The following is a 57,671-nucleotide window of genomic DNA, read 5'->3' on the forward strand; positions in this document are numbered from 1 at the left end:
GGCGCGAACAGTTCCGCCAATTGCACATACAGCACCAGCAGTCAGTGGCTAACGAGCAGCAATTACAGCAGCAAGCAGTATTACTGAGCAGCTTGCAACAGCAAGCGACCACACTGAATGAGCAGGATAAACAACAACAAGTGGTGTTGGCACAAGCGACCTTGCAAGCTGGCAGCATCCAGCAGCAATTAACAGCACTTGAGCAGCAGCAGCCCTCAACACAACTGCGCCAACAACTGGACGAGCTGCAACAACAGCGATCGGCCCGGCAACAACTCGCCACATTATCGCCTTTAGCACAACAAGTTCAGATACTGCACGATAAACAGCAACAACAATTCGCCAACCAGCAGCAGCAATTAAAGCAGCTTGAACTGCAATTAGAAGAAAAGCGTCAACATTATAAACATCAAAAACAGCATCAAACTGATCTGGAAACCTTGTGGGAACGCGAAAATCAGATAGTCAGACTGGAAGCGGAAAGAGCCAAACTCCAACCGGGGGATGCCTGCCCACTATGTGGCGCAGTGGAGCACCCCGCGATCACCGAGTATCAGGCGATAAAACCGTCGGAAACAGCCGAACGGCTTGATAAACTGCGCCGCCTGGTTGAACAGCTCGCCACTGAAGGCTCAGAGTTAAATGCTCAGAAAAACAGTATTCAGCAACAGCAACAGCATCTGGAACAAGAGTTACAGCACAGCCGCCAGCAATTGGCCGATTATCAGCAGCGCTGGCAGCTACTGGCACAACCGCTGGCGTTGACATTTGCATTACATGAACATGCAGCATTAATGAATTGGCTGGAACAGCAAGAGCAATCAGAACAACACTGTCAGCAGAAATTGGCTGAATATGAGCGACTCAGCCAGCAATATCAGCAAGCCAAAGATACTCTGGCTCAAGCAGAACAACAGCAGCAAAAACACTTGCAGCAACTGGCATTAATCACTCAGCGCCAGCAAGATACTCAGCAAGCCCATCAGCAACTACAGTTGCAGCATCAACGCCAACAAGATGATTTAGCGCAGATGCGCCAAGACTTCCATAATAGTCTGGCTGATTTATCGTTATCAGCACCAGAAGCTGACCAGCAACAGAGTTGGCTGGCTCTGCGGGAAGAGGAAAACCAGCGTTGGCAGCAGGATCAGCAAGAACAACAACTGTTGGTTCTGGGGCAAAAAACACTGGAAACACGGATTGAAGAAGAACGTCGCCATTTACAAGAATGTGTTGACCAATTATCGGCACTCACCCAACAGCACCAACAAGCTGAAACCCTATTACAACAACAGCGTCAGCAACGTCAGGCACTGTTTGGTGATACCCGTACTGCCGAGGCTCGCCAGATGTTGCGTCAGCAGCAACAGCAAGCTGAATTGGTACAACAAAATGCGGCAGAAGCCCTGCAACAAACTCAGTCCCAACTTAACCGATTAGCGGGGGAACTGGCTGGTTTAGAGCAACAATATCAGCATCATCAGCAACGCGCTGATACAGCCCAAGCTCAATTACAGCAAGCACTGGTGGCCAGCGAGTTCGAGGATGAAACCGCTTTAAACGCCGCACTGCTGGATGAAGAAGAAAGGCAACGTTTGCAGCAATTGAAACAACAATTGAGCGAGCGACAACAACAAGTCCATATCCGCCAGCAGCATGCCAGTGAAGCGCTGGAGCAACTATTACAACAGTGTCCGGCGGGTGTCGATAAGGCGTCTGAATTGGTGGTATTGCAACAACAATCAGAGCAATTGTTGGCACAACTCAAGGCCAATACATTACGGCAAGGCGAGTTACGTAATCAGTTAGAAAGTGACACAGCCCGCCGTAGAAACCAGCACGCACTGTTTGAGCAAATTGAGCACAGTCAGCAACAATATGAAGATTGGAGCTATCTCAATCACTTAATTGGTTCCAAAGAGGGGGATAAATTCCGTAAATTTGCTCAAGGTCTGACGCTCGACCATTTAGTCTATCTGGCAAACAACCAACTCAGCCGCCTACATGGTCGCTATTTGTTACAGCGCAAAACCAGTGATGCATTGGAGCTACAAGTTGTGGATACCTGGCAGGCGGATGCGATACGTGATACCCGTACATTGTCCGGGGGCGAAAGCTTTTTAGTCAGTTTAGCTCTCGCCTTGGCGCTGTCGGATCTGGTCAGTCACAAAACCAGCATTGACTCTCTGTTTCTTGATGAAGGCTTCGGGACACTCGATGCTGAAACACTGGATACTGCACTGGATGCTCTGGATAGCCTGAATGCGTCAGGCAAAACCATCGGTGTCATCAGCCATGTTGAAGCAATGAAAGACCGGATTCCGGTGCAGATTAAAGTGAAGAAAGTCAACGGGCTGGGTGTTAGCCGCTTAGACAGCGTCTTCCAGGTCAAGTAGGTATAGCAAAACCGCATATTACCCAGCGTTATTAGCAGCAAACGAGCTACAAATCGGTCGGGAACCGATTTGTACAGCAGTTATGCTAGCCCGCAGGGTGAGCCTCAAGGATGAGGCTCATTAACCCCGATGAGCTTACTCAGGTAAGTGATTCGGGCGCACGAGAGCCGCTAACAACGCTGTAGTGTCAAGGATGAAGGGTAGGCCACAACCAAGCAGCGCCACGCACACCACTAGAATCACCATGAAGGGCTTTGCGCACCGGGGTCTGACACTCACCGCCAAACACCCATGGGCTGATGAGCGCAGGCAAGGTTGTATATAGCCGATCAACGTTGCTCATGCCACCGCCTAATACCACCACATCTGGGTCAAACAGGTTAATGACATGGGCTAACGACTTAGCAAAGCGTTGTTCATAATGACTCATTGCTTGCTCCGCTATGGCATCACCCTGTGCGACTAAGGCGATAATTTCATGGCCTTTAAGCTGTTTGCCACTCATACGAAAATAGTCGGTCGCAAAGCCGGTGCCGGAGACAAAGGTCTCGATGCACCCTTTTTTACCACAATAGCAGGCGACTTCCTGTTGATATTGCCGCTCTTCCTCATTTTGCCACGGTAAAGGGTTATGGCCCCATTCACCGGCAATGCCATTGCCACCTGCATGTACCCGGCCATCAATAGCAATACCAGAGCCACAGCCAGTACCAATAATGGCAGCAAATACCAGATGTTTCCCAGCCCCCGCGCCATCGGTAGCCTCAGACACAGCCAGGCAGTTAGCATCATTTGCCAACCGAACTGGGCGGGAGAGTAGCTCTGATAAATCCTTATCTAGCATTTGACCATTCAGCCACACCGAATTGGCATTTTTTACTTTGCCTGTAAACGGAGAGAGAGTCCCTGGGATACCCACGCCCACACTCCCCTGCTGGCCCGTCGCCTGCTCCGCGTCGGCCACTAACGTTGCAATCGCCTGCAAGGTGTTCTGATAATCGTGGCGGGGTGTATCAACCCGTTTACGAAACAACTCCTGCCCGTCGTTGGCCAATGCAATGACCTCTATTTTGGTGCCCCCCAGATCTATACCAATGCGCATAGCGCTTTACCTCATTGACAGGATGATTTGCTGTTGGTGATAACCGGTTTTATCAAAAAATAAGGCCCAGTTTGCCAAAAACGTGACGACAATAAAAACTTTCTCCTTTCAGTTTGGACAATACACCCCAGTGACACAATCTTTGTCACCCGCTATTTTGCATTCGGTCATGTTTGAATTTATACGGATTAAAATAGCGCTCAGCAGATAAGCGGTCGGCTCTGTTTTTTTCTTATTCTTTTTACTAGGGGCCGAGGCGTCAATTCGTTATCATGCCGCCCTGCGTTTGATTAACTCGCGCGCTCCAGGCGCGCCCGAGCCAGGGATAACACTATGCTGTGGTTTAAGAATTTAATGGTTTACCGTTTGAGCCGGGAAGTTTCGCTATCTGCGGATGAAATGGAGAAACAGTTAAGCGCCCTCAGTTTCACGCCATGTGGCAGTCAGGATATGGCTAAAACGGGTTGGGTATCACCAATGGGGTCGCATAGCGATGCATTAACCCATACGGTTAATGGCCAGATCGTCATTTGCGCCCGCAAAGAAGAAAAAATCTTGCCATCACCAGTGATTAAGCAAGAGTTGCAGGCAAAAATTGAGCGTCTGGAAGGTGAACAGCATCGCAAACTGAAAAAAACCGAAAAAGACTCATTAAAAGATGAAGTTCTGCACAGTTTATTGCCACGGGCATTCAGTCGCTTTAACCAAACCTTTTTGTGGATTGATACCGTCAACGATCTGATTATGGTTGATGCTGCCAGCGCTAAACGGGCTGAAGACACCTTAGCATTGTTGCGTAAAAGTCTGGGTTCTTTGCCAGTCGTGCCACTGACCTTAGAAAATCCTATCGAGCTGACGTTAACCGAGTGGGTGCGTAGTAAAGAATTGCCCGCCGGATTTGCGCTGATGGATGAAGCTGAGTTGAAAGCCATTCTGGAAGACGGCGGCGTGATCCGTTGCAAGAAGCAGGATCTATTCAGTGATGAAATCGCAGTACATATTGAAGCGGGCAAGTTGGTCACTAAACTGGCACTGGATTGGCAGGAACGCGTTCAATTGGTTCTGTCCGATGACGGCTCACTCAAGCGCCTGAAATTCGCTGACACGCTGCGTGAGCAGAACGATGATATTGATCGGGACGATTTTGCTCAGCGCTTCGATGCCGATTTTATTCTGATGACCAGTGAACTGGCCGCCTTAATTAAAAATCTGATTGAAGCCTTGGGTGGCGAGGCTCAACACTAACTTAGGTGCATAACACACCTTAAGCTGATATCGCCCTTTCGTGATGAGAGGGCGAGTATCTGAATTCTTTAGCTCAAATATTTGCACAGATACGAAGATGCTTCAGCAACTTGCAGGTTAAACTCACTTTCCCCTGGGATGTAGAAGGTTTCACCTGGCTTAAAGACTTCCCAGCCAGCCGAACCTGGAATCAGCACTTTTAAGCAGCCGGTGATCACCGTCATTTCTTCCGCTTTAGCCGTACTGAAAGTGTACTCCCCCTTTTCCATCACCCCAACGCTAGCTTGCCCAATGCTGTCACTGTCAAAACCAATAGATTTCACTTTCCCGGTAAAATACTCATTAAATTTCAGCATAGTTTTGTACCCGCGTCTTAATCAAGATTGAGCTTTCATATTAGAGTTTCTATAAACGCTCTGTCACTGATTATTATGGCGAAATGGGATCATAGCCGGATTCACTCCCGAAGTTGCGGAGAAAGCGTACAATTTAGCGGTAAATAGCTGCCATATGGTTGAAAATTAGCCGTAGCAAACACCTTCACAGTTATCATGAAGGTTCATTTATCGAAATAAGAGTGGCATTAGAGGTTGCGTAAGATGTATAGCGCCAGCGAGGTTTCAAAAACTACAATCAATATTGACCAAAATGCTGGCATAAAATTGGTGTGTTGGTGAATAAAGGATTTGAAGGTTCTCATCGGCCCGCCTTGATCGGCCTTGCCTTAAGTGGCATTAATCAACGCAAATGAGTTACGCTGAAATGATTACGTAGGTGATAATTGTACGCTTCGTATAATTATCAGGCAATCAGGTGGGCTAATTATTCATCGGATAAATTGTGCTTACTTTCCCTGCTACTTTACAGTTTCATCAATCAGAAGCTGCAAAATTTGTTCAACAACATCTTGCGGTGGTTGGGTTGCATCCAGTACATAGTGGGCGACTTCTTGATACAGAGCTTCCCGGCTGGCCAGTACATCCTGCATTTCCTCAACGATCGGTTTACCTGTAAGGCTTGGTCGCTGGGCATCTTCCGGGTCTTCGGCTAATCGTTCAGCCAATACATATGCTGATGCGCACAGGTAGATAACCTGCCCGTGCTTACGCATAAAGGTACGATTCTCAAGAGTGAGTACCGCACCACCACCGGTCGCAACGACAGTTTTAGGCGCAGTGACAGCCTGTAGAGCCATACTTTCTCGTTGGCGGAAACCCTCCCAGCCTTCGCGAGCGACCACTTCAGCAACACTCAACTGCGAGGTTTGCTGCATAAACAGATCTGTATCGATAAAACGGTATCCCAACGCCTGTGCCAACGCTTTCCCTACCGTTGTCTTACCCGCACCACGCGCGCCTACCATGAAGATAGTCTGTGTCATTACTTGAAAGTCCTTTCGCATCAACTTCTGAGGATAAATTCTCGACATCAAAAAAACCGGCCACTATTGTCGACCAGCTAAATAGGATTAACACTCAGCTCTATGCTGTAGATGCGAATCATACCGATAATTAAAGGTAGTGCAAACTTTACAGCAACGTAAAATTAACGATACACCATTAACTCATTCCACTCTACTGCCAATCTCCCAAGATTACCCCTGCTCCGGTGACAATCAATTTATCTGGGTGCAATAAACAAATTAGGTTTGAAAGACACACTGTAACTGCCATCAAGAGAAACTTCCGATGTTAACTTATAGGCCACACCAGTACGGGATCAATTTACTGTCAGAGCTATCGGGATGGGTGACGAAAAGCCGCCCTTTACCGGAGGTAACATTAAACTACTCATAACGTAAACCTGTCAGTACAACCCACTTATCTATCAGTTCAATTGAATCTTGCATAAACCAACCATCACTTTTCAGGTTTTCGCGTTGGTCACGGCCTTTAGCGCTGGCCGTACTGGCTATGACCTCCACCTGCCTACTCAGAACACCGCATCAAAAGAAGAGATGAGCGTGGTAATCATTATTATCGGTATTTTCAATTGAATGGGGGGAAGGCATTCGAATCAGAGAAAGAAACCGCTGAAAGTCAGGCTCAAGCTTATATTTGATCAATACGATTGGTTTTTTTGCCTGATAATCCTCTGGCAAACCAGAGGCTATTGCGCAAGTAATGTTAGGTGACTATCAAGATAGGGCCACTAGCGAGGTTGGCAAATATACACTAAGGCAGGTGGGAAATTACGCACCACGCGTATTTTCTTCCACGTAAAATAACGAGATAGCAACGGCTCAGAAAGGTGACTGTATTGGAATAATACTAACACCCCGTTGTTGGCTCGTAAGCGCTGCTGAGTTTGCTGCAATATTCTGATACTGATCTTGGTTGGGATCGAGAGCAATGGCAGACAACAAAATACCACATCGTAATTCTGATCCAACTGTTCGGCTGAACGATCAGCCACCTGCAAACGCGGGTCTTTAATCTGGTGCAATGCATGGACAAAGTGTGGCTGAATCTCGTAGGCCTGTAAGTGAGAGTTTGCCGACATGTGTGACAAAATACGCTTGGTCAACACGCCATCAGCAGCCCCTAACTCAGCAATATTAAGGTCTTGGGTCCAATCCACCTGATTCAACATTGCCTGACATAGCCAAGGCGAAGAAGGAGCTAACGTACCAACGGTACGTGGTGAGGCAATAAAGCGCTGTAAATAGGAAAACTGACTTTTAAAATTACGCCGGACAGTGTTTAGCATAGCCTCTCCTCGGAAACCCGAATGAACTACAATAACACCTTATATTTATTAAGAACGCATTAAGATTGCTCTAAGAGTTAATTATTTTTAGCAGATAAATTGATCATAACGACGGGTAATAATGAAATGAACTGGCTTAGGTTAACAATGGCTCACTATTGTTAACCTAAGTGTAGCGTCAGATTAAAAAAATATTGCTACATCAATATAGTATCTAAATATTTCACTCGTGCTAACTTAGCGTGAAACATTACTGATAAATCTCGGCGCTGGCGCTGTAATAGCTTGAATCGCCGGGGTTACTCATACCAATGACCCGATAGTGGCTGGCACCATCAGCGCTGGCTTTCGCATTCAGTGCTGACTCTACATCCATGGGTGAACCGCTAACATTAGAAAGAGAAATCACCCCCATACTTTGCAATTTAGTGGCTTGTTCTGAGCTAACTTCTTGCGCGGCCAGAGTGGCGAACGAAGTGGTAGTAATAAGTGCCGCTACGATGACAGGTAATAGTTTCATAATATGCTCCAACTGACGGGTTATATGTAACGTCTATGTGAGATTAATTATGTGCTGACTAACGCAAAGTGACGTAATGCAATGTAAAGAAGCTCAATCATTGTGAGAGTAATAAGGAGAAAATAAAGTAATTTGTGTCATTAGAAAAAGTTATAAATACTTATATGTAGACAGCGATATATTAGTACCGCCGTCTACATTTAGGCTCAATAGATTTCAAAATGCGGGAAACGGCCTGAAAGAGGGCCAGGTTCAGTCACACTTTGCCACAATCATCATAATATCACTGGTAAATGAACCATCAGGTTGGATCTCATAATGCTTAATTACACCATCAGATGCTGATTTTTGTAGCTCACGGATCGCGATAGCAAAATATTGCGGAGTACGCATTCTGGCAATCCAGCTACTGAACTCCAAATACAACCGATCCGTGGTGACTTCATTTATCACTAATCCGGCATCAGTTACTCGCGCCAACCATTCACCAGGAGAGTAATTTCGTACATGTGAGGTATCACGTAACACTTCCACGGTCTGCAAATAAATATCCAGCACAGGATGACCGGGGGAAACCACATCCATAAAGATTACCTTTCCACCGGGGCGTAATACACGTTTAACTTCTCGCAACGCTTGGCCGACATCGTGCCAATGATGAGCAGAATAACGGCTGATAACAATATCAAAACTTTGATCATCAAACGGCAATGACTCTGCTAATCCTTGCTGCACGTCAATGTTAGTCAGCTTTTTATCCATCGCCGCCTGACTGACCACTTGCAGCATTTGTGCTGAAAGATCATAAGAAACCACCGATTTAACGACTGCCGCCGCGGTAAAACTGGCATGTCCGGCACCGCATCCAAGGTCAAGTAAACGGGCATCACTATGAGGTTGCAATAGTGTAGTCAGACGCTGTAAATCTTTGCCTTGAGCATGGACCGCACTGGTCAGATAGGCATTGGCCTGATCGCCAAACTGCCGCTCAACGGCATCTTTATGGCTATTTTGCGTGGTCATTACATCCCCTTTGTGGTTTAACTTTATGATTTACTTTATGTATCTTATTTCCTGCAAAGCGTTAATATGTTTATCTCAAACTAAATCTACTATATACACAAAGTCATTAGAGTTGTAGGCAGGCAGCAAACGCATTCCATAAGATTACGGAATGAGCCTGCGCCGCTAACCTCCTCAGTGCTTCAAATACCAAGGGAATATTATGGTCACACTCAGAGCAATGCATACCGAAGAGCTAAACGACTATCGGAATCTATTTATTACTGAATATGCGCAAGATTTATCAGCTAATAGCGGTTATAGCACCGAGCAAGCATTAGCTCATGCAACGCAAATTTTTGATGGTTACTTACCTGAGGGCGTGAATACTCCCGGCGATCATCTATATTGTATCGAAAATAAGGATAGCGAGAATGATAATAATGCACTGGTGGGCTATTTATGGTTCGGCCAGGCTAGCAATGACAATGCCGCTTTTATTAAAGATTTCTATGTACTGCCGCACCATCAGCGTAAAGGCTATGGTTCCGCGTGTTTACAGGAATTAGAAAAAATACTGGTTGCTCAGGACATATTTGAGATAAAACTGCGGGTCGCTGCGGATAATCCACAAGCTAAAAGATTGTATGAACAAATGGCATTTGTAGTAACAGGATTTAATATGTCCAAATCACTGGCAAGAAAACCATAAGAATAAACAGACGGCTACGGGGCTGAAAGGTAACAAACAAACAGCGCTTGCATTACTGCAAACGAAAAATAGAAGCCTGAACAATCGGACAAACATTTTATCAGGTTGAGGCCTGTAGTGATGATAAAATTGTTGTTCTGATAATTCAGTCTGCTCATGCTGGTAACCAGCGTTAAGGCTTTTTATCCTCGCCCATCTGTTGCAGTTGGTTTTTGTAAGATTTCACTTTCTGGCGCTTCTTCATCCAGATGGAAAACGATACGACAAAAATCCCGCCAGCCAAGGTTAATACACCTAATTCATGCTGATAAAACAGCATCATAACGAAATAGACGGCAGAAATGATTGCCACCCATTTAGCCGAATGACCAATAGAGTTTTTCTCATCAGTCAGACGGCGGATACTCTCTTCTTCGCTAATTCCCATATGCAAACCTCCTTAGTAAGGAGCTTATAATATTGGGGCAGTTGCATGATAATTCAACATATTTTTCAGTTTTTATTTTGTTCAGTCAAGATAGTGCTCGTTGACTATCCCGACTGAATCCATATTCGCTATAAAATAATAATCAGTTCGTATTCACCGCCATCCAGTGCCACTCGCACTCCGTCAGATTGATAGGTGACCATTAAACCATTCAATGTCGCCGAACTGATGCCCTGACAGCGCTGTGCCGGACTTTCAACACGAATAACATACCGCGTGTTGGCCAGACTAACTGTCACCTCAAACCCCGGCCAACTGGCGGGTATGCAAGGATTAATCACCAGTTCCGCGCCTTCACGCCGGATCCCCAAGATACCTTCCATACCCGCACGCTGCATCCAGCCGGCAGAACCGGTATACCACGTCCAGCCGCCGCGCCCAACATGCGGCGCGACCGAATAGACATCGGCGGCTACCACATAGGGTTCAACTTTGTAACGCGCAATTCCCTCAGGGGTTTTGCCATGGTTTATTGGATTAAGCAATGTAAACAGGTCGCGGGCTTTATCCCCTTCCCCCAATTCGGTAAAGGCTAAAATCGCCCACATAGCAGCATGGCTATATTGACCGCCGTTTTCCCGCAAACCTGGAGGATAGCCCTTGATATAACCCGGATCATCTGGCGTTTTGTCAAAAGGTGGTGTGAACAATAATGCCATCCCATCATCGGGGCGAATAAGATGTTGCTCCAGTGACGCCATGGCCTGTACTACTCGTTGCGGATCTGCGGCTCCCGATAGCACCGCCCATGACTGGGCAATCGAGTCAATACGGCACTCCCCGCATACTTTGGAGCCTAGCCAACTGCCATTATCAAAGGTTGCACGGCGATACCAGTCGCCATCCCATGCTTCCCGCTCTAATGCCGCGATTAATCCAGTGAGGTGGCCCTGCCACTGTCTGGCCCGTCGAGGGTCACGCTCGCTGGCCAATGGAATAAACATTTTCAGTGTTGCCACCAATAACCACCCCAACCAGACACTCTCCCCTTTTCCCTCTTCACCAACCCGGTTCATACCGTCATTCCAGTCGCCGGTCCCCATCAGCGGTAAACCAAGCTCTCCAGTCAGTTCAATACATTGCTCCAACCCTTTGGCACAATGGTCAAACAGTGAAGCGCTTTCCTGTGCTACCAGTGGCTGGAAGAAAGCATCGTGTTCACCTGGGCGCAATATCGGCCCTTCGAGGAATGGCACGATTTCATCCAGCACTGCGGTATCGCCGCTTGCAAGGATATAGGTGGCGGTGGCAAAAGAGAGCCAAACCCGGTCATCAGAGATGCGAGTGCGCACCCCCTGCCCAGAGTGAGGCAACCACCAGTGCTGTACATCACCTTCGATAAATTGCCGCCCGGCGGCGCGTAGCAGGTGGTGCCTTGTCGTATCCGGTTGAACAAAGGTCAGCGCCATACCGTCCTGTAATTGATCGCGGAAGCCATAAGCACCACTGGCCTGGTAAAACGCCGACCTGGCCCAAACGCGACATGCCAGCGTTTGATAAAGCAGCCAGCCATTGAGCATGATATCCATCTGCCGATCTGGCGTTTTCACCTGGATCGCCCCCAGCAAGGTACGCCAGTAATCGGTGACGTCAGACAACACCGCATCCAAATTTGCCGCACGGTAGCGTGTAATCAATGTTTGTGCCTCACTCACAGAAGCACACTGACCGATAAACCACACCACCTCTACCTGCTCACCGACTGCCAGTTCAATCGTTTGCTGAAGCGCACTACAGGGATCGAACCCGGCACCGGTTGTACCGGAAAGTGGTATTGTTGCCGTGAGCGCTAGCGGGGCGGTGCTATTCCGGTAATGGCCGAGGAACTCGCTACGGTCGGCAGTCCAGCTATTTTGCTGCCCATTCAAGTCAGCGAAGGAAACTCTGCCAGGGAAGGCGGTACTCCACGGATTTCGTGCCAGCATGGCACCGGTTAGCTCGTCCATCTCGGTAATAATGAATGGCCCAGTCGCGCCACGGGAGGTGGCTAGCACCCATTCAGCATAGGCTGTCACTGAGATACGCCGTGGTTTATTCGACATATTGCGCAGCATCAGGCGGGATATCTTGATAGGGTCGGTCAACGGCACATATTGCACCAGCGCCATGCCAATACCGTTCGCCTGATGCTCAAACCGGCTATAGCCATGACCGTGGCGAGCAATATAAGTGCCACCATCACGGATCGGCTGTGCCGTAGGGCTCCAAAGTAGCCCAGAGTCTTCATCACGCAGATACAGACATTCGCCAGAAGGATCAATAACAGGGTCGTTGAGCCACGGCGTTATCTGGTTTTCTCGGCTATTTTCAGCCCAGGTATAACCGCTACCGGTTGCCGAAACCTGAAAACCGAAGGTCTGATTGGAAATGACATTGATCCAGGGTGCTGGGGTATTTTCCCCATCATTCAGGCAAGTGATATATTCCTGCCCTTGCAGGCCAAACCCACCCAAACCATTAAAGAACTCGAGGTTTTCAGGTAATGGTAACAAGGTTGCCGTTGGCGAATTAGCCGGTTTGGCCAGTGAGAGACTGGCTTTCTTCTCCACTGTTAATAACTTTTTATCCTGCGCTAGCAGGCGTTTATCTGATATGAATAACTTTTTGTCTGAGGCGAACAGTTTTTTATCTGATGGGACAACTTTTTTGTCCAGAGTGAATAACAGGTGGTTGAGCTGATTACCTAATGTGCCATAACGGGCAGATAGCACCACCCGCGCAACCGAGCGTAGCAGTGATCGAGTCTCCACACTCATCAGATCAGCACGTAAGGCATAGGCCGAACCTTGTCGTAGCTGATCACCCAAGTGGGGCCGTGATTGGCTACTACGCACGGCAGTTTCGATGGCGATTTGTAAATCTTGCACATAAGAAGACGCCCGCTCATTGATGATAACCAGATCAACCGCCAAACGTTTCATATGCCAGTATTCATGTGCGCGCAGTAACTGACGCACCTGATCTATGTCTTCGATGTCATCAATGCGCAGCAGAACTATTGGTAAATCACCTGATATTGATTGAGTCCATAAAGTTGATTGGCTCCCAGCACCGCACATGATAGTCGTTGATGGCGAACGGAAGCGGGCATCGGCATACAGAATAGGTGCGGCCAGTTGCTGAAAATCTGCCGCTTCTTCAGCGTTGATTTCCAGATGGCGCAATTGCACCTGTGCCTGGGTCCAGGCCAGTGTTTTAGCGCGGTCATACGCACTGCGGTCACGGTGTTTATCCACCATATCCAGCAAATCTTCTTTCGATGAAGCGATCAGTGTCCAGAAAGAAACGGTGACGGTTTTACCCGCAGGGATCAGTAGGCTCTGGCGCAGTGAGAATATGGGGTCAAGAACCGTTCCCACGGTATTGGATAGGTCTACATCCACCTGCATTGCCTGCGAGGTCGTCACCCGGTTACCGCGACCGATAAACTTGGCACGATCCGATTCATATTGCAGTTCACGCATAGGCAAACCATCGGTAACCAAGAAATGCGCGGCCCAGACTTGCGGTTCTTGTGCGGTTCTTGGCCGCCGCGTTGCAATTAATGCCCCCAATTCCGCCAGATATTCAGTGACCACAAACATTTTGGCAAATGCCGGATGCGCACTGTCTGTTGAGGCCGCAGTGAGTACCACTTCAGCATACGATGTCAGTTCAATCTCCCGCGCACGCCGGCCCGTGTTAAGTAACGAGATCCGTCGTACTTCGCCATCATCTTCGCTGGAAATCAACACATCCATGGTGCTGGTCAGCGTACCGTCGCGGCAGATAAATTCGGCATGATCCTCACCGAAAATCACCTCGCGATGCGCATTATCACTGGCCGCTAATTGCGCCCCGGCAGACCAACTGCGACCACTGCGTAAGTCGCGCAGGAAAATAAAGGAGCCATAATCATCACAAGTAGCATCTTCCCGCCAGCGAGTGACTGCAACATCCAACCACCGGCTGTAACCGGCCCCCGCGCTGGTTAGCATCACGGCATAACGGCCATTGGATAACAGGTGAGTCACTGGTGCACCGGTAACCGGTGAGGACAGGCGACGAACGGTAGGTAATGCACTGTCTGCCAGCGCCGAGAGCAACACTTCCTCGGTGCGAGGATAAGTAATCGCCACATTGCGTGGCATCCGTTCCTGTAACAATAATTCGCAGGCCTGAATCATCGGCTCATGGTGGAAACGGTTGCGCATCCGCCCTTGTAGTAAGGTATTCGCAATGGCAACAATGGTCATCCCCTGATGGTGCGCCATATAGTTGCGTACAATCACCACCTGCTGATTTTCCGGTAAGCGCGAGCGGGTGAAATCCAATGCTTCATAGAAACCATAGCGGCCTAACGCGCCCATCTCCGCCAGTTTTTCATAGTTTTGCAGCGCACCGTGTGGATCAACCATGGCTGCCAGCCCGGTAGCATAAGGCGCGATTACGGTATTTTCTGATAAACCGCGTTTTAACCCCAACCCAGGGACACCGAAGTTAGAATATTGATAAGTAAACTCAATATCACGTGCACTGTACGCTGACTCAGAGATGCCCCAGGGAATATTCAAACTGCGGCCATAGGCCTGTTGCCGTTCAACCACCAGTTGATTAGTTTGTTCCAGCAAACTGCCTGCGGGCGCACGCATCACCAATGATGGCATCAGGTATTCAAACATCGAGCCAGACCATGAAATCAGCGCAGCTCCTTTACCAATGGGGGTTGCCGCTCGTCCCAGACGGAACCAATGGCGGGTAGGTACATCCCCTTTGGCAATAGCAAACAGGCTGGCAAGGCGAGCCTCAGAAGCCAATAAATCGTAGCAACTCGGATCAAGGCTGTTATCCACCAGCGAATAACCAATGGATAACAATTTACGTTCGGGATCGAGTAAGAAGGCAAAATCCATCGTCAGTGCCATATGGCGGGCTTCGGCTGCCAATTTCAGCAACCGATCATTCACCAGCTCTTGCATCTCTTGCGTCAATTGCTGGTCATATTCATGTTCAGCGGCAGCCAGAATCAGTGCTTCAATCCAATAACTTAAGTCAATAAATGCATTATCATCGATAGGACGCGCGACACCATGCACCATCGCGGAGGCTTTTGCCAATAACGACTTCAACGACAGCGGCAACATTTGAGCATCATCCACGCCCTTTAAATCCATACGGATTTGTTCCAACACCGCCCACAACTTACGTTTAAAATCAGCATCACCTGGTGGCAACGCTTTAAAGGAAATTTCAGCCAACAGCAGATTATCCATCAACCCTTTAGCACCGTTAGCTGCTAGCGGCTCTGCCGCCCACTCCTCACAGGTATTGGCCAGCACAATCAAATGCCCGGCCAGGTTACCGCTATCTACGGATGAAACATAAGCCGGTTCCAGCGCCCGTAAATCCTGTGTGCCATACCAGTTAAAGAAATGTCCTCTGAAACGTGCCAGCTTATGAAAGGTTTCAAAGGTTGTTTCCAGTCGAACCAAGGTGCGAAAAGTACCCGCCCAGCCAAAATCACGAGCAGCCACGGTAGAGAGTAAGTACAGGCCCATATTGGTCGGTGAAGTACGGTGCGCTACCACAGGTTTGGGATCTTCCTGAAAGTTATCAGGCGGCAGCATATTTTCATCTGGCGTAACAAAGGTTTCGAAGAAGCGCCAAGTGCGTCGGGCGGTCAGACGCAATTCTGGGATATCTTCAGCCGTGATCGGTTTATGTTGTGCTACCTGATAGAAGCGGCTGGTCCACCAGGCGATGACCGGTGCAAAAAACCATAAAATGGCAAAGGGCAAAATCAGTGGCCAGGCAGCGGGAGAAACCATCAATGCGGTGATAGCCATCAGCCCTCCCCATAGCGTACCGCCTGCCATATGGCGATAAAATCCTGCGACACCGGAGTGGGGTTTACCGGCAGATTGTGCGGCGGTCGTCCACTCCAGTAAATTGCGATGGGTAATAAACAGGCGAATTAACGTACGGCCAATAGCATCAACCATCTGCCAGGCGTGGTCGGCCAGGAAAGTTAATGATAATAACGTCTGACTGCCTGCCCGCTTAGTATCATCGAGTAAAGAACGTAAATGGTTACTCAACCGAATATTCTGAGCCGGCCATAAGGAGAACAAAATTGGCAGAAAAGAGGGCAGCGCAACCAACATGATAACCAGCAGTACCCCAACCCACGCAGCAGGCATGGGGAGCATCCAACTGCAACCCAACAACATCAGTGCAAAGGGGGCGACCAGCGAGCGGCGCAAGTTATCCACCATTTTCCAGCGGCCTAGCAACGGAACATTCTTACTATCTTTACCGTTTTTGACCACCCAACGCAGTAATTGCCAGTCACCCCGCGTCCAGCGATGCTGACGCTTAGTCACTACGTCATAACGGGCGGGTGACTCTTCAACCACTTCAATATCAGAGGCTAATCCGGCCCGGGCAAAAATCCCCTCAAACAGATCATGGCTGAGTAAGGCATTTTCCGGCACCCTGCCTGCCAGCGCGGCTTCAAACGCATCAACATCATAAATACCTTTGCCGGTATAAGAGCCTTCGCCAAACATATCCTGATAAACATCTGAAACTGCGGCGGCGTAAGGGTCCATCCCCCCTGGGCCGGAAAACACCCGTTGGTATAACGATCCCCCTTTCCCCATTGGTAATGCCAGCGTCACCCGTGGCTGAAGGATGCCATAACCATCAGTGATCCGCTGTTTGTCAGCACTGAAACGCGGCTGATTAAGGGGATGTGCCATTTTGCCAATCAAGTGCAAGGCAGCATCGCGAGGAAGACGGGTATCGGCATCCAGCGTAATGACATAGCGCACATCAGTTGGCACCTGTGGCTCACCGGCCGCGGTAGCAATAAATGAGGTGTCCGTTGCACCGCGTAACAGGCGGTTAAGCTCATGCAGCTTACCGCGCTTGCGCTCCCAGCCCATCCAACAGTTTTCATTTTCATTAAACCGCCGCTGACGGTACAGCAACAGGAAACGCGGCCCCGCTGGGCCGGGACCATATTGTTGGTTAAGCCGTGCAATAGCCGCATCAGCCAATGCCAATAACGGACCATCACTTGGGGTAACTTGCTGGTCAGCATCAACCCCATCCAGTAACAGGGCAAAAGTAAGGGAACCGCTAGCCCCGGATAAATGATGGACTTCTAGCTGTTCGACTTGCTCAAGTAAATCGTCTTTACTGGTGAGTAACGTGGGTACCACCACCAATGTACGTAATGCATCAGGCACGCCACCGGCTAATTCCAGCCCAGGTAAAATAGTGGCCCCAAAACTCCAGGTAATAATACGGTTTACCAGAGCTGTCGCTACGTCTGTCGTTGGAATAAATGCGATTAAGGTAAATAATACCAGCCAGCCCACCGCCAGTCCGGGGAAGGAGAGCGCCCACAGCGCCAATGCAAGCAATCCGGCGGTAACCAGAAAAATGGCCCCCATATAACCGCCAACACCAAAGCTGACACTCAAGCGGCTAAACCATAAACGTATTGAAGGACTGAATCTGAGTTGATTCTCCAGTTCACGCCTTCCTGCCCCAATCAAGTGATAACCTGGGTCACGGCAACGTTCGACATTCTCTGGTTCTGCGGTTTCGGCTGTACTCTGCGCAACTTGCAGAGCAAGACCTGCAATTTCAAGTTCAGTGAAGGTGGAACCACGGCATAATTGTTCGATGGCGCTGCGATACAGATTGCGGGTTTGAAAATCCATACTGGCAAAGGTGCTGCCCTGGCGTAAGCATTCATCAACCAGACTCACGCTCTCAAACAAATCAGCCCAATCAATATCCGAGATTAACCGCATACTGGTAATCACATTGCGGACCGAAACATTAGACGAACCCTGCCGTAATTGGGCTCGTTGTACCACTTCACTAATTGATAGCCCTTGTGAGTTAAGGCGATCTTCCAGCCAGCCCAACGCTGGCGTTGTGCGCGGATCCTGATCCCGTAACCGCTTTGCCAGTTGAGAGGCAAATTGTTCAGATAATGGCTCACTGGAGCGCACGGCCATATCGGACTCTAACGCCAATTGGCTATCTCCGGCTTCTAATAAGCGATTCGCCAGCGCCTCGGCATCCGAACGGGCTTTACGTCCTTGTGTTATCTGATCGGCCAGACGACGTAAATTCTCTATCAGCACAATACGCAGAGTAATCGCCACGGCCCAAAGTTCGCCGATAGTCAGCGGTTGAACACGCTGATACGCCATAATAAAACGACACAAAACCTCTGGGTCCAGATGGCTGTCAGTGTGTGCCACAAAAGCCCAGGTAATGCCAAATACGCGTGGATAGCCGGCGAAGGGGCCATCGGCCAGTTTCGGTAATTGGCGGTAATAACCCGGAGGCAAATCATCACGGATCTCGCGAATTTGCTCTTCAACCAGATGATAATTATCCAACAACCACTCAGCCGCAGGAACGACTGCTCGGCCATTCTCCAACTCTGCGGCACTGGCCCGATATGCTGCCAACAAGGTATTGGCGTTATCATCCAGGCGGGCATGCAGAGTAGATACCCGTGGTGGGTGGGTAGTTATCGACTGGGCTTTGGCGAGGCTTTCAGCATGCTCTTCCAAACGCTCCACACTGAATAGTTCTTCTCTTACGGGTGCAGAATCATGCCAGGGGGTCGCTGCGATAGGTGATCCAAAAATAGTTCGTGATCCAAGAATAGCCTTTAGAAATAAGTTCATAGGTACCTTTCTGGTCGGGTGCTCATACAGACTGATGGCAATCTGCATAATGAAAAGTCGGGAATAGCCAGTAAAAGGCGTATCCAAACGGATTGCTCAGGTGAGCTTCCTGAGCCGTGCGAGCCGCGTGATATTGAGCAGAAAACAGCCTTACAGGCAGAATGCTGTCAAAAATGCCGAGTGAAGGTAGAAAGCAAAAGACTGATACGCCACAGCATCCAGTCATAAAAAAGAGGCGAGTAAAGGCTGACGATACGCCATAAACGTACGACAGCAAAAAAGCTGAATAGTATTAACTATAGCCCAAAGGAGAAATTAAGGATCAGGGCATAAAAGGAGAGAAATAAATCAAAAGGTTACATTACTGACAGGTACTGGAATTTAAATACCTGCTGCTTTGCCACTATTACACAGACTGTCAGTAATCACCCCATACTTTTAAAAACTAGAGGTTGTCTTGAAATTTTCGCGCTTTGGCTGTTTGCTGTTTCTCTAACTCAAAAATAGCGCGTTGCAGCCCTTTTTCTTGCATGGGACTTAAGCGAGGGAATTTAAAACTCAAGCGTTGAACGGTGAGGGTTTCACCCTTGTTATTTACGACCTGTTTATCGATGGCACGGATAAATTGCAGATCCAGCTTAAAAACACCAAAGCTACCTAAATCCACTGAGACATCCTGTAAAATACCGCATTCCTGAAGGGGGAACTCACTGCCCTTCACTGCATACAACCCCATGCCACCCAGAGAAATATCACCCAACATATACGAGAATTTACTGCCATCAGAGAATTTGCCAGAACAATAATAGGGAGGCCACTGAGGAATGTTTACCCGAAAATACTCCCGCCGTTGAATGAAGTAAAGCTGCTCAGGAATGGCCGCACTAAAAGCAGGTAATGATAAATATTTTATGCTTTTCAGTTGATTAAAGGTAAATTCAATTTTTGCGCCAGTGGGTTCTGCAATAATAGTCAATTGGTTAGCTGCAAGGGCCAGTGTGTTCTCATGTTCTACACTGCCAAAATCAAAAATAAACTGATTCGTCTCAGGTACCACATCCAGAATACGGCTGATAAATTGTCCACGGGCATGGATAACCATCACTGCGGTATCGTTCTTCTTTAAATCTCGAAGAATTGCACAGATCGCTAATTTATTCGTTTTAACAAAATTCTCTTTAGACGTTTCGCTCACCGACCATTCCCCATCATTAATTTATTGCTCTGGCTACCCAGATTATTTTTAATAAGCATATAAATATCAGGATGTTTATCGGCAGATGTTTGAATTACTTTAATTATTTTTATATAAATATGATCATTTAAACTATATCTCATAGATTTCAAGGTGTAAGAAATCCACATAGGCTTTGAATGGTGGCTATCTCAAAGGCCATCTGCAAGATTAAATGATTGATTAGTGCATTAATCCTTTTGCTTGGTAGATTAATGCACCAGAAGAGATATCAATAACCCTAGCCCGGTAATAAACTCCCCAAACCAATAAACAGCCCGGCAATAGTAGCGCTCATCAGATTAGATAGTGTCGCCGCCAGCAGTGCACGGAATCCTAAGCGCGCAATTTCAGAGGCTCGCTCAGGTGCTACGGCACTGAAAGCACCTACCACTACAGCAATTGAGCCAAAATTGGCAAAACCACACAACGCAAAAGAGATAACGGCAATCGTTTTTACATCTAACGTCGCGATGGTTTCTTTCAGATAAGGAGAGAAACTCAGATAGGCTACAAACTCGTTAATCGCTAATTTCTGGCCGATAAAACCACCCGCCAGTGAAGCATGTTCCCAGGATACGCCCATAATATAAGCCAGAGGCGAGAACACATAGCCAAGGATACTTTCCAGACTGAGGTGTTCGAAACCAAAGATGCCGCCAATTCCGCCAATAATGCCGTTAATTAACGCAATTAATGCAACAAATGCCATCACGACGGTGGCAACCCCAACGGCAATTTTTAACCCCAGCATGGCACCGCTGGCTGCGGCTTCGATAATACTGGCAGGGCGTTTGTCACTGAATGTCATCTCATTGAATTCAACTTTTGACTCTTCTGTCGCCGGGCTGATAATACGCGCAAATAATATCCCGCCAGGGATAGCCATTAACGAAGCAGCCAACAAATATTCAATCGGAACCCCTAACCCTGCATAGCCTACCAACATAGAACCCGCGATGGATGCCATACCGCTACAGATGACGGTAAACAGTTCATTGCTGTTCATCTTATTAATAAAGGGTTTAACGACTGCGGGGATCTCATTCTGACCAAGGAAGATAGTGGTGACGGCGGCAAATGACTCTACTTTACTGATACCGAGTAACTTTTGAAATATAGACCCAAGAATATTAATCAACCATCCCATAATGCCAAGATAGTAAAGAATAGAAATTAATGAAGTGATGAAAATAATGGCCGGCAAAACATGGAAAGCAAAGACAAAACCTGCACCGTCAAATAACTCATTCATTTTTGGGCTAACTAAACCGCCAAAAATAAATGCGCTACCCGCATCACTATACGAAATGACTCTATTCACTGTATTAGCAATAGAAGAGATAAACCACTTCCCAGCAGGAACATAGAGCATGACTGCACCCAATGTTATCTGTAACAATAATGCAGCCCCGACGGTCCGTAATCTTATCTTTCTTTTATTTACTGAAAAAACATAGGCGATAAACAATAAGATGCATATCCCCGCCAAACTACGCAATAAATCCATAAATCCCCCGAAGTACCTCGAAGTTACTATATAGATAGCTCATGCTCGAAAAGGTGCCCCTCGGACAACAAATGTGTCAGGGCACCTCAAAGATATGAGCAAGTATTTTGTAATAAGGACAATATTTAAAGCGTGTTACTGTTCTTTATTAAATAATGCTCTGATATGAGCAGGCAATTTTGGCGGCTAATTGCGCATTATTAAATACCAACTGTATATTAGCGTTTAAACTGTCACCGCCAGTTAATTCAGCCACCCTGGCCAACAGGAATGGTGTACTTTCTTTACCGATAACCCCCTGCTCTTCTGATTCTGTTACTGCTTGATCGATGGCAGCATTGATCATCCCTTCTGATAATGCGTATTGTGGTGGAATGGGGTTGGCGACAACCATTCCTCCGCGCAGGCCCATACTCCATTTGGCGTTCATTGCTGCCGCAATTTGCTCAGCACTGTCTAAGGTAATACTGACCTCAAACGGGCTGGTCCGGCAGAAGAAGGCGGGCAGTGACCGGGTCTGATAACCGATAACTGGCACCCCATTAGTTTCCAGATATTCCATGGTTAGACCTAAGTCCAAAATAGATTTAGCGCCGGCGCAAACCACAGTCACATTAGTTTTCGCCAATTCCTGTAAATCGGCTGAAATATCAAATGTGGTGGCCGCACCACGGTGTACACCACCAATACCACCGGTCGCAAAAACCTTAATCTTCGCCATTTCTGCAATAATCATGGTGGAAGCCACTGTTGTGGCACCATGTTGCCCATTTGCTACTACAAAAGGCAAATCACGGCGACTGACTTTCATAATGCTATGGCCTTCTTTGCCCAGCAATTCTATTTCGTCACGGGATAGACCCGCTTTCATCCGGCCGTTTATAACGGCAATAGTGGCAGGAACGGCTCCATTCTCACGAATTTTCTGCTCTACCAATAACGCTGTTTCTACATTTTGTGGATAAGGCATCCCATGAGAAATAATGGTAGATTCTAATGCGACGACGGCTTTATTTTGCGCCAAAGCCTGTGCAACCTCTGGTGATATATCTAAATAAGATTGTGCCATTGCGTTATTTATCATGGTTGTAATTCCAATAGTTTTTTAACACTGCCATTTGACAGATTGGGGTTATTGGTCAGTTCCGAAGAGAGCGTTAATGCTGAACACCCTTGAGCAAAACGGATACTCTCAGCAAATTCCATATCATCCAGCCAGCAACTTGCTAACCCAGACATCATGGCGTCTCCGGCACCGGTGACATTCACAATGTTAATATTCAGTGGTAATGACCAACCAACCTGGCCGTCAATTTCACTGAAGTAAACGCCCTCTTTGCCCATACTTAATGCCAGACGCTGGACACCTTGCTGATGAAACCATTGTGCTACCGTCGGAATATCATCATGGCTATTAATTTTTATGCCACTGAGTATTTCAGCTTCCAGGCGATTAGGTTTTAACGTGTGAATATGGGATAACCAGTTCTTAATTCTGGGCGCTTTGAAAGCCGAGACAGTATCGACGAATACAGGCACATTACCGGCATTGGTAAATATCCATGAGAGGGCCTCTTCGGTTAAATTACAATCAACGACTAATATTCCAGCGTGTTGAATTATCTCCTTGGTGGTCGCTAATAATGACGGCGTTAGTTTTTCTAATATGCGCATATCATTAATTGCCACTAACATTTCGCCACCGTCATCAAGTAACGAGACATAAGTAGAGGTATTTTCGCCGTGTAAACTGTGGCAATTACTGACATTAACACCGGCGCGTTTAGCTTCATCAATCAGGGTCGCGCCATAAAAATCATCACCCACCACCGAGATGAGATGGCACTCCTTGCCTAATAGCGCGATATTTTCAGCAATATTTCGCCCAACACCGCCTGGGGTGCATTTTATCTTCCCCGGATTAGAATCTTCATAAATGAGCTTGCTGGCTGCATAACCACAAACATCCATATTTACCGAGCCAACCACCACCACATAACTGTGCTCTGATAATATATATCCCTTCCCTTTGATATAACCTTTTTGCATCAGATTCATAATGTGACCCGCAACACCCGAGCGACTAATGCCTAGAATATCGGCAATTTCTTGCTGGGGGATCAATGGATCTCGTCTCAGAAGCTGCAATATTTGTTTTTCTCGGCTGGTCATAATGGACACTTGTTTGTTTTTAAACATGTGCTTGTTTTATTATTTTGCCGAAATAGAGTAAAGCGTATTTTATTACTCTATAGCAAAGTTGAGAGAACGATCGTAAGCGTGTTTTCAAGCAGTTACAGCACTTTTTCTGTGATGCAACTCAAGTTATTCTGATGGGAAAATAAGTGTCAAATAGTGATATTCCGATAAGAAGAATATTCCACTAAAAATAAAGATAGATAATCAAGAGGATAACAATACACGCAGAAGCAACCCAACAAGTGTTTGGTTATCTATTTTTAGGCAGGTAAATTGATGAATAGCCATAAACACGTTACATTGAATAATGATCTATTTCACAATTAAAGACGTATGCTTAACTGGGGGAATTAACCAGAGAGAAAAATAAAACGACATCAGCAGCAGCCAGATGTCGCTTTACTGTTCATATTTCTATCAAACGTAAATCAACTACGCACTAAATCGTCGCCATAGCCAATCCACTTATAGGTTGTCAACGCATCTAACCCCATCGGGCCACGTGCATGAAGTTTTTGCGTACTCACAGCGACCTCGGCCCCCAAACCAAACTGCCCACCATCGGTAAAGCGGGTACTGGCATTGACATAAACCGCCGATGAATCCACCGCGCGGACAAAATGTTCAGCACTACTGAGTGAGCGGGTCAAAATAGCGTCAGAATGGCTGGTACCATGCTCGCGAATATGGTCGATGGCAGCATCAATATCAGTAACGATATCCACGTTCAGATCCAGTGATAGCCATTCATCGTCGTAATCTGCTGCTTCAACGGCCACCACCTTGGCCTTACCTTGCGCCAGATAGGGCAGCGCCTGCGGGCTGGCATGCAGTGTCACGCCAAAGGCATGCATTCGGGTACTGAGTACTGGCAGGAAGCGCTCAGCAATGGCCTGGTGAACCAGCAAAGTTTCTAATGAGTTACATGCACTTGGCCGCTGAATTTTGGCGTTTTCAATCACCAACAACGCTTTCTCAACATCAGCACTTTCATCAACAAAGGTATGGCAAACCCCAATACCACCAGTAATGACCGGAATGGTTGATTGCTCACGGCACAGTTTATGTAAACCCGCGCCACCGCGTGGAATCAACATATCGACATAGCGGTCCATACGCAGTAACTGATTAACCAATTCCCGATCCGGGCTTTCAATCGCCTGCACTGCCGCTGCGGGTAAACCGCATTGCTCCAGCGCCTGTTGGATAACCTTCACTGTTGCCTGATTAGTGTGATGAGTCTCTTTCCCGCCCCGCAAAATCACGGCATTGCCGGTTTTCAAGCAGAGGCTGGCGACATCAATCGTAACGTTAGGTCGGGCTTCATAAATGACACCAATCACCCCCAGAGGCACACGGCGGCGTTCCAGCTTTAAGCCGCTGTCAAGTAGGCTGCCATCAATAACGCGCCCCACAGGGTCATTCAGGCGGCATACCTGACGCACATCATTAGCAATGGCGGCTAAGCGTGCCGGTGTCAATAACAACCGATCGAGCAGTGCTTCGCTCATGCCCGTATCACGTGCAGCCTGCATATCTTGCGCGTTGGCATGCAAAATAGTCTGACTTTCAGATTCCAGCAGGTTGGCTATCACTGCCAATGCCTGATTTTTCTTTGCTGTGCTCAACATCGCCAATTGCCAGGAAGCCTGTTTAGCGGCTTTCCCCATCTGTTCCAGCATGCTCATGCTCGCTCCTTAGCTGACAATCATATCGTCACGATGAACCGCCACCGGGCCATATTCGTACCCGAGGATTTCACTGATTTGTTGCGAGTGATGCCCCGCTAACATGCGCAGCGCATCGCTGTTATAGCGTGATACACCGTGGGCCAAATCCCGCCCGCCAAGATTGCGGATACGGATCACTTCACCGCGGGAGAAATCCCCTTGAACATTGCGAATACCTTTGGGCAGCAGCGAACTCCCCCGTTCCATAATGGCGGCTACAGCCCCATCATCGATGGTGATTTCACCCGCTGGCGGCGCACCAAAAATCCAGCGTTTGCGGTTTTCCAGCGGTGTTTCCAGCGCATGGAAGCGGGTACCGACTGGTGTGCCATCGATCACATTCGCAATGACACCGGACTGACTGCCCGCCGCAATAATCACATCAATACCGGCGCGGCAGGCAACATCCGCGGCTTGCAGTTTAGTGGCCATACCGCCAGTGCCAAGGCCTGAGACGCTATCGCCAGCAATGCCGCGCAAAGCATCATCAATACCATGCACTTCGCGAATAAGCTCAGCTTCAGGATTGTTACGCGGATCAGCCGTGTATAGCCCAGCCTGATCAGTCAATAGCAGTAGCTTATCGGCACCGGCAAGAATGGCCGCCAGTGCAGAAAGATTATCGTTATCGCCTACTTTGATTTCAGCGGTGGCGACAGCATCATTCTCATTGATTACCGGTACGATACGGTTATCCAGCAAGGCATTCATGGTGTCACGGGCATTGAGAAAACGCTCTCGATCCTCCAAATCAGCACGGGTCAGTAACATCTGACCGATGTGGATGCCATAGATGGAAAACAGTTGTTCCCAGAGCTGAATTAACCGGCTTTGCCCGACTGCGGCTAGCAGTTGCTTTGAGGCAATAGTGGCAGGCAATTCTGGATAACCCAAGTGTTCACGCCCGGCAGCAATCGCCCCGGAGGTGACAATAACAATACGATGACCTTTTGCGTGTTGCTGGGCACATTGGCGCACCAGTTCAACAATATGGGCACGGTTAAGACGACGGGAACCGCCGGTCAGAACACTCGTCCCCAATTTCACAACCAATGTCTGGCTGCCACTCATAATTTTTCTGCCATTGGAATGAATAAAAGAAACAATATATACCCAAAGTAATTGGAGTTGCAGTATGGCTGCCAGCGAACTCATCCCGATGAGCTTATTCATGTAAGATCAAACCTGATTCGGGTGAGTGAATATAACTAACAGCCCTGCGGCGCGAAGTACGAAGGGGATGGGTCTTTGTAGCAGGCGGGAGGCATAATGCCAACAGTCAGAATGAGAAATTCCCCCTTTTATTGTGCTAAAGGGGGAATATTCTGCTTAATTAGGTATTAACAAACTGTCTTTTAAGCAGACAGCTTAATCGGCTGCTCGCTAAAATTCTGTGCTGGTTCCAACCTCATTTCAATTGAAGTCAACATCTCAGCAAGGCGTTTATGGAAACCACGCAGCGTGGTCTCCAGTTTCTCTTGTATTTCAGGATCTTTAATCTTTTCCGCTTTCCAATTGCCTTCTTTATTAAACAGGCCAAACTGGTAAACGTAGGTAAAATGGTCTTCTGCCGGTACCAACTCAATCCACCAGCCCCAAAACTCACGTTTCTCGGGGGCAAGCTTCACATTGACGCAAACAGCTAAACAGTCAAAGAAAAAATGGTCACTCTGGCACTGCCCTTCACGCAGATATGGTCCTAAAGCGGCAAAACGTTTCATAAGCTTACTTTTAGGATGAGCACTGGTCGACGTCATTCTTAAATCTCCTTATATAGACGATCCTTTTTAGCAAACTGTTAAAAATTAGCAACTCATTAACGCATTTTATCTTCTAACCACTGACTGGCTTGCAATAATGCACGGTGGAAATTGTCGTACAGCGGCGTTGATGATATAGGTAATAGCTTGCCATCCGCCGAGGAAGAACAAATTAACTTCGCCTCTTCTTTCGGGCTGAATGGATCATTTTCCCAGTACCCCGCCAACATAGGGGTTTGGCAACGCCGCCCCAGTAACCCCTGTGTTTTCAGCGAATAACTGTTCATTTCTGTTCTAAGCGTTTCATCTGCCGCATCAGCCATTCCCAATCGGCTGGCCATAACATCCATATACATATCTGGCACCTGGCGTTGACTGTCAGCATTACACAGAAGATGATGCACAATCGGCCCGAGACATGCCACAGCACGCACCCGCTGGGGTTCTAAATACCCCAGGCGCACCGCCACGTTGGCACCGAAACGGAAACCGAAAACACTGACCCGCTGATGATCAACCCAAGGGATACCTGGTAATGCCTGCAATACTTGCTGATGCAGATAACTGGTATCCTGCGTTAACTTCCAACGCGATGAAGCCCCCACCGATGGCATGTCCACTGTCAACATGGCTATCCCTTTCGGGGCCAGATAGTCACGGAACAATCGATGATAGTCACTTTGCAATGTATCCAACCCACCGCACATCAATACCGTTGGGAATGGCGCACTGCCGACTGTGGGCATATGCAGGAAACCCGCCAGCGTACCGCCATCTGAAATAGCAAAATTAAGCTCTTTTAGGTTATACGGCAGATGTTCAGCGGCGGCTTCATAAGCGCGGTTTGATAACACCTCGACTTGTTCGGCCAACTCATCGCCTTTCAAATGTGGATAACCCGCAATGCTGTATAAGTTGGCCGCATTTAACCAGTATTGACCGGCATTCAATGGGTCGGTCTCTTCCATGGCTTTTTGCTGCCACAGCATCCCCTGATGGGCCCACTCATAAATCCAGTTACCATTGCGATAGCCCACTACAGTATCTAGCAGTTCGTTATCGCTGTGTTCCGCCTTTGAACAGGCAATGCGTGACAACACTTCTTCGATTTCAAGAGGATCGACACCGCGCCAGGTCCATATCAAGCGGTTGATCATCCGATACCAATGGCTGGTGGTATCACCGTCCAAAGCAGAATGCACTGTCATAGGATGGTTGCAGTGAGCATGCCGCACGAGAGTAGAGGTTTCAGGATGTTTGAATTTTGGTTTAAACAGAATTTCAGAGAGGTTGGCTTGTGCCATGATAACGATAGCCTCCATAAGCCGTGATTCAGGCCCGATAAGGGCTGGTCAGATGGGGTCAAGTGTACTCATACTGCGGAGAAAATGAAACGCCCGGAACTGACCAGGCGTTTAAAGCCAACTAAATTACTTACCGCTTAAAGGAGCAACAAATGTTACTGCCATGTCCCACGGCTGCTCAATCCAGGTACCCTGAGGGATATCAACCACATAGTCATCAACTAATGGGCGACCAGCAGGTTTGGCAAAAATAGTAACAAAGTGTGCTTTCGGATACATATCACGGATAGCTTTCGCAGTACCGCCGGTATCAACCAAATCATCAATTACAATAAAGCCTTCACCGTCGCCTTCAGCACGTTTCAGGACTTTAAGATCACGTTGATTATCATGGTCATAGCTAGAAATGCAAACGGTGTCTACATAACGAATACCCAGCTCACGCGCCAGAATACCAGCCGGAACTAACCCACCACGGCTTACCGCGATGATACCTTTCCATTGCTCGGCTGGCAGTAAACGCTTTGCCAGTTTGCGGGCGTGAATTTGCAACATATCCCAGGTAACGACGTATTTTTCGCTCATAAAGTGTAATCCCAGCCAGTAAAGGAGTGGCTTGCCATGTATCAGAAGGGGAAAAAAGGTTGCGCGAGATTATAGTGAGCCAGCCGGATAAAAACCAGCAATTATCGGGCTAATTAATCGGATCGAATGCGGTAATTGTGCGGCGAAACGCGCGTAATGCCGATGAAAGTGATATTCTCAAACCATCTCGCCATTCCGATGGCGGTTTGTCATTACCCCTAAAATCTTTAGTCATCAACCCGATAGCATCTCTGACATCTTCATTCTGAGGTTGCCGATATGAGCATGCTGTTACAGGAGACTTACAGTGTCTGAACTGTCTCAACTTTCGCCTCAGCCGTTGTGGGATATTTTCGCAAAAATCTGCTCCATCCCCCATCCGTCTTACCATGAAGAAGCGCTGGCGCAGCACATTATGACGTGGGCCAAAGAAAGAGGCCTGCACGCCGAGCGCGACCAGGTCGGTAATATCCTGCTGCGTAAACCTGCGACCAAAGGGATGGAAAACCGTAAGCCGGTGGCGCTGCAAGCCCATCTGGATATGGTGCCGCAGAAGAATAATGATACGGTACATGACTTTACCAAAGATCCTATCCAGCCTTATATCGACGGTGAATGGGTTAAAGCCCGTGGCACAACATTAGGTGCGGATAACGGCATTGGTATGGCTTCTGCGCTGGCCGTATTGTCTGATGACAGCGTTGAACATGGCCCACTGGAAGTGCTACTGACCATGACCGAAGAAGCCGGTATGGACGGTGCATTCGGCCTGCAACCTAACTGGCTGAAAGCCGATATTCTGATTAATACCGATTCCGAACAGGAAGGTGAAATCTATATGGGTTGTGCTGGTGGTATTGATTTCATCACCACTCTGGCCCTGAAGCGCGAAGCAGTCCCTGCAGGTTACCAAACCCTGAAATTGACCTTAAAAGGCCTTAAAGGCGGTCACTCAGGTGCGGATATCCATTTAGGTTTAGGCAATGCTAACAAGTTGCTGGCCCGCTTCCTGTTCGAACACGCAACAGATCTGGATCTGCGCGTATTGGATCTCAATGGCGGCACATTACGTAACGCTATCCCGCGCGAGGGGTCGGTGATCCTGGCGGTTAGTGCAGATAAAGTCGATCAATTAAAAAGCCTGAGTCAGGCGTATCTGGCAACGTTGAAAAACGAACTGGCTGCGGTGGAAAAAAATCTGGCACTCCTGCTTGAGCCAGTATCTACTGATGTAAAAGCGCTGACTCAAGACACACAGCAACGTTTAGTGGCATTGCTGAATGCTACGCCAAACGGTGTAATTCGCATGAGCGATGCCGTTAAAGGCGTGGTTGAGACCTCACTGAATGTGGGTGTGGTTACCATGAATGAGAACGAAGCAGAAATCATCTGCCTGATTCGCTCCCTGATCGACAGTGGCAAAGATTACGTGGTGAGCATGCTGACGGCAATTGGTCAATTAGCTGGCGCACAAACGCTACCGAAAGGCGGTTACCCTGGCTGGCAGCCGGATCCAACCTCTCCTGTCATGGCATTGGTGCGGGAAACCTACCAAAAACTGTTCAACAAAACACCGAACATCATGGTTATCCACGCCGGTCTGGAGTGTGGTTTATTCAAAAAACCTTACCCGGATATGGATATGGTGTCGATTGGGCCAACCATGACCGGCCCACATTCACCGGATGAACAAGTTCATATCGAAAGCGTTGGTCAATATTGGCAGTTGCTGACCGCACTGCTAAAAGCCATTCCAGAACGGGCATAAACAACGCTGATTGATCTTTAGATGATAACGGCGGCGCTTTGGCCCGCCGTTTTTTATTGATCGCATTATTCCCAACTAAGCAGTAATTGCCGTTCAAGTTGTGGGTCCAGTAAAGTGACATGTAGCCCAACCAAACGTACTCCCCGCCCGGTACGCCGTTCATTCCATGCCGTGCGCGCCACTTGCAGCAAATCGGCCTTATTCAGTTCTGGCCAAACATGCTCCTGTGTAGTTTGTTGAAAATCATGAAATTTCAACTTAACGCCCTGACGTGCGATATGCAGATCCGGCCTCACTTTGCGTAATCGAGTTTCCAGTTCAATATAAAGCTGATCAATCAATGCCTCACAACTTTCCCAATCATGAATATCTTCCGCCAGCGTTCTTTCAACACCGACCGATTTACGCAATCTGTCCGGGGATATTTCACGCTCATCAATACCGTGGCTACGCTCCCACAGCACATGACCGAATTTGCCAAAACGCTTTAATAATTCAGCTTGCGGATAATTTTGCACATCACCGCAGGTAACCAACCCGAGTTCTTGTAAACGCTTAGCGGTCACTTTCCCCACGCCAGGGATCTTACTCAGCGGCAAATCATGCAAGAAAGGCTGAATCTGATTAGGGGTGATGACATATTGACCATTAGGTTTATTCAGATCTGAAGCGATTTTGGCCAGAAACTTTATCGGGGCAATACCGGCGGAAGCGGTCAGACTCAGTTCATCAAAAATGGCTTGACGGATTTCCTGAGCAATTAAAGTGGCAGAACCACTGCATGCAGTGCAATCAGAAACATCCAGATAGGCCTCATCCAGCGAGAGCGGCTCAATCAGCGGGGTATAACGAGCGAAAATTTCACGGATATGCAGTGACGCCTCTTTATAGGCTGCCATTCTGCCAGGGATAACTTTAAGCTGTGGACAAAGTTTAAGTGCCATCGCCGTTGGCATAGCACTACGAACACCATAACGCCTGGCAGGGTAATTGGCCGTACTGATCACTCCACGCCGATCGCGACTGCCACCAATCGCGATGGGAATATCACGCAAACTGGGATCGTCGCGCATTTCCACTGCCGCGAAGAAGCAATCCATATCGACATGAATAATCTTACGCATGTTATCTTTCCCCAACCAAACTACTGTATAAGAATACAGTTAAATCAGGAAAATTCAAGATTATCCTAATCCTCAGCCACGCAGCTTTTCTTGAGAGCCGAACGCAACGGCTGCCTACAGGCAACCGATGGGTTCAACCACAATATTCATTTAGCGGTCGCTAAAAATAGAACTCTTCAATGACTTATCTTGCTGATGGCGCTCTAACGCCAGCTCAATCAGTGTTGTGATCAGCTCGGTAGAACCTACGCCCGTAGCGCGCCAGAGTTTGGGGTACATATTGATGTTGGTGAAACCAGGCAGTGTATTGATTTCATTTATAATAACTGTATTTTCTGGCGTTAAAAAGACATCTACCCGTGCCAGACCACGGCATTCAAGTGTACGAAACGCGGCTAATGCTACTGCGCGAATATGGTCGCTGGCTGCACTGTCTATCACCGCAGGGATAACCACCTGAGCACCGGTTTCATTAATATACTTGGTATCGTAGGAGTAAAATTCATCACTGACGACCACTTCACCACACAGGCTAGCTCGAGGGTTATCATTACCCAGTACCGCACATTCAATCTCACGCCCGACAATCGCGGATTCAACCAATACCTTATGGTCAAAATCAAACGCGAGCGTAACAGCCTGCTGGTATTCAGCCGCATTGCGTACTTTACTCACCCCAACCGAGGAGCCTTGATTTGCCGGTTTGATAAAGAGGGGTAAACCAAGTTTTGCCGTCATCTGCTCAAAACTGTAATTATCTTTATTTGCTCGCGTCAGTGTAATGAAGGGGGCGATATTCAACCCGGCATCACGCAGTAGCCGCTTGGCGATATCTTTATCCATGCTCACTGCAGACCCCACCACACCAGAGCCAACGAAGGGGATATTTGCCATACGCAGCAAGCCTTGCAAGGAACCATCCTCCCCTAACGTACCGTGTACTATAGGGAAAATGACATCCAGTTGCGCCAATGCAGTAGCATTATCCGCAGCGATAAGCTGCTGCTGCTCTTGACCGGGAATCAACGCTACATTTTTGTTTGAGTGGTTCAGGGAGATCAACGCCGGGTTCTCTGCATTTAACAAATAGCTGGACGCATCGTTAACATGCCATTCCCCCTGCTTATCAATACCTAGCAGCGTGACATCAAATTTTTCTTTATCAATCGCCTCTACGATGTTTTTGGCCGACTGTAACGACACTTCATGCTCTGCCGATTTACCACCAAAAATTACACCAACTCGCAATTTCGACACACAACATTCCTTCTTAAGACCTGGCACTTAAAGGTGCAACAACCCAGTGAAATATCACATCACACTAATACAACTTTTACCTGCTTAACTAATGGTTTTTATGATTTATGCAGAATTTTCTCATCCCGCGATAGGTGATAAATATCCTCAATATCAGTATGCAATTCTATCGTTGAGCAATTCTGCTCTGCGCGTATTCGAATCAGATAGCCATACCGTAAAGTCATAATTATCCTAATCAAAACACCAACTAATTACGTATATAACAGAATTGAATACTGTTATTGGCTTTTTTTAGAATTTTGTCATTTATTTTAATAAAAAATCATTAAATTCGAAAAGGTCGAAAAAATGTTAGTGATATGATTAACTCTCACCTTATAAAATTCATTATTAGATAATGAATGGAAACTATATATTATGCGAAATTATATAATGGCCACCCTACTTCTTTCCGCTACTTTTATTGTTAATGCTCAATCCGTTACGGTTTCATCACCACAGATTATTGCTCATCGTGCAGGAACGGCAGATGCGCCAGAAAATACCTTACTGGCTATCGATAAAGCGCTATCTAATGGTGTTGATGCTATATGGATTACATTACAATTATCTAAAGATAATATCCCAGTATTATATCGCCCTTCAGACCTCAAAGAACTAACTGATAAGTCCGGGGCGGTTTCTAGTTATACAGCTCAACAACTCGCTAAAGTGGATGCGAGTGTTGCCTATAACAAGAAACATCATATCCAGCCTAAAACTGACTCACGCACCAATATTCCCACACTTGATGAGGTGCTGAAAAAATATCCTGATACGACATTCTATCTGGACATTAAGTCACCAGATGCCAACCCGTTAACCTTTGCCAAAGCCCTAAAAGAGACGCTTACCGCAAGCACTAAGGGAGAAAAAGATCGCTTCGCACGTACCCGGGTTTACTCTACAGATGATAACTATCTGAAAGCACTGGATACCGTCAATGCAGACAGCGATGCCTCGCATAAAATCAAGCGTTTTGAAAGCCGCAACTTTACCCGTACTCAATTAGCTAATATTACGATGGATCATAAATGTGAATTACCAGCAGATAATACAGAACGTTGGTATGGTTTAGAGTTACATCGCAAAGTACAAGTGGTAGAAAAATACACGTTGGGCGAAGGGCGTTCTGACGCCGTATTAAGTTGGGATAAAGAGGCGATGGATTGCTTTAGAAAAAATACCAATGCACATATTATTTTCTTCGGCATTAATACTCCTGAAGATTATAAAAAAGCCAAAGAATTACAGGTAAATGGCGTCATGGTTGATTCTCCTGCACTTTTTAAAAATATAGTGAGTAAGAATAAATAAGTAAAAATCGACCACCGTGATATGGCGCTAATCAGAAAATGGAACAACAGCCTTATCACCGTAAATTGACATACCAAAAACAGCATTAAAGTGTAAATATAAACCCCCCAGTCAATACTGAGTTGGCTGGGGGGTTCTGTCTAAATTTGTGTGTCATGCCTATACAATTTTTATACACAACTCTCTATATTGGTCGTATCGTAATCTATAACACACCTTATAAAATACGATATTGATCCAATTTCTTCTGCCGAGCAGCTTCCTTAGCCAAGCGTTTCTTACGTGAGTCACAAGGCTCAGGGCAGTCACATACTTTTTCCATCCCCAAAGCCCCAATTCCTCCGCAACTGCCCTGCAAGGTTTTACGCTTTACGATATAACCTAACGACATCCCGCCGATGACCAATAGAAAAAAGACAAAGGATGCGATAAAAACTGTCAACATATCCTCTCCTATCAAGGCCGTTTTTGTAGATAAGGCTTGAACGCGTCAGAATAACGCTCCTCAAAGCCCTTATCGGTTTTTACTATCATAAATACCGGAATACCCAGTAAATTAGCAAGTGCCATACCTCGTTCTGGCCCAAGGACATCTAGCCCAGTCGACAGCCCATCTGCTGTCATACAGCTTGGATCTAAAACGGTGATTGATACAAGCCGGTGATTAATTGGCCGCCCCGTTTCCGGGTCAATCGTGTGTGAGTAACGCACGCCATTCTGCTCAAAATAATTACGATAATCCCCAGAGGTCGCTATTGCCATACGCCCCGGTTCAATAATCTCTTGCGCGCTTTGTGCCGAGCCAGTAACAGGTTTTTCTATCGCAATGCGCCAAGGCTTATTGTCACCATTATTACCGCGCGTCCGCACTTCACCGCCGATATCAACCATATAGTGGGTGATATTTTGCGTTTCCAGATATTCAGCTACAACATCAACCCCATATCCCTTCGCAATAGAGGAAAGATCGACATACAGCTCAGGGATCCGTTTGATTAACGCACCTTTTTCTACTGCCAGTTTATCAATACCAGCCCATGCGCGACGTTTAGCTATTTCAGCTTCAGTAGGGACAACTTCTGGCCGCCCTTCAGGACCAAACCCCCATAAATTAACTAAAGGCCCGACAGTGACATCCAGAGCACCATCGGTCAGGCGATTAATTCGGATAGCCTCACGCACCACTTTAGCGGTATCCGCTGATACTCGAAATGGTGTACTCACTGCGCGACTTTGATTAAAACGGCTCAATTCAGAACCAGACCGATATGTCGACATCCGGTCATTAACCAGTTCCAACTCGCGGTCTATTTCCTGCTGTAACTTCTTTGGGCTGGGTGTGGATGAGTCACTCACATATTTAATTGAATATGAGGTCCCCATCGTTTTACCTTCGAGATTGACTTGCTCAGGGCCACATCCTGTGAGCAGCAAAGCCCCCACGGCGGCTATTAACCAATGCGTTATATGTTTCTGCACGATATCCCCAATTGCGGTAAAAAGCCGAATAATGGCAAATCAGCCGCCAAAATCATCAAGCATAATATTGTCATCTTCTACACCGAGATCCTTCAGCATTTTGATAACTGCCGCATTCATCATCGGAGGACCACACATATAGAACTCACAATCTTCCGGTGCCGGATGATTTTTAAGGTAATTTTCTAACAACACGTTATGAATAAAGCCGGTATATCCCGTCCAGTTATCTTCCGGTTGTGGGTCTGATAATGCAACGTGCCAACGGAAATTATCATTCTCAGCCTGTAGTTGGTCAAAATCTTCTTCATAGAACATTTCACGCCGTGAACGCGCACCATACCAAAAACTGATTTTACGCTTCGAATGTAGCCGCTTAAGCTGATCAAAAATATGCGAGCGCATCGGTGCCATACCCGCCCCACCACCAATAAAGACCATCTCGGCATCGGTATCTTTGGCAAAAAACTCACCAAATGGACCAGAGATAACCACCTTATCACCGGGTTTTAATGACCAGATATAAGAAGACATAATGCCTGGCGGCGCATCAGGAACTGACGGTGGTGGCGTAGCAATACGCACGTTAAGCATAATAATGCCGCGCTCTTCTGGGTAGTTCGCCATGGAGTAAGCACGCACCGTTGATTCAGCGACCACTGACTCGAACCGGAACAGATTGAATTTATCCCAATCACCGCGATATTCATCAGGTACATCAAAGTCTGTATATTTAACTGTATGCGGTTCAGCTTCTATTTGGATAAAACCACCGGCGCGGAATGGCACCACTTCACCATCGGGAATTTTTAGCTTCAATTCTTTGATAAATGTGGCTTTATTATCATTAGAGATAACTTCACATTCCCACTTTTTCACACCAAAGATTTCTTCTGGCAATTCAATTTTCAGGTTCTGCTTCACACTAACCTGACAAGCTAACCGACAGCCTTCTTTAGCTTCACGCTTTGAGATATGTGAAAGTTCCGTCGGCAGGATATCCCCGCCACCTTCTTTAATCGTCACGCGGCACTGCCCGCAAGAACCGCCACCACCACAAGCTGAAGAAACGAATATGCCCTGGCTGGAAAGCATATTGAGCAGCTTATCCCCCGCAGGCGCGGTAAAACTTTTATCCGCATCATCATTAACATCAATCGTGATATCACCGGTATTCACCAACTTTGATTTGGCGAATAGAATCATCACTGTCAATGCCAGTACGATAAGGGTGAACATCACTACGCCCAGAATTATTTCCATGACTTATTCCTGCCTTTATAGATTCACACCGGAGAAAGACATAAACCCTAAGGCCATCAATCCGGTTGTGATAAAGGTGATCCCTAACCCCTGTAAACCCGCAGGCACATTGGCATATTTCATTTTTTCGCGAATACCTGCGAGCGCCACAATTGCCAGCATCCAACCGATGCCCGAGCCAAAGCCATAAACGATAGACTCAGGGAAATTGTAATCTCGTTGTGCCATAAAGGAGACGCCGCCGAAGATGGCGCAGTTCACAGTGATCAATGGCAGGAAGATACCCAGTGCGTTATAAAGTGCTGGGAAATAACGATCGAGGATCATCTCCAACACCTGCACTATGGCAGCGATAACGCCAATAAAGGTGATAAAATTCAGGAAACTGAGATCAACCCCTTCAACTAATGCGCCATCTCGCAGTATCAGATTGTAAACCAGATTATTCGCAGGTACTGAGATACCCAATACCACCGTTACCGCGATGCCAAGGCCAAAGGCGGTCGACACTTTCTTGGAAACTGCAAGGAAAGTACACATCCCCAAAAAGAATGCTAACGCCATATTTTCCACAAACACCGCGCGGACAAACAGACTGATGTAATGTTCCATCGTCAATTACTCCTTCTCAATCTGCGCAGGTTTCAGGGTACGCAGACCCCAAATCAGCAAACCAATGATAAAGAATGCGCTAGGTGCCAACAGGAACAATCCGTTCGGCTGATACCACCCGCCGTTCTGGACGGTTTCAAATACTGTCACACCAAATAACTTACCGGAGCCAATCAGTTCGCGAACAAAACCCACCAACACCAGCACGACGCCATAGCCCAAACCATTACCAATACCATCCATAAAGCTTTCAATCGGCGGCGACTTCATTGCATAGGCTTCGGCACGCCCCATCACAATGCAGTTAGTAATAATCAGGCCAACAAACACGGATAGCTGTTTGGATATCTCATAGGCAAAGGCCCGTAAGATCTGATCCACCACAATCACCAGCGAGGCAATAATCACCATCTGAACAATGATGCGCACACTGTTTGGAATATGATGGCGAATCAGTGAGATGAAGAAACTGGAGAACGCAGTTACCAAGGTGACTGCCAGTGTCATCACTAATGCGGTTTCCAGCTTGGTGGTCACCGCCAGCGCGGAACAAACGCCAAGGATCTGTAACGCTATCGGGTTGTTATCAAATAACGGCCCGAATAAAACTCGCTTAATCTCTTTGGTATCAGCCATTTTTTAACGCTCCTTCGCGCACTTTTTTCAGGAACGGGCCAAAGCCGTTTTCACCGAGCCAAAAATCAAAGCTGTTTTGCACCCCATTAGAGGTCAAGGTCGCACCTGACAAGCCATCGATCGCATGAGGATCATTAGCCGGTGCGCGCCCTTTAACAATCCGAATAGCCGGTTGGCCTTGCTCGTCAAATAGCCGCTTACCAATCCATTGATTACGCCAAATTGGGTTCTCAACCTCACCTCCCAGCCCTGGGGTCTCACCCTGATCGTAATAGGTGATACCACGCACCGTTTTGCCGTCAGTGTCGATGGCAACAAAGGCATACATCATTGACCACAGACCGGAGCCATAAACAGGGAGAACTATCTTGTTGATTTGCCCGATTTCACCACGTACCAGATAAATTTCAACCACGTTAGCGCGCCGGCGGATGCCAGCAATATCCTGTGCGGGCGTCAGGGCAATGCTCATTTGGTCACTACGCAATGCCTGAGCACGATCAAAGGTTGCCGGATCCTGTTGAATAAACGCACCACTTTGCAAATCTAGCAACCGTGGCTCAATGCGCAGCGCAAATTCCCGCTGAACCTCTTCTGCGGGCATTCTTGGTTGCAACAAACCCGCCACCGCCAGAATATTGCGTTGTTTATCTAACAGACGTTGTTCCTGCTGCTTGGCTTTCAACCCCACAGCCGCACCAGCCACCACCACAGAACACACCAGGCATAGCACAATTACCACCAGCAACGTTTTGCCGATGCTGTCATTATTTCTTGGTTTATCACTCGCCACGCGCTTTCCTCCGCTTGATATTGGCCTGAACAACCACATAGTCAAATAGCGGTGCAAACAGGTTGGCAAACAAGATAGCCAACATCATTCCTTCGGGATAAGCTGGATTAGCGACGCGGATCAACACACACATCGCGCCAATCAAGCCGCCATACCACCATTTCCCTTTATCAGTAAAGGAAGCCGAAACCGGATCGGTCGCCATAAAGATCATACCGAAAGCGAAGCCACCGAGTACCAAATGCCAATACCACGGCATAGCAAATAGTGGATTGGTGGTGGAGCCGACCCAGTTAAATAGGTAGGCCGTGGCAATCATGCCAATCATCACCCCTGCAACAATACGCCACGAGGCGATGCGCCCGAAAAGAATAATGGCGCCGCCAATCAGGATCATTAGCGTGGAAACCTCACCAATAGAGCCGGGAATATTACCGAGGAAAGCATCCATCCACGTAATAGGCTGATTGGTAATGGTGTTAACCAAACTGTGACTGCCGTTAACACTCCACTGTGACAATGGGGTTGCGCCGGAGAAACCATCTGCGGCAGTCCACACCAAATCACCGGATATCTGAGCCGGATAAGCAAAGAATAAGAAAGCACGCCCAGCCAGTGCCGGGTTGAGGAAGTTACGCCCAGTGCCACCAAAAATCTCTTTGCCAATAACCACGCCGAAAGAGATCCCAAGTGCTGCTTGCCATAGTGGTAACGTAGGTGGAACTATCAGGGAAAACAGAATCGAGGTAACAAAGAAACCTTCATTGATCTCATGCTTGCGGACAATGGAGAAGACCACTTCCCAAAAACCGCCAACCACAAATACAACGGCATAGATAGGCAAGAAATAAACCGCCCCCAGCACCATTTTACTGGCCCAGCCAGCATCTGGAGCCAATGACGCCCCCAGCATTTGTGCCAACCGGTAATGCCAGTCACTGGCTATAATCTGTTGCAGTTCCGCGCCACTGTAGAGTTGGTTCAGCGCCGGAATGGCCTGTAGCCCTACGTTATACATACCCCAGAACATGGCAGGGAATACCGCCAGCCACACCAGGATCATCATCCTTTTCAGGTCGATCGCATCTCGCACATGAGAAGCACCCGGCGTCACTTTGCCCTGTGTATAGAAAATAGTGGCAGCCGCTTCATACAGCGGATAGTACTTCTCTAATTTGCCACCCGCTTCAAAGTGGTGTTCTATTTTCTCAAGAAAACTTTTCAAGCCCATCAGTTATCCTTCCTGCTCAATCTTGGTCAATATGTCGCGCAGTGCCGGACCGTATTCGTACTTACCGGGGCAGACAAATGTACACAAAGCCAAATCTTCTTCATCCAACTCCAAACACCCTAGCGCTTGCGCGCTGTCGGTATCACCGGACAGTAGATCACGCAACAAATGGGTTGCCAGAATATCCAGTGGCATCACCCGCTCATAGTTACCAATTGGTACCATGGCGCGCTCCCCACCATGCATATCGGTAGAGAAAGCAAACAACTTGCGTTTGAAGAAATGGCCCAGCGTAGTACGGGTGATCGAGTATTTATCACGCCCTGGCATTACCCAACCGAATAGCTCTTTTTCTCGCCCTTCGCGGATAACCGAAACTTGCTGGTGGAAACGGCCCAAATAACCATGAGTTGCCGAGAAGGCCGTACCGCTGAGCACTGAGCCGGAGATAATACGATTCTCACCCTCTTTTAACTTGCCTGCGGTCAGTTCAGATAAGCTGGCGCCCAAACGGGTGCGCACTAAAATCGGTTGATTCACCTGTGGGCCAGCCACCGCAACGATGCGGTCAGTACAGAGTTCACCACGGGTAAACAATTTACCGATAGCAATCACATCCTGATAGCCCACATGCCACACCATTTTGCGCAAACTCACCGGCTCAAGGAAATGAATGTGTGTCCCCACCAGACCCGCAGGATGCGGGCCGGAGAACTCGTTATAAGTCACTTGCCCGTTCGAATGGTTGACCGCAACCTGCCCCGGAGCATGACCCACATGCACTTTGCCTTCAGTTAAACGCGTGAGAACAGTTAAGCCGTGCTTAAAGGCGTCTGACTCAGTGGCAATAATGACCTGCGGATCGGCTGCCAGCGGCTGGGTATCCATCGCACTGACAAAAATAGCGCGTGGGCTACTGCCTGGCACTGGGGTTTTACTAAACGGTCGGGTTCTGAATGCGGTCCATAAACCAGATGCCAGCAATTGGCTTTGTACCTGTTCATTGCTCAGATGATTAAGATCAGCGGCCTCATAGTGTTGGAAAGGCATTTGCTCATCCCCTTCAATCTCGATGACAACAGACTGAAGCACCCGACGTTCACCACGATTGATGGCACTGATTCTGCCACTGGCGATCGCAGTAAAGGTAACTCCTGGATTTTTTTTATCTTCAAAGAGCGCCTGCCCTTTTTTAACCCAGTCACCTTCTTGCACCAACATTGAGGGGCGCATGCCTACATACTCTTCACCGAGCAGAGCCACATGACGAATAACAGGCCCCTCCTCTATTACCTGCACAGGTACTCCAGCGATGGGAAGGTCTAGCCCTTTCTTTATTTTAATCATAGGTTTGAACAACTTTATTAGTTATATCAAATGCTGTACTTAGCCCAGAGCGTACAGCTACATAAAGATAAGATACTTTCATGGTTCAGTTAAACGACGGTTTAATACTCAGTCAATTAGACAGACATGAACGCTGGTTGAAAGAATCGCGGCGATTATTGCTGATACCCACGTTATATGGTTTCAGGGTGAAGCGGCTGTAATAGCGATTACATGTACAGACCATCAGCAGCGGACGATTTTAGCATTTTCATTCTACACTGTCTGACAAATGCAGTGACTTGGGTCAAGCAAACACAAATAATTTACTACTCATTTATCTATACGCTCGGTAAAATCTTGTTGATAATTCATCTTTACCGACTTTGTGGTTATTTTATACAAAACATATATTGCTAAAAATTTTCCGACTGATAATCTGCGCATATAAATCAAAGAATGCAGTGGCATAATTTACATAATATAAGTAGGAATAATAAATGGGCAAAATCGCACGGTTGTTTGCGATGCTTACGTCTGTGGTGATAATGGGTTTGCCGGCGGTTTCCTTCACCAGCTCAGCCAGTGAGCCAGTGGCAGTTTCCAAAGAGCTAAAACAACAATTACTCGGGTCATCGGTCTATATTCAGATTTTCAAAGAAGAACGTACCTTGGAATTATACGCCAGGCTACAAGGTGAATATCGTTTAGTGCAGAGCTATCGCATCTGTGAATTCTCAGGTGGCCTTGGCCCAAAACGCCGTGAAGGGGATTTTAAAAGCCCGGAAGGTTTTTACAGTATTGATATGCGCCATTTAAAACCCGACAGTAAGTTTTATCGGGCAATTAATATTGGCTTCCCAAATGATTATGATAAGTCGCAGGGTTATTCAGGGAAATATCTGATGATCCATGGCGCTTGCAAATCAATCGGCTGTTATGCAATGACCGATGCCTATATGGACGAGATATTTAACTACGTGCAAACGGCATTTATCTTTGGTCAGGAAAAAGTGGATATCAGTATCTACCCTTTCCGTATGACTGAACAGAATATGCAACGCCACCGTAACTCGTCGGATTACAGCTTCTGGCGGCAATTACAGCCAGGGTATGCCTATTTCACCAAAAATCGGATGCCACCATCAGTTGCAGTGATCAACGGGCAGTATGTACTCAGCCGCCCGCCGGTCGCCAATGCACCGGTATCGCAGTATGCGCTGACCAAATCAAATTCGCTCACCAAAACAGAATAATGCAAATTCACCTGGTGCAATTTTGTGCCAGGTTTCATTACCTGTCAGAGGTTGAGTCGCGATCACCGTGACCACATCTTTGGGTGTGGTCTGGCGTTGAAAATCTATCTCAACATCTTGATCCAGTAAGGTCGCTTTGCCAAAAGGTGCTCGGCGAGTTATCCAATACAGATTGGTCGAACAGAACGCCATCACAAAACGCCCATCCGAAAGCAACATATTAAAGACCCCTTTTGCCCGCAACTGCTCACATAAGGTAGCGATATAGCGGAATACCGCTGGCCAGTTACTGGGGGTTCGAGGGTAACGCTTTGCCAATTGGTTAAGTAACCAGCAGAACGCATATTCGCTGTCGGTCTGACCGATAGGCCGGAAAGTCCCGGTGTCTAATTGACGATAGCCTTTAAGTTGACCGTTATGGGCATACGTCCAGTTTCGCCCCCACATTTCGCGGGTAAAAGGGTGCGTATTCTCTAACGCCACTTCACCGCGATTTGCCTGACGGATATGAGAAATCACCGCGCAAGATTTTATCGGATAATCTTGCACCAAACGGGCTATCGGTGAATTAAAACTGGGTTGGGGATCTTTAAACGTGCGACAGCCGTTACCTTCATAAAAAGTAATACCCCAGCCATCTTTATGTGGGCCAGTCCCCCCGCCCCGTTGCACCAGGCCGGTAAAGCTAAAGCAAATATCCGTGGGAACATTTGCGCTCATCCCGAGCAATTCGCACATAACCAACCTCCCGCGTATATCTTAGCTCTTGGTGTTGCAGCAGTGTTAGCTGCTCTCGCTCACCGTCAAGGTGATCAACGAGATTGATAATACCGTTGATCACCACGACATATCAGGCTTTAACCATCTCTTTTTCAATCAATTGAATCAAGATATGAATCACTTTGATATGAATTTCCTGAATACGATCGGCATAACCAAAATGAGGAACCCGGATTTCGATATCTGCCGTGCCCGCCATTTTACCACCGTCTTTGCCGGTCAGGGTGATCACTTTCATGCCTTTGGCACGGGCGGCTGCAATCGCCTTAATGACATTACCTGAATTACCGGAAGTAGAAATACCGAGTAGTACATCCCCTTCGCGACCTACTGCTTCAACATAACGAGAGAAAATATAGTCATAACCAAAATCATTACTGACACAAGAGATATGGCTAACATCTGAAATAGCAATCGCCGGATAGCCGGGGCGATTTTCGCGGTAGCGGCCAGTCAACTCTTCGGCAAAATGCATGGCATCACAATGGGAGCCACCATTACCACATGACAAGACTTTGCCGCCCGCCTTAAAAGAATCAGCCAGTAATACGGCTGCGCTCGCAATAGCATTGATATTGCTATCATCTTTCAAAAAGTTTGCCAGTGTGTCTGCTGCTTCATTCAGTTCACTGCGGATTAAATCCTGATACATGGGAGCCTCTTTATAGTTCTATATATAAATATTCGTCTGCCGCCAGTGTAACGGATAGCATAAACAGCGAGAAGCACTGTAATGAATAAGACATAAGACTTTTAGCTATTAATGCGGGCAGTTTGTGAGATGAGTTGTAAATAACATGTAATGGTATTGCTAAAGATAATGAGATGGACTACAACAAATGTATCTCTCAACAGGTCAGACCTCCTACATCTCAGGAGCTTTATTATGATGGTTCTTAGCATTGTTGCCTTGCTGGTTCTTATTGGTGTGCTGTTCTATCACCGGGTGAACCTCTATCTTAGTAGTTTGATTCTTGTCGTTTACACCGCCGCGATGGGGGCCTCGCAATTATGGTCATTCTGGGCATTATTGCCGCTGGTGATTGTTTTGCTGCCCCTGACGCTAACTCCGCTGCGTCAGTCACTGTTTTCTACGCCAGCATTGCGCATGTTCCGTAAAGTCATGCCAGCCATGTCACGCACCGAAAAAGAAGCGATTGATGCAGGCACCACTTGGTGGGAAGGTGATTTATTCCAGGGCCAGCCTGACTGGAAGAAACTGCATAACTACCCAAAACCGCAGTTAACCGCCGAAGAACAAGCTTTTATTGATGGGCCGGTAGAAGAAGCCTGTCGTATGGCTAATGACTTCCAAATCACCCACGAACTGGCTGACTTGCCGCCAGAACTGTGGGCGTATCTGAAAGAACATCGCTTCTTTGCGATGATTATCAAGAAAGAGTACGGCGGCCTTGATTTCTCAGCATATGCTCAGGCGCGTGTATTGCAAAAACTGTCTGGCGTGTCTGGCATTTTAGCCATCACTGTTGGCGTTCCTAACTCTCTCGGCCCCGGCGAATTGCTGCAACACTACGGTACTGAAGAGCAAAAAAATCATTATTTGCCTGGTTTGGCCCGTGGCGACGAGATCCCTTGTTTCGCCCTGACCAGCCCAGAAGCAGGTTCTGATGCCGGCGCAATCCCAGATACCGGCACCGTTTGTATGGGTGAATGGCAAGGCAAACAGGTACTGGGCATGCGCCTGACCTGGAATAAACGCTATATCACCCTTGCTCCGATCGCCACAGTGCTCGGACTGGCGTTCAAATTGTCTGACCCTGAACATCTGTTGGGCGATACCGTTGATTTAGGCATCACCTGTGCGCTGATCCCAACTAACACGCCTGGGGTGGAAATTGGTCGTCGTCACTTCCCACTGAATGTGCCGTTCCAAAATGGCCCGACCCGTGGCAACGATATCTTTGTGCCGATTGATTACATCATCGGCGGGCCAAAAATGGCCGGACAGGGCTGGCGCATGCTGGTGGAATGCCTGTCGGTTGGTCGCGGGATTACCTTGCCGTCCAACGCCACTGGCAGCTTGAAAAGTGTGGCGATGGGGATTGGTGCTTACGCCTATATACGTCGTCAGTTCAAAATCTCAATCGGTAAAATGGAAGGGATTGAAGAGCCGTTGGCACGAATCGCCGGTAATGCTTATGTGATGGACGCGGCGGCAACCTTAATTACCAGCGGCATTATGCTGGGTGAGAAACCGGCAGTGTTATCCGCTATCGTTAAATATCACTGTACCCACCGTGGTCAACGCGCCGTGATGGATGCGATGGACATTGCGGGCGGTAAAGGGATCTGCCTTGGCCCAGCCAACTTCGTGGCCCGTGGCTATCAAGGTGCACCTATCGGTATCACCGTTGAAGGCGCTAACATTCTGACCCGTAGTATGATTATCTTCGGTCAGGGGGCGATTCGCTGCCATCCGTTTGTACTGGATGAAATGGCAGCGGCACAATCCAATGATGTTGCCGCCTTCGATAAGGCGCTGTTCGGTCATCTGGGCCATGTGGGTAGTAGCAAAGTCCGTAGCTTCTGGTTGGGGCTGACCAATGGCCGCACCAGTGCCACGCCAACCAAAGACAGCACTCGCCGTTATTACCAGCATCTGAACCGCCTGAGCGCCAATTTAGCTTTGCTCTCTGATGTCTCAATGGGGGTGTTGGGTGGCAGCCTGAAACGTCGTGAACGTATTTCTGCCCGTTTGGGAGATATTCTCAGCCAAATGTATCTGGCGTCTGCAACACTGAAACGCTATGAAGACGAAGGCCGCCAAAAAGAAGATCTGCCACTGGTTCATTGGGGTGTGCAGGATGCCCTGCATCAGGCAGAACAGGCTCTGGATGATTTACTGCGCAACTTCCCAAATGGCATTATTGCCGGGTTAATGCGGTTAGTGGTCTTCCCGTTTGGGCGCGTGTATCAGGCACCGTCAGATCGTCTGGACCATCAATTAGCGCAGTTACTGCAAGTGCCATCAGCAACCCGCAGCCGTATTGGTCGTGGTCAATATCTGACACCGAGCGAGTTTAACCCGGTAGGTTTACTGGAAGCAGCGTTACAAGATGTGATTGCAGCAGAGCCAATTCATAAGCGCCTGAGTAAAGAAGCAGGTAAAAGCCTGCCATTTACTCGCCTGGATGTGCTGGCAAAACATGCGCTGGCTGAAGGGAAAATCAGTGCTGAAGAAGCCGCTATTTTGACTAAAGCAGAAGAGAGCCGCCTGCGTTCAATTAATGTCGATGAGTTTGCCGCGGATGCACTGGCAGCCAAACCAGTGGTAAAGCAGCCCACCAAACAACGGCAAACTGAAGCCGCGTAATGAATGAGTCTTATTGATGTAAGTGTCTACTCAAGCCTCCGCTTCAGGAGGCTTTTTTTATCATCTTTCAGCCTGGCAATCATCTAACAACGCTCTGATAATCAAACCGAATTGCTCAGGTTTGCCGGAAAATAGTACATTGTCAGGCTGAATTTTTAGCAACTGGCAGCGTAAGCTATTACGCCACTCGGTATCGGTAATCAACCGTACTGTAACCGCAATGTACTCAGCCAAATCATGTGTAATCAGCTCCTCAGACAATCCCAGCCGACGGAACAATCCTTCATCTATATGTTCGTGTACTTCAGCCCCGCTCAGACAAACACCGGGTAAGCCCTGACGCACTGTATCGACGATGCCATTAGTATTGCCGAAAGGAAAAGGATTAATAAACAGGTCACACTGATTAATGACCAATAAATAGTCCTGATAAGCCAAGTGCTCATAGATTTTAGCTTGAGGGATAACAGCATTAATTGCTTTTTCCATAACTCGATGGGTAATACCCCAGCAAAAACCCACCAGAAAATGAAATATAACCGGCGTTGATGTTCGTTGGGCTATTTCCGCGCAGGTGGCAATAAAGCGCGGGTTAATTTTCATCGCTGAGGCACAAACCGCAATATGTACCGCAGGTCGCTCATCGAAATGTTGTACCGGTTCTGGCGGGCGGATATTGGCAGGCGGCACATAGGGCAGGCAATCCTTGGGTAACGAAACCACTTTTTCGGAGAAACACCGGGGATCCCCCAGGTAATCCTCTTCCACCAACACCGCATCAATATAGCTGGAATGGGTTGTTGCCGGATGGCCTAGTGCCATTATCTGTAAGGGCGCTAAGCGTAAATTAGTCAGTGCAATGGTGAGTGGAAACATCCCGACACTGGGGAAATAGATAACATCAGGGCGCAGTTTCTTTGCCAGCACAGCAATCGCCTCAACCGCCCCCGTCCGCTGGACTTCGGTAAAATCATCAAAAACCTCACGGGTTGTGGCATCTGTTGCCTCAACAATAGTGGCACCATGAGTAGAAAACTGCTCACGCGCGGCGCGTAACGTGCTGGAATGGGTACGATAAATAGAATGACCGCTGTTAAACCATTCAAGAATAACCAGCATCAATGGTTTGCTACGTGATGGTGGGCGAGAGCAATTATCAGATAGCCCATTGTGAAGTAGAGTGTTACGTAGGTGAACATTAATACTGCGTTTTATGGCATGCTTTTCTGCCATATCAGCATAACTGCAATGCATATAAACATCATGCAGGATACGTTCGGGCAAGCCCTCAAGGCTCTCCAGCGTTAACAGTTTTTCAGGTAACCACGCTAATAGCTGCTCACGTTTCGCGTGGCCTACGGCGCTGGGTAAAATACGCGGCGACAGTAGCGCCAGAAACAGTGCTGCTGCCGCATGGGGATTAAATTGCCATAATATATCCGGCTGAAGCGGAATACCCGATTCAGGTAAATACATCAGGCAAAATTTTAGAAAATTATTGCGCTCAAAGCGCAGAGGATGAGCACATCCTTCCCCAGCTTGATTAAGGTTGGTAATCACATGATCCGCATGACCAAACGGTGATGCGGCAAATATCAACGCGATCCAGCGATGGAAATTAATCAGTTGTAAAAAACCCTTATCTGATACCACAAAACCAGGATCAGAAAGCAGGTTGCCAATCGCTGCGGCCAGGCGATTACAATAATGCTCCTGCTGTTGTATTGACTGTTGCTGAAGCGAAAAAACATCCCAACGACCATATTGGGTATCCAGTTGGTCCAACATCAATACCAGTAATCGCCCCGCCGCCTCATAGCGCCGCACACAAACTAAAAACTCGAAATAAGGCAATGAAAACCCTGCCGACTTCTCCACCACTTGGGTTAATTCAACTGTTTTCTCCACCATTACCAGCTCCCCTTGTTACGCCGATATCACCGCTTATCTAGTAAATTTAGTGAGTTAAAAAGCCTGCTATTCTTGACCCGATATCTTAGGCAGAGGTTTCCACTTACCTACAATATACGTATCGCAAGGCGCCTTCTGGGAGGGGACACCCTCAGGGATACAAACTGCAATGCTGATATTGGCTGCGATATCATGCTCAGATTCGGTCACGATAGGTGGCGGTAAAGTTTGTGTTTCAAGGGAGTTGAGGATCTGGTTTCGTTTCATCAGCAACAAGCCAGGTTCAATCCCCTCCTCAGGCGGCGTTATCTGTTCTAAGCTCGTCCTCTCTATCGATTTACCCACAAAACTATTTTTATCAACCGGTTTGCCATTGATAGTCACATTTTCGCCAATATTCGCCGGCAAGGTTATAAACACCGGTGACCTATTTGAGCCGGTATTCCCGCTAAGCTCAATGTTAGTTACCGCTGCATCATCATCGAGGAAAATAGCGTGGTTATTAACGGAATTACCATTCACCCTACCACCACTAATTGGGCCGCCAACATGCACGGCATGGCCATCATTAGCGGTATTACCATTAATGGTAGTATTGCCAGTGTTAGATACCGGCCCCGTTATCGCTACGCCATGCCCATCAATAGCGTTACCGGCTAAGGTGGTGTCATTCAGCGTATTGTTGCCGTCAAGCTGAACACCAGCGCCTTTATCACCGCTCGCATTGCCGGTCACCGTCAGCAGATCATCCGGCCCCATGCCACTGAGCGAGGCGTTTTCACCAACATCAACACCGCTGCCGTTAGTGGTTTCCCCCTGTACCGCACTGCCATTGCTGCCAGTGAGGTTACCGGCGATCTCCACTCCTTTACCGTTCAGGCTGTTACCGTTGAGGATGGCGTTATCCAGATTACTGTCATTTACCACCTTGATGCCGCTGCCATTAGCTGATGTACCATTAACTGAGCCACCGCTGACCGCCCCTCCAAGCTGGACACCACTACCATTATCAGATTGACCACCAATCGTGGTATTACCTTCATTTTGCAGTAAGCCATTAATATCCACCCCGGTGCCGTTAGTGGCATTCCCTGTCAGCAAGGTGTTATCAAGGATATTGATACCGTTAAACTGCACGCCGGTACCATTCTCTCCAGTAGCGTTGCCGGTGACATTGAGCAGATCATCCAGGCCGCCGCCCAGAATGATTTGTTTACCAATGTCCACCCCAGTACCATTAGTGGTATCACCGTGCACGGCACTGCCATTACTGCCAGTGAGGTTACCGGCGATCTCCACCCCCTTGCCGTCAGGGCTGTTACCGTTAAGGGTGGCGTTATCCAGGTTACTGTCATTTACCACCTTGATGCCGCTGCCATTAGCTGATGTACCAGTAACTGTGCCACCGCTGACTGCTCCTTCAAGCTGGATGCCATTGCCATTCTCAGATTGACCAGCAATCGTGGTATTACCTTCATTTTGCAGTAAGCCGTTAATATCTACCCCGGTGCCGTTAGTGGCATTCCCTGCCAGCGAGGTATTATCAAGGATATTGATACCGTCAAATTGTATCCCGGTGCCTTTTTCACCCGTCGCGTTGCCGGTGACATTGAGCAGATCGCCCAACCCGCCGCCAATGAGTCTAGTATCACGGTTAACATCCACCCCAGTACCATTAGTGGTATCACCGTGCACTGCGCTGCCATTACTGCCAGTGAGATTACCGGCGATCTCCACCCCCTTGCCGTCAGAGCTGTTACCGTTCAGGAGAGTGGTGTTAAGTTGGGTATCACCATCCACGTTGACACCCGTACCGCTGTCTGAGGTGCCGCTGACCGTACCGCCAGCGATAGCCCCGTTCAACGCCACCCCATTGCCGCCAGTGGCAATACCCACCACGCGAGTATTGCCGTTATTCACCAGCGGACCGGTAATATCAACACCGGTGCCCTGAGTGGCGTTACCGTTCAGCATGGTGTTATCAAGGGTATTATTGCCCTCCAGTTGCACACCAGTGCCTTTCTCACCAGTGGCATTACCGCTGATAACAAGCAGCTCGCCTGAGTCGCCACCCGTAAGAGTGGCATTTCTATCGATATACATTCCGATGCCGTTAACCACGTCACCCTGTACTGAGCTGCCGTAGCCACCTGACAGACGGCCCACGATCTCTACCCCTTTGCCATCTGTGCTATTCCCGACCAGCACAGTGTTGTTGAGCACCGTGTCGCCATTGACGCTGACCCCACTACCAGCATCCGAAAGACCATTGATGCGGCTATTATCAAGCACACCATCTATGACTTGAACACCTGTGCCGCTGGTCGCAGCCCCATTCACCACACCGCCATCCAACAAGCCGTTGATCTGCACACCAATACCGCTACCGGAAGCGGTGCCCTTAAATACCGTATTGCCTTGGTTGGCGGATGAGCTGGTGATATCCAATGCAATACCATCTACAGCCGAACCATTTAAACTGGTATTACTTAAGTCATTATTACCATTGAGTTTTATTCCGGTACCGATATCCGTTGTTGCCACACCGTTTAGCGTCAGCAAGTCGGTTTCACTGGTGCCAGTGACATGTAAATTCGCTGCTATCTCAATGCCATAACCGGTACCATTAGTCGTACCATTAATCACACTCTGATGAATGCCCTTTATATCATTGGCTACTTCTACACCAATGCCATTAGTGCTACTGCCAGTGAGCGTGGCATTATCCAGTACGACATGAGTGACAATATTAGAACCCGGCAATGGATCAATTTTCACACCACTGCCATTAATTGATGCTCCTGTCAGTGTGGCATCAGTAATAGTGGCATTGCCGCTAATGCGCAGCCCGTCAGCATGGGTTGAATTCCCGGTGACATTAATACGATTAACTTGATGCTCTGCACTGAAGAGGTGAACACCGATGTTATCGCGACTGGTTCCTTCAATCGTGACCGGGCCAGTACCATTGTTAACTACACCTGAAATAGCAACCCCAGTATCCGCGACACTACTGCCTTTAATGAGAGTGTCACCCTCACCACTTAATACCACGCTATTATTATTGGTAGAGAAGTTAATGCCGACACCGCGGGTTGAGCGCCCTTCCATTTTGAGAGAGCCATTATTATTTATCGTTAGCTGAGCCGCATCTGCATAGGTGATCCCCTCGCCACCAACGATAACTTGTGCCCCTTTATTTTGACCGAGAAAAGACAATTGGCTATCCTTGGCAATATTAAGTGTATTGGCACCATTAAAATCAATTCCTTTGCGGGTAGCACCAGAGCCTTCTGTTTCGCCTTGAAACGCGATATTCCCTTCAACCGACAAGGTACTATTAGCTCTAAAACCAATGCCTGAGCCCTGCGTTGTATTAAATGCTTTACCGATCATCGAGCCATTTTTGGCTTTTATAGTGATATTACCGCCCAGGCTTAATGCAGTGCTTAATGAAGTAGGTAAAGCGGCCTGTGTTTCAGAATAAACAGCAACATTACCCGCGATGGCATTCAGTTCCACATCAGTAAAATAAACATTTCTCGCCCCCGCTGACAGACCATTGATATCAATATTATGCTCAGTGGCTGTCAGCGTCGTATTTGATAAATAGACTGATGGCCGAGTAGCATCCCCCGTATCAGCTTTACCGTTTAAGGTGATATTTCCTTGAGCAATAAGATTATTACGTGAAGTATTTGAATCTCCTTGAATAACAATTCCTTCCCCATCACCGGTGGCAACCCCCGTCAGATTAATATCTTTTTTAGCATTGAAAATGGTATTTGGTTTAATCAAAATACCTTCTTTTTGGGATGTTACATTGGCATTAATGTCACCTGTTGTTGCAGTAATATTAGATTCACGTATCGTCACCCCGGCAGAGCTAGTCGAGTTAGAGGCAAAGTTAACCTCATTTGCTGTGAGATCTACATTGGCCCAGGTTATGCCTTTTGACCCATTGTTATTTATCGTGAAATTTCCGCTTTTAGCTTCAATATTAGCCCCATCAATGCCAACCCCTGCCCCTGAAGTATTGCCATGGTTATTGGCTGTTATTGATATCTCTTTCCCCGCAGTGATATTTATTCTGTTAGATAAGGTTCCATTGATTGTTATGGCCTCCACAGAGGGTGCTGAGGTATTGGTAACTAATAATATATCTTGACCAGCCGTCATTGCGCCATTACCGCTGAACCTGAAGGCTTTATGCGTGGCAGACGTCAAATTGGTTTTAATATCTTTTTTAGCCGTAAGAACGGTATTCGTCATCAATACAGCTTCATTATTGATGATATTACCATTCATCAAAATATTATCAGCACTGATACTGACATTGTTGAATGGACTGCCTTTGACTCCACTGATGTTTAAATTAAAATCGCCGCTCTCCGCTTTTATATTGGCAAAATCCGCAACAACAGTAGTGCCAATTTCTGTGCCTTCATTAACCGCCACCATCGATATATTACCACCGGCAGTCATATTAACCTGAACACTACTGGAGTTACCACTTATCCTGATGGCATCAGCACCTGCATAGGTAGAGTTACTGGTCATCCCCTGCAAATTGATATCGCCACTGGCGTTTACATTAGTGTTACCTGAGATCCAAATCCCTTTATTGGTCGTAGTGGCATTCACATTAATATCACCAGCAGTTGCCGTAAGATCACCATCTCTGAATAATAAACCATCAACCCCTGTGACGTTTATTCCAAAATTAACATTACCCCCACCAACTTGTGAATCCCGTATCCGCAATCCATAATTAGCTTGTGTTAAAATGTCACCATTGACATCAAACAAAATGTTACCAGACTTAGAGGAAACATTCCCATTAACAATATCTACCCCGCCATATGTACTGCCGTTGGCATTTGCTTGGAATGTAATATCTTTATCACCGATAATAGTTACGTTAGCGAACGTGCCCATCCAGGAAATTTTAGAATTAGATTTAAGAGCAAATAAAATATTACCCACCCCCGTAAGGATAGAGTCCTCAGACATATCAACACCACGCCACCCTTGCCCATTAGCATTACTGCTTTCACCGGTTATGCGCGTTTCACCTGCCACAGAAATATTAGCGGCATTACTAATACTCACCCCGATGTGGGATGCTACTGCGGCATTTCCTTCAAGAGTAAGGTTGCCAACCTCATAGCGACCTCCCTGTATAGCAATACGTGTTGCGCTTTTATCATCGGCATGTTTCGCCAGCAAGTCCCCATTATTTAATAACACATCAACATTATTTAATGTAATAACAGAGTCTGCAGTGGAATTGCCTGCCAATAAATTAAGATTCAGTTTCGCAGCACGGGTAGAAATATTATTGTTAATGACAATATTGCCGTCAGCATGTAATGTCAACGTGGCATCACCACCCGCTGTTTTATTGATATCAGCATCTAGCGTAATATTGCACCAGCGGCAATTCGTCAAACTGTTATTATTGGTCGTCACCGTCACATTTGTGCCGAGATCGAGTTGAGTATTGATACTGCTATTCAATATTTGCGCGACGTTAGCCGTTGGCATGAAAACCTGTGCATTGACCCCATATCCGGCAGGGATATCCCCTGCCTGAACGGATGAACCACTCTGTGCACCACTACCAACAATGTTGACTTCTGCCGGATCGAGTAACCAACTGCCATTGCTACCCGCAGTCGCACTTGCATCAACGTGACCAAAAGCCTGTAAATTACGCTTACTGGATGTTTCTACTTGCCCGCCATTGCCTGACTGTAGCCCACCACGGGCATGAATATCGCCATAGAAGCCGGTGTAACTTTCAGACCATAGCACGGCGATACCACCAGTCCCCTGCCCCAAAGCCGACACATCAATAACTGCGCCTTTATCCATGACGACTGAGCGTGAATTTTTTATCGCATTATTTTTACCCTGCCAACCACCACCAACCAGTACTTTGCCACCGCCCTCAGCACCATGTGCATCAATCTTGCTTCCGGCGGCCAAGTGCACATTTTCGCCTTGCAGGATAACACTCCCGCCACGACCATACTGACTACTGGCATCTACAATGCCTTGCTGGCGTACCACGCCTTCACTACCACCATCGAGATAAATAACGCCATTTTTTTCAGACAAACCGCGCGCCTGCAAAATACCGGTGTTATCAATCACGGTATTCATTAACATCTCCTTGCCACGCGCGGTCAGTTGGATAACGCCACCATCAGCCTGAATCAGCCCACCGTTTTGCAGCAAAGCACTGACTTGCTCACCCTGAACTTGCACGCCCAACAAACTACCGTGATCCAGATGAAGGGTGACGCGACTCCCGCTGGCAAACGCCACTTTCCCTTGTGGGGTGTTGATAACACCGGAAGACTGATTATCAACCTGCTGACCAATCAGTGCGATATAACCGCCTTTGGTGGTATGTAAATTGGCCTGATTAACCAACTTACCTTCATGTCTTCGGCTGGTCAGCGTATAAGTTCCAGAAATAAAGTCATTATTAGACATGGCCTTAGTACTGGCGACTAAACCACCGACATCAACTTGTGCACCGCGACCAAACAGAATGCCATTCGGGTTAAGCAAAAAGACCTGACCATTTGCTTTTAGATTGCCATATATCTGCGATGCATCGCGGCCAAGTACCCGATTTAGGGCAATACTCTGCTGCCCTGGCTGGTTATAAATAACACTGTTCCCCTGGGCGATATCAAAACTCCCCCAATTGATCGCCAGCTTATTGCTTTGCTGAGTCACAGTAAGGGTGGTGTTATGGACCTCCAACCGGCCTTGGCCGATAACAATATTACCGTTAACGGGCAGCGAGGGATGGGCAAATACCAGTAGCGGTAATGTACCAAGAGCTAATCCCGTCATTATTGCCAGATGGCTGAGTATTCCCGCTTTCGTATTACTATCATTAATGACCTTTTTGCCGATAGACGAAAATGATCGTCCGTAAGCTCGGGTAAATTCTCCCACCGCAATTAAGCATCCCAACCGACGGCAGAAAATAAGTTTGTATAATTTACTGTTCATTATTCACGTCCATTAAATCTGACAAATATGCCGATAAGCGCTAAAACATCTTGTAAGCACTAAGCCAGAATTGGTCATTATCCGGTTGAGGAGTTGCAGCCTGGCCGGTTCGATGTGCCCAAGTCAGATTCAAGGAATAATCTGCCGGACGAGAGAGAGTGATATAGGCACCAAAGCCAGACAGGTTGATATTATTCCCCGCCATGCCTGCGATAGGTTGGCGATAATAAGACCCCCACCCTTGGTCAAAGAATGCAGCAAAAGTGATTTGGTTCCCCATACCAGTCCAAGCCGGGAATGGGGGTTGCCAGTGGGTACGTAATTCAGTGGTGAAAAGTGTGCCTTTATCCACCGCCCCTTCACCAATACCGTAAGCCCTAACCGCCAATGGCCCACCCAACAACAGCTTTTGTGAGCTATCAAGATTTTTACTGGCTATTTGGCCGGTAAATTGATTGAAGAAAGAAAAATAAGAGCCAAAACCCTGATCATGACCGGCATGATAATTAAAACGGGCAAAAGCGCCGCCAATACCAGTCAAGGAATTCATACTCTGACTGAATTCATCATCTAATGACAGATGGCCTGCGGTACCCAGTAAATTAAAATTACTTAGCCCACGAGGTACTGCGGTAAACGTGCCATAAATGCCCAATTCACCCGCATCCAGATTGCGTTTTTGTTCCGGTAGCATAATGAGTGAGTCACGCATTTTGCTCTGATAATACCCGGTACTCACATCAATTCTGGCCGCCGAATTGCGGATCCACGGATGGCGTAAATTAACCCCCCAGCTATTAGAATGACCACGCGCATCCAATACCTCGAAAGGCCCCTTAAGGGTATAATCCAAATAGCTATAATTTAGCGCAGCACGGGTACCATACGTATTAATTGGGAAGTTATAATCCAACAAGCCATTGAATACATCTGCCGAGCTGGATAAAATAAAATTAGCTCGTAACTGATCCCCCCAACCCATCATATTATTCAGCGCGCCACCTACTAATAACCGATTATGACCAGAGTAATCATTGCCCTGATTATCTACGCCGAGGTACCCCATCGCGGTTTGACTGGAGGTAATATCAGCATAGACCCTTGTCATTCCAGATTGGGTTCCTGGTTTTAATGCCAAAGCAGCATCAACCCCTGGGATATCATTAAGAATAAGGTTGGTTCGTTCAAGGCGAGATAATTCAGCCGGAGAAGCAGCACAATCTTTATTGCCAAAAAAACCCACTTCTTTGCTACAACTATTACTTTCAATCACCGCAGTAACAAAATCAGTATTCAACCGACTCTGATTATTG

General features: G+C 47.5%; 39 protein-coding genes and 1 pseudogene (2 of these 40 only partly in view). 7 read left to right on the top strand and 33 right to left on the bottom strand.

All coding sequences use genetic code 11. From position 1 onward, the window contains the following. Positions 1 to 2,396: the 3' portion of an AAA family ATPase gene (locus EL015_RS16210; protein WP_032908008.1), read on the top strand. Its footprint begins 1,288 nt before the window's first position; the window shows 2,396 of its 3,684 coding nt (coding positions 1,289-3,684); its start codon lies off the left edge, out of view; its stop codon occupies positions 2,394 to 2,396. Between the two features lie 187 nt (positions 2,397 to 2,583). On the opposite strand, the gene mak is transcribed toward EL015_RS16210, so the two are convergent. Further along, positions 2,584 to 3,498: a fructokinase gene (mak, locus tag EL015_RS16215; RefSeq protein ID WP_005189279.1), complete on the bottom strand. Its 915-nt coding sequence runs from the start codon at positions 3,496 to 3,498 to the stop codon at positions 2,584 to 2,586. A 333-nt stretch (positions 3,499 to 3,831) separates the two neighbouring features. On the opposite strand from mak, the gene rdgC reads away from it, so the two are divergent. After that, positions 3,832 to 4,743, top strand: coding sequence for a recombination-associated protein RdgC (gene rdgC / locus EL015_RS16220; RefSeq protein WP_005189272.1), 912 nt, complete (start codon positions 3,832 to 3,834; stop codon positions 4,741 to 4,743). Positions 4,744 to 4,811: 68 nt separating this feature from the next. Here the strand turns inward: rdgC and ppnP are convergent, their stop codons facing one another. The 6 genes and pseudogenes from ppnP to EL015_RS16250 all read right to left on the bottom strand — a co-directional run bounded on the left by ppnP (position 4,812) and on the right by EL015_RS16250 (position 8,995). After that, positions 4,812 to 5,099 carry a pyrimidine/purine nucleoside phosphorylase gene (ppnP, locus tag EL015_RS16225; RefSeq protein WP_005189270.1) on the bottom strand — a complete coding sequence of 96 codons (288 nt, stop codon included), beginning with the start codon at positions 5,097 to 5,099 and terminating at the stop codon, positions 4,812 to 4,814. Positions 5,100 to 5,599: 500 nt separating this feature from the next. After that, the gene (aroL, locus tag EL015_RS16230) at positions 5,600 to 6,124 is read right to left on the bottom strand and encodes a shikimate kinase AroL (protein WP_032907124.1); all 525 of its coding nucleotides are present in this window, start codon (positions 6,122 to 6,124) and stop codon (positions 5,600 to 5,602) included. A 237-nt stretch (positions 6,125 to 6,361) separates the two neighbouring features. Then, positions 6,362 to 6,655 (bottom strand): annotated as a pseudogene (locus EL015_RS22110) (TonB-dependent receptor domain-containing protein); the annotation flags it as partial. Positions 6,656 to 6,894: 239 nt separating this feature from the next. Then, positions 6,895 to 7,452, bottom strand: coding sequence for a class I SAM-dependent methyltransferase (locus tag EL015_RS16240; protein WP_005189258.1), 558 nt, complete (start codon positions 7,450 to 7,452; stop codon positions 6,895 to 6,897). 250 nt (positions 7,453 to 7,702) lie between these two features. Then, positions 7,703 to 7,972, bottom strand: coding sequence for a YdgH/BhsA/McbA-like domain containing protein (locus EL015_RS16245; protein WP_005189255.1), 270 nt, complete (start codon positions 7,970 to 7,972; stop codon positions 7,703 to 7,705). A 252-nt stretch (positions 7,973 to 8,224) separates the two neighbouring features. After that, complete coding sequence (locus tag EL015_RS16250) at positions 8,225 to 8,995, bottom strand: class I SAM-dependent methyltransferase (protein ID WP_005189252.1); 771 nt, start codon at positions 8,993 to 8,995, stop codon at positions 8,225 to 8,227. Between the two features lie 202 nt (positions 8,996 to 9,197). Here EL015_RS16250 and EL015_RS16255 point away from each other — a divergent pair, with 202 nt between their 5' ends. After that, complete coding sequence (locus EL015_RS16255) at positions 9,198 to 9,686, top strand: GNAT family N-acetyltransferase (RefSeq protein ID WP_005189249.1); 489 nt, start codon at positions 9,198 to 9,200, stop codon at positions 9,684 to 9,686. Positions 9,687 to 9,858: 172 nt separating this feature from the next. Here EL015_RS16255 and EL015_RS16260 read toward each other — a convergent pair whose 3' ends face one another. The 11 genes from EL015_RS16260 to gpt all read right to left on the bottom strand — a co-directional run bounded on the left by EL015_RS16260 (position 9,859) and on the right by gpt (position 29,194). Beyond that, positions 9,859 to 10,113, bottom strand: coding sequence for a hypothetical protein (locus EL015_RS16260; RefSeq protein ID WP_005189247.1), 255 nt, complete (start codon positions 10,111 to 10,113; stop codon positions 9,859 to 9,861). A gap of 128 nt (positions 10,114 to 10,241) precedes the next feature. Then, complete coding sequence (locus EL015_RS16265) at positions 10,242 to 18,872, bottom strand: GH36-type glycosyl hydrolase domain-containing protein (protein ID WP_032907137.1); 8,631 nt, start codon at positions 18,870 to 18,872, stop codon at positions 10,242 to 10,244. A 445-nt stretch (positions 18,873 to 19,317) separates the two neighbouring features. Beyond that, on the bottom strand, positions 19,318 to 20,067 hold the full coding sequence (locus tag EL015_RS16270) for a flagellar brake protein (RefSeq protein WP_032907123.1): 750 nt from the start codon (positions 20,065 to 20,067) through the stop codon (positions 19,318 to 19,320). A gap of 280 nt (positions 20,068 to 20,347) precedes the next feature. After that, entirely contained in the window at positions 20,348 to 21,616 is a 1,269-nt protein-coding gene (locus EL015_RS16275; protein WP_042569265.1) for a NupC/NupG family nucleoside CNT transporter, read from the bottom strand. Between the two features lie 148 nt (positions 21,617 to 21,764). Next, entirely contained in the window at positions 21,765 to 22,700 is a 936-nt protein-coding gene (locus EL015_RS16280; protein WP_032907119.1) for a pseudouridine-5'-phosphate glycosidase, read from the bottom strand. Next, on the bottom strand, positions 22,697 to 23,788 hold the full coding sequence (locus EL015_RS16285; protein WP_230830779.1) for a PfkB family carbohydrate kinase: 1,092 nt from the start codon (positions 23,786 to 23,788) through the stop codon (positions 22,697 to 22,699). The genes EL015_RS16280 and EL015_RS16285 overlap by 4 nt, the downstream gene beginning before the upstream one ends. A gap of 455 nt (positions 23,789 to 24,243) precedes the next feature. Beyond that, complete coding sequence (gene proA, locus EL015_RS16290) at positions 24,244 to 25,497, bottom strand: glutamate-5-semialdehyde dehydrogenase (RefSeq protein ID WP_032907134.1); 1,254 nt, start codon at positions 25,495 to 25,497, stop codon at positions 24,244 to 24,246. Between the two features lie 15 nt (positions 25,498 to 25,512). After that, the gene (gene proB / locus EL015_RS16295) at positions 25,513 to 26,616 is read right to left on the bottom strand and encodes a glutamate 5-kinase (protein ID WP_032907132.1); all 1,104 of its coding nucleotides are present in this window, start codon (positions 26,614 to 26,616) and stop codon (positions 25,513 to 25,515) included. Between the two features lie 284 nt (positions 26,617 to 26,900). Continuing rightward, positions 26,901 to 27,302 (bottom strand): sigma factor-binding protein Crl, encoded by a 402-nt coding sequence (gene crl / locus EL015_RS16300; protein WP_032907117.1) that lies wholly within the window; start codon positions 27,300 to 27,302, stop codon positions 26,901 to 26,903. A 59-nt stretch (positions 27,303 to 27,361) separates the two neighbouring features. Then, positions 27,362 to 28,609 carry an esterase FrsA gene (gene frsA / locus EL015_RS16305; protein WP_032907116.1) on the bottom strand — a complete coding sequence of 416 codons (1,248 nt, stop codon included), beginning with the start codon at positions 28,607 to 28,609 and terminating at the stop codon, positions 27,362 to 27,364. 126 nt (positions 28,610 to 28,735) lie between these two features. Further along, positions 28,736 to 29,194 carry a xanthine phosphoribosyltransferase gene (gpt, locus tag EL015_RS16310; protein WP_005189217.1) on the bottom strand — a complete coding sequence of 153 codons (459 nt, stop codon included), beginning with the start codon at positions 29,192 to 29,194 and terminating at the stop codon, positions 28,736 to 28,738. A gap of 307 nt (positions 29,195 to 29,501) precedes the next feature. Here gpt and pepD point away from each other — a divergent pair, with 307 nt between their 5' ends. Then, the gene (gene pepD / locus EL015_RS16315; protein WP_005189213.1) at positions 29,502 to 30,962 is read left to right on the top strand and encodes a beta-Ala-His dipeptidase; all 1,461 of its coding nucleotides are present in this window, start codon (positions 29,502 to 29,504) and stop codon (positions 30,960 to 30,962) included. Positions 30,963 to 31,027: 65 nt separating this feature from the next. On the opposite strand, the gene dinB is transcribed toward pepD, so the two are convergent. Together dinB and ddlA are read right to left on the bottom strand one after the other, a co-directional pair. Continuing rightward, positions 31,028 to 32,086, bottom strand: coding sequence for a DNA polymerase IV (dinB, locus tag EL015_RS16320; RefSeq protein WP_005189210.1), 1,059 nt, complete (start codon positions 32,084 to 32,086; stop codon positions 31,028 to 31,030). 150 nt (positions 32,087 to 32,236) lie between these two features. Then, positions 32,237 to 33,343 carry a D-alanine--D-alanine ligase gene (gene ddlA, locus EL015_RS16325; protein ID WP_005189207.1) on the bottom strand — a complete coding sequence of 369 codons (1,107 nt, stop codon included), beginning with the start codon at positions 33,341 to 33,343 and terminating at the stop codon, positions 32,237 to 32,239. 420 nt (positions 33,344 to 33,763) lie between these two features. On the opposite strand from ddlA, the gene EL015_RS16330 reads away from it, so the two are divergent. Beyond that, a complete protein-coding gene (locus EL015_RS16330) occupies positions 33,764 to 34,702 on the top strand; it encodes a glycerophosphodiester phosphodiesterase family protein (RefSeq protein WP_032907113.1) in 939 nt (312 codons plus the stop codon). A gap of 217 nt (positions 34,703 to 34,919) precedes the next feature. On the opposite strand, the gene nqrM is transcribed toward EL015_RS16330, so the two are convergent. The 8 genes from nqrM to EL015_RS16370 are packed head-to-tail and all read right to left on the bottom strand — an operon-like array spanning position 34,920 to position 42,063. Further along, positions 34,920 to 35,147 carry a (Na+)-NQR maturation NqrM gene (nqrM, locus tag EL015_RS16335; RefSeq protein WP_005189198.1) on the bottom strand — a complete coding sequence of 76 codons (228 nt, stop codon included), beginning with the start codon at positions 35,145 to 35,147 and terminating at the stop codon, positions 34,920 to 34,922. An 11-nt stretch (positions 35,148 to 35,158) separates the two neighbouring features. After that, positions 35,159 to 36,181, bottom strand: a complete 1,023-nt coding sequence (locus EL015_RS16340) for an FAD:protein FMN transferase (RefSeq protein WP_032907111.1) — start codon at positions 36,179 to 36,181, stop codon at positions 35,159 to 35,161. Between the two features lie 39 nt (positions 36,182 to 36,220). Continuing rightward, a complete protein-coding gene (nqrF, locus tag EL015_RS16345) occupies positions 36,221 to 37,444 on the bottom strand; it encodes an NADH:ubiquinone reductase (Na(+)-transporting) subunit F (RefSeq protein WP_005189182.1) in 1,224 nt (407 codons plus the stop codon). Positions 37,445 to 37,459: 15 nt separating this feature from the next. Next, a complete protein-coding gene (nqrE, locus tag EL015_RS16350) occupies positions 37,460 to 38,056 on the bottom strand; it encodes an NADH:ubiquinone reductase (Na(+)-transporting) subunit E (RefSeq protein WP_005189181.1) in 597 nt (198 codons plus the stop codon). 6 nt (positions 38,057 to 38,062) lie between these two features. Then, positions 38,063 to 38,692, bottom strand: coding sequence for an NADH:ubiquinone reductase (Na(+)-transporting) subunit D (locus tag EL015_RS16355; protein WP_032907109.1), 630 nt, complete (start codon positions 38,690 to 38,692; stop codon positions 38,063 to 38,065). Continuing rightward, entirely contained in the window at positions 38,685 to 39,485 is an 801-nt protein-coding gene (locus tag EL015_RS16360; protein ID WP_032907108.1) for a Na(+)-translocating NADH-quinone reductase subunit C, read from the bottom strand. Before EL015_RS16360 ends, EL015_RS16355 begins: the two co-directional genes overlap by 8 nt. Then, entirely contained in the window at positions 39,475 to 40,716 is a 1,242-nt protein-coding gene (locus EL015_RS16365; protein WP_005189161.1) for an NADH:ubiquinone reductase (Na(+)-transporting) subunit B, read from the bottom strand. Before EL015_RS16365 ends, EL015_RS16360 begins: the two co-directional genes overlap by 11 nt. Before the next feature lie 3 nt (positions 40,717 to 40,719). Next, positions 40,720 to 42,063 (bottom strand): Na(+)-translocating NADH-quinone reductase subunit A, encoded by a 1,344-nt coding sequence (locus EL015_RS16370; protein ID WP_005189157.1) that lies wholly within the window; start codon positions 42,061 to 42,063, stop codon positions 40,720 to 40,722. A 479-nt stretch (positions 42,064 to 42,542) separates the two neighbouring features. On the opposite strand from EL015_RS16370, the gene dpaA reads away from it, so the two are divergent. Continuing rightward, a complete protein-coding gene (gene dpaA / locus EL015_RS16375; protein WP_032907106.1) occupies positions 42,543 to 43,298 on the top strand; it encodes a peptidoglycan meso-diaminopimelic acid protein amidase in 756 nt (251 codons plus the stop codon). Here the strand turns inward: dpaA and EL015_RS16380 are convergent. Beyond that, a complete protein-coding gene (locus tag EL015_RS16380) occupies positions 43,272 to 44,036 on the bottom strand; it encodes a class II glutamine amidotransferase (protein WP_032907104.1) in 765 nt (254 codons plus the stop codon). The two genes, dpaA and EL015_RS16380, sit on opposite strands and share 27 nt — an antisense overlap. Before the next feature lie 112 nt (positions 44,037 to 44,148). Next, a complete protein-coding gene (gene lpcA / locus EL015_RS16385) occupies positions 44,149 to 44,730 on the bottom strand; it encodes a D-sedoheptulose 7-phosphate isomerase (RefSeq protein WP_005189147.1) in 582 nt (193 codons plus the stop codon). A 234-nt stretch (positions 44,731 to 44,964) separates the two neighbouring features. Between lpcA and fadE the strand changes: the two genes are divergently transcribed. After that, complete coding sequence (gene fadE / locus EL015_RS16390) at positions 44,965 to 47,412, top strand: acyl-CoA dehydrogenase FadE (RefSeq protein WP_005189144.1); 2,448 nt, start codon at positions 44,965 to 44,967, stop codon at positions 47,410 to 47,412. Between the two features lie 60 nt (positions 47,413 to 47,472). Here the strand turns inward: fadE and EL015_RS16395 are convergent, their stop codons facing one another. From EL015_RS16395 to EL015_RS16405, 3 genes are all read right to left on the bottom strand, one after another. After that, positions 47,473 to 49,323 (bottom strand): hypothetical protein, encoded by a 1,851-nt coding sequence (locus tag EL015_RS16395; protein WP_005189142.1) that lies wholly within the window; start codon positions 49,321 to 49,323, stop codon positions 47,473 to 47,475. Between the two features lie 66 nt (positions 49,324 to 49,389). Beyond that, on the bottom strand, positions 49,390 to 56,358 hold the full coding sequence (locus EL015_RS16400; RefSeq protein WP_126286796.1) for a two-partner secretion domain-containing protein: 6,969 nt from the start codon (positions 56,356 to 56,358) through the stop codon (positions 49,390 to 49,392). Positions 56,359 to 56,398: 40 nt separating this feature from the next. After that, on the bottom strand, positions 56,399 to 57,671 hold the 3' portion of the coding sequence (locus EL015_RS16405; protein ID WP_080547921.1) for a ShlB/FhaC/HecB family hemolysin secretion/activation protein. The gene runs 521 nt beyond the window's last position; the window shows 1,273 of its 1,794 coding nt (coding positions 522-1,794); its start codon lies beyond the right edge, outside the window — the gene reads right to left on this strand; it ends in the stop codon at positions 56,399 to 56,401.

The organism is Yersinia intermedia, from assembly GCF_900635455.1.
Classification (GTDB): Bacteria; Pseudomonadota; Gammaproteobacteria; order Enterobacterales; family Enterobacteriaceae; genus Yersinia; species Yersinia intermedia.

Excerpts from the sequence above, each read along its gene's own strand:
- nqrF (WP_005189182.1), bottom strand. The coding sequence starts at position 37,444 with ATGGAAATAATTCTGGGCGTAGTGATGTTCACCCTTATCGTACTGGCA.
- EL015_RS16240 (WP_005189258.1), bottom strand. The coding sequence starts at position 7,452 with ATGCTAAACACTGTCCGGCGTAATTTTAAAAGTCAGTTTTCCTATTTA.
- EL015_RS16280 (WP_032907119.1), bottom strand. The coding sequence starts at position 22,700 with ATGATAAATAACGCAATGGCACAATCTTATTTAGATATATCACCAGAG.
- EL015_RS16355 (WP_032907109.1), bottom strand. The coding sequence starts at position 38,692 with ATGGCTGATACCAAAGAGATTAAGCGAGTTTTATTCGGGCCGTTATTT.
- fadE (WP_005189144.1), top strand. The coding sequence starts at position 44,965 with ATGATGGTTCTTAGCATTGTTGCCTTGCTGGTTCTTATTGGTGTGCTG.
- EL015_RS16400 (WP_126286796.1), bottom strand. The coding sequence starts at position 56,358 with ATGAACAGTAAATTATACAAACTTATTTTCTGCCGTCGGTTGGGATGC.
- EL015_RS16260 (WP_005189247.1), bottom strand. The coding sequence starts at position 10,113 with ATGGGAATTAGCGAAGAAGAGAGTATCCGCCGTCTGACTGATGAGAAA.
- proB (WP_032907132.1), bottom strand. The coding sequence starts at position 26,616 with ATGAGTGGCAGCCAGACATTGGTTGTGAAATTGGGGACGAGTGTTCTG.
- EL015_RS16370 (WP_005189157.1), bottom strand. The coding sequence starts at position 42,063 with ATGATTAAAATAAAGAAAGGGCTAGACCTTCCCATCGCTGGAGTACCT.
- EL015_RS16285 (WP_230830779.1), bottom strand. The coding sequence starts at position 23,788 with ATGACCAGCCGAGAAAAACAAATATTGCAGCTTCTGAGACGAGATCCA.
- ppnP (WP_005189270.1), bottom strand. The coding sequence starts at position 5,099 with ATGCTGAAATTTAATGAGTATTTTACCGGGAAAGTGAAATCTATTGGT.
- EL015_RS16245 (WP_005189255.1), bottom strand. The coding sequence starts at position 7,972 with ATGAAACTATTACCTGTCATCGTAGCGGCACTTATTACTACCACTTCG.
- EL015_RS16330 (WP_032907113.1), top strand. The coding sequence starts at position 33,764 with ATGCGAAATTATATAATGGCCACCCTACTTCTTTCCGCTACTTTTATT.
- frsA (WP_032907116.1), bottom strand. The coding sequence starts at position 28,609 with ATGGCACAAGCCAACCTCTCTGAAATTCTGTTTAAACCAAAATTCAAA.
- crl (WP_032907117.1), bottom strand. The coding sequence starts at position 27,302 with ATGACGTCGACCAGTGCTCATCCTAAAAGTAAGCTTATGAAACGTTTT.
- proA (WP_032907134.1), bottom strand. The coding sequence starts at position 25,497 with ATGCTGGAACAGATGGGGAAAGCCGCTAAACAGGCTTCCTGGCAATTG.
- nqrE (WP_005189181.1), bottom strand. The coding sequence starts at position 38,056 with ATGGAACATTACATCAGTCTGTTTGTCCGCGCGGTGTTTGTGGAAAAT.
- aroL (WP_032907124.1), bottom strand. The coding sequence starts at position 6,124 with ATGACACAGACTATCTTCATGGTAGGCGCGCGTGGTGCGGGTAAGACA.
- rdgC (WP_005189272.1), top strand. The coding sequence starts at position 3,832 with ATGCTGTGGTTTAAGAATTTAATGGTTTACCGTTTGAGCCGGGAAGTT.
- gpt (WP_005189217.1), bottom strand. The coding sequence starts at position 29,194 with ATGAGCGAAAAATACGTCGTTACCTGGGATATGTTGCAAATTCACGCC.
- EL015_RS16265 (WP_032907137.1), bottom strand. The coding sequence starts at position 18,872 with ATGAACTTATTTCTAAAGGCTATTCTTGGATCACGAACTATTTTTGGA.
- EL015_RS16275 (WP_042569265.1), bottom strand. The coding sequence starts at position 21,616 with ATGGATTTATTGCGTAGTTTGGCGGGGATATGCATCTTATTGTTTATC.
- mak (WP_005189279.1), bottom strand. The coding sequence starts at position 3,498 with ATGCGCATTGGTATAGATCTGGGGGGCACCAAAATAGAGGTCATTGCA.
- lpcA (WP_005189147.1), bottom strand. The coding sequence starts at position 44,730 with ATGTATCAGGATTTAATCCGCAGTGAACTGAATGAAGCAGCAGACACA.
- nqrM (WP_005189198.1), bottom strand. The coding sequence starts at position 35,147 with ATGTTGACAGTTTTTATCGCATCCTTTGTCTTTTTTCTATTGGTCATC.
- dpaA (WP_032907106.1), top strand. The coding sequence starts at position 42,543 with ATGGGCAAAATCGCACGGTTGTTTGCGATGCTTACGTCTGTGGTGATA.
- dinB (WP_005189210.1), bottom strand. The coding sequence starts at position 32,086 with ATGCGTAAGATTATTCATGTCGATATGGATTGCTTCTTCGCGGCAGTG.
- EL015_RS16365 (WP_005189161.1), bottom strand. The coding sequence starts at position 40,716 with ATGGGCTTGAAAAGTTTTCTTGAGAAAATAGAACACCACTTTGAAGCG.
- EL015_RS16250 (WP_005189252.1), bottom strand. The coding sequence starts at position 8,995 with ATGACCACGCAAAATAGCCATAAAGATGCCGTTGAGCGGCAGTTTGGC.
- EL015_RS16255 (WP_005189249.1), top strand. The coding sequence starts at position 9,198 with ATGGTCACACTCAGAGCAATGCATACCGAAGAGCTAAACGACTATCGG.
- EL015_RS16395 (WP_005189142.1), bottom strand. The coding sequence starts at position 49,323 with ATGGTGGAGAAAACAGTTGAATTAACCCAAGTGGTGGAGAAGTCGGCA.
- EL015_RS16380 (WP_032907104.1), bottom strand. The coding sequence starts at position 44,036 with ATGTGCGAATTGCTCGGGATGAGCGCAAATGTTCCCACGGATATTTGC.